Annotated in this window: 58 protein-coding genes and 1 pseudogene (2 of these 59 only partly in view); 26 read left to right on the top strand and 33 right to left on the bottom strand. The window is 64.6% G+C overall.

All coding sequences use genetic code 11. The annotated features are described in order from the left end of the window. The 3 genes in view from ACZI8Q_RS03615 to ACZI8Q_RS03605 are tightly spaced (each overlapping or abutting the next) and all read left to right on the top strand, a layout consistent with a single transcriptional unit that may run on beyond the window. A protein-coding gene (locus tag ACZI8Q_RS03615) for a YcnI family copper-binding membrane protein (RefSeq protein ID WP_463372131.1) crosses the window boundary here: on the top strand, window positions 1-516 show its 3' portion. It extends 162 nt beyond the left edge of the window; 516 of the gene's 678 nt are visible here — the last part of the coding sequence; the start codon falls outside the window, past its left edge; it ends in the stop codon at window positions 514-516. Further along, window positions 513-1,037, top strand: a complete 525-nt coding sequence (locus tag ACZI8Q_RS03610; protein ID WP_463372130.1) for a copper resistance CopC family protein — start codon at window positions 513-515, stop codon at window positions 1,035-1,037. Before ACZI8Q_RS03615 ends, ACZI8Q_RS03610 begins: the two co-directional genes overlap by 4 nt. Next, entirely contained in the window at window positions 1,037-1,981 is a 945-nt protein-coding gene (locus tag ACZI8Q_RS03605) for a CopD family protein (protein WP_463372129.1), read from the top strand. The genes ACZI8Q_RS03610 and ACZI8Q_RS03605 overlap by 1 nt, the downstream gene beginning before the upstream one ends. 39 nt (window positions 1,982-2,020) lie before the next feature. Here ACZI8Q_RS03605 and ACZI8Q_RS03600 read toward each other — a convergent pair whose 3' ends face one another. The 6 genes and pseudogenes from ACZI8Q_RS03600 to ACZI8Q_RS03575 all read right to left on the bottom strand — a co-directional run bounded on the left by ACZI8Q_RS03600 (window position 2,021) and on the right by ACZI8Q_RS03575 (window position 5,494). Next, on the bottom strand, window positions 2,021-2,284 hold the full coding sequence (locus ACZI8Q_RS03600; RefSeq protein WP_463372128.1) for a PIN domain-containing protein: 264 nt from the start codon (window positions 2,282-2,284) through the stop codon (window positions 2,021-2,023). Next, entirely contained in the window at window positions 2,268-2,741 is a 474-nt protein-coding gene (locus ACZI8Q_RS03595; protein ID WP_463372127.1) for an SRPBCC family protein, read from the bottom strand. The genes ACZI8Q_RS03600 and ACZI8Q_RS03595 overlap by 17 nt, the downstream gene beginning before the upstream one ends. Next, a pseudogene (locus ACZI8Q_RS03590) lies at window positions 2,738-2,905 on the bottom strand (ArsR family transcriptional regulator); the annotation flags it as partial. The pseudogene ACZI8Q_RS03590 and the gene ACZI8Q_RS03595, both read right to left, overlap by 4 nt. A 7-nt stretch (window positions 2,906-2,912) precedes the next feature. Continuing rightward, window positions 2,913-3,647, bottom strand: a complete 735-nt coding sequence (locus tag ACZI8Q_RS03585; protein ID WP_463372126.1) for an oxygen-binding di-iron domain-containing protein — start codon at window positions 3,645-3,647, stop codon at window positions 2,913-2,915. A 69-nt stretch (window positions 3,648-3,716) separates the two neighbouring features. Then, window positions 3,717-4,451, bottom strand: coding sequence for an ABC transporter ATP-binding protein (locus tag ACZI8Q_RS03580; protein ID WP_463372125.1), 735 nt, complete (start codon window positions 4,449-4,451; stop codon window positions 3,717-3,719). Beyond that, window positions 4,448-5,494 (bottom strand): ABC transporter permease, encoded by a 1,047-nt coding sequence (locus ACZI8Q_RS03575; RefSeq protein WP_463372124.1) that lies wholly within the window; start codon window positions 5,492-5,494, stop codon window positions 4,448-4,450. Before ACZI8Q_RS03575 ends, ACZI8Q_RS03580 begins: the two co-directional genes overlap by 4 nt. A 169-nt stretch (window positions 5,495-5,663) precedes the next feature. Here ACZI8Q_RS03575 and ACZI8Q_RS03570 point away from each other — a divergent pair, with 169 nt between their 5' ends. The 3 genes from ACZI8Q_RS03570 to ACZI8Q_RS03560 all read left to right on the top strand — a co-directional run bounded on the left by ACZI8Q_RS03570 (window position 5,664) and on the right by ACZI8Q_RS03560 (window position 8,667). Then, the gene (locus tag ACZI8Q_RS03570; RefSeq protein WP_463372123.1) at window positions 5,664-6,875 is read left to right on the top strand and encodes a sensor histidine kinase; all 1,212 of its coding nucleotides are present in this window, start codon (window positions 5,664-5,666) and stop codon (window positions 6,873-6,875) included. Next, the gene (locus tag ACZI8Q_RS03565; RefSeq protein ID WP_463372122.1) at window positions 6,872-7,489 is read left to right on the top strand and encodes a response regulator; all 618 of its coding nucleotides are present in this window, start codon (window positions 6,872-6,874) and stop codon (window positions 7,487-7,489) included. The genes ACZI8Q_RS03570 and ACZI8Q_RS03565 overlap by 4 nt, the downstream gene beginning before the upstream one ends. 110 nt (window positions 7,490-7,599) lie before the next feature. Beyond that, complete coding sequence (locus ACZI8Q_RS03560; protein WP_463372121.1) at window positions 7,600-8,667, top strand: beta-ketoacyl-ACP synthase 3; 1,068 nt, start codon at window positions 7,600-7,602, stop codon at window positions 8,665-8,667. Window positions 8,668-8,705: 38 nt separating this feature from the next. Here the strand turns inward: ACZI8Q_RS03560 and ACZI8Q_RS03555 are convergent, their stop codons facing one another. After that, the gene (locus ACZI8Q_RS03555; RefSeq protein ID WP_463372120.1) at window positions 8,706-9,311 is read right to left on the bottom strand and encodes a helix-turn-helix domain-containing protein; all 606 of its coding nucleotides are present in this window, start codon (window positions 9,309-9,311) and stop codon (window positions 8,706-8,708) included. 130 nt (window positions 9,312-9,441) lie between these two features. Here ACZI8Q_RS03555 and ACZI8Q_RS03550 point away from each other — a divergent pair, with 130 nt between their 5' ends. Both ACZI8Q_RS03550 and ACZI8Q_RS03545 read left to right on the top strand, forming a co-directional pair. Then, window positions 9,442-10,230 (top strand): aldolase, encoded by a 789-nt coding sequence (locus ACZI8Q_RS03550; protein ID WP_463372119.1) that lies wholly within the window; start codon window positions 9,442-9,444, stop codon window positions 10,228-10,230. A gap of 45 nt (window positions 10,231-10,275) precedes the next feature. Further along, a complete protein-coding gene (locus tag ACZI8Q_RS03545) occupies window positions 10,276-11,172 on the top strand; it encodes a dihydrodipicolinate synthase family protein (protein ID WP_463372118.1) in 897 nt (298 codons plus the stop codon). An 8-nt stretch (window positions 11,173-11,180) separates the two neighbouring features. Here the strand turns inward: ACZI8Q_RS03545 and ACZI8Q_RS03540 are convergent, their stop codons facing one another. From ACZI8Q_RS03540 to ACZI8Q_RS03530, 3 genes are all read right to left on the bottom strand, one after another. Next, a complete protein-coding gene (locus ACZI8Q_RS03540) occupies window positions 11,181-11,285 on the bottom strand; it encodes a methionine/alanine import family NSS transporter small subunit (protein WP_463372117.1) in 105 nt (34 codons plus the stop codon). Then, window positions 11,282-12,859, bottom strand: a complete 1,578-nt coding sequence (locus ACZI8Q_RS03535; RefSeq protein ID WP_463372116.1) for a sodium-dependent transporter — start codon at window positions 12,857-12,859, stop codon at window positions 11,282-11,284. The genes ACZI8Q_RS03540 and ACZI8Q_RS03535 overlap by 4 nt, the downstream gene beginning before the upstream one ends. A 108-nt stretch (window positions 12,860-12,967) precedes the next feature. Then, entirely contained in the window at window positions 12,968-14,521 is a 1,554-nt protein-coding gene (locus tag ACZI8Q_RS03530; RefSeq protein WP_463372115.1) for a succinic semialdehyde dehydrogenase, read from the bottom strand. Window positions 14,522-14,633: 112 nt separating this feature from the next. Between ACZI8Q_RS03530 and ACZI8Q_RS03525 the strand changes: the two genes are divergently transcribed. From ACZI8Q_RS03525 to rraA, 4 genes are all read left to right on the top strand, one after another. Further along, window positions 14,634-16,481, top strand: a complete 1,848-nt coding sequence (locus ACZI8Q_RS03525) for an AMP-dependent synthetase/ligase (protein WP_463372114.1) — start codon at window positions 14,634-14,636, stop codon at window positions 16,479-16,481. A gap of 39 nt (window positions 16,482-16,520) precedes the next feature. Then, complete coding sequence (locus tag ACZI8Q_RS03520; RefSeq protein ID WP_463372113.1) at window positions 16,521-17,288, top strand: MerR family transcriptional regulator; 768 nt, start codon at window positions 16,521-16,523, stop codon at window positions 17,286-17,288. Between the two features lie 67 nt (window positions 17,289-17,355). Beyond that, entirely contained in the window at window positions 17,356-17,742 is a 387-nt protein-coding gene (locus tag ACZI8Q_RS03515; RefSeq protein ID WP_463372112.1) for a DUF5313 family protein, read from the top strand. 23 nt (window positions 17,743-17,765) lie between these two features. Continuing rightward, window positions 17,766-18,236 (top strand): ribonuclease E activity regulator RraA, encoded by a 471-nt coding sequence (gene rraA, locus ACZI8Q_RS03510; protein ID WP_463372111.1) that lies wholly within the window; start codon window positions 17,766-17,768, stop codon window positions 18,234-18,236. Between the two features lie 75 nt (window positions 18,237-18,311). Here rraA and ACZI8Q_RS03505 read toward each other — a convergent pair whose 3' ends face one another. Continuing rightward, entirely contained in the window at window positions 18,312-18,539 is a 228-nt protein-coding gene (locus tag ACZI8Q_RS03505; RefSeq protein ID WP_463372110.1) for an RNA-binding S4 domain-containing protein, read from the bottom strand. Between the two features lie 151 nt (window positions 18,540-18,690). Here ACZI8Q_RS03505 and ACZI8Q_RS03500 point away from each other — a divergent pair, with 151 nt between their 5' ends. Then, window positions 18,691-19,710 (top strand): alpha/beta hydrolase, encoded by a 1,020-nt coding sequence (locus ACZI8Q_RS03500; RefSeq protein WP_463372109.1) that lies wholly within the window; start codon window positions 18,691-18,693, stop codon window positions 19,708-19,710. 28 nt (window positions 19,711-19,738) lie between these two features. Here the strand turns inward: ACZI8Q_RS03500 and ACZI8Q_RS03495 are convergent, their stop codons facing one another. Next, window positions 19,739-21,019 (bottom strand): PucR family transcriptional regulator, encoded by a 1,281-nt coding sequence (locus ACZI8Q_RS03495; RefSeq protein WP_463372108.1) that lies wholly within the window; start codon window positions 21,017-21,019, stop codon window positions 19,739-19,741. Between the two features lie 157 nt (window positions 21,020-21,176). Here ACZI8Q_RS03495 and lysX point away from each other — a divergent pair, with 157 nt between their 5' ends. Then, on the top strand, window positions 21,177-24,461 hold the full coding sequence (gene lysX / locus ACZI8Q_RS03490; RefSeq protein WP_463372107.1) for a bifunctional lysylphosphatidylglycerol synthetase/lysine--tRNA ligase LysX: 3,285 nt from the start codon (window positions 21,177-21,179) through the stop codon (window positions 24,459-24,461). A 107-nt stretch (window positions 24,462-24,568) separates the two neighbouring features. Here lysX and ACZI8Q_RS03485 read toward each other — a convergent pair whose 3' ends face one another. Next, a complete protein-coding gene (locus tag ACZI8Q_RS03485; protein ID WP_463372106.1) occupies window positions 24,569-24,862 on the bottom strand; it encodes a putative quinol monooxygenase in 294 nt (97 codons plus the stop codon). A 75-nt stretch (window positions 24,863-24,937) separates the two neighbouring features. Between ACZI8Q_RS03485 and ACZI8Q_RS03480 the strand changes: the two genes are divergently transcribed. Continuing rightward, window positions 24,938-25,843 carry an SDR family NAD(P)-dependent oxidoreductase gene (locus ACZI8Q_RS03480; RefSeq protein ID WP_463372105.1) on the top strand — a complete coding sequence of 302 codons (906 nt, stop codon included), beginning with the start codon at window positions 24,938-24,940 and terminating at the stop codon, window positions 25,841-25,843. A gap of 2 nt (window positions 25,844-25,845) precedes the next feature. On the opposite strand, the gene ACZI8Q_RS03475 is transcribed toward ACZI8Q_RS03480, so the two are convergent. The 5 genes from ACZI8Q_RS03475 to ACZI8Q_RS03455 form a co-directional block, all read right to left on the bottom strand. After that, on the bottom strand, window positions 25,846-26,745 hold the full coding sequence (locus tag ACZI8Q_RS03475) for a cutinase family protein (RefSeq protein ID WP_463372104.1): 900 nt from the start codon (window positions 26,743-26,745) through the stop codon (window positions 25,846-25,848). A 144-nt stretch (window positions 26,746-26,889) separates the two neighbouring features. After that, a complete protein-coding gene (locus tag ACZI8Q_RS03470) occupies window positions 26,890-28,356 on the bottom strand; it encodes a glutamate synthase subunit beta (protein WP_463372103.1) in 1,467 nt (488 codons plus the stop codon). Next, window positions 28,349-32,947, bottom strand: a complete 4,599-nt coding sequence (gene gltB / locus ACZI8Q_RS03465; RefSeq protein ID WP_463372102.1) for a glutamate synthase large subunit — start codon at window positions 32,945-32,947, stop codon at window positions 28,349-28,351. Before gltB ends, ACZI8Q_RS03470 begins: the two co-directional genes overlap by 8 nt. Window positions 32,948-33,316: 369 nt before the next feature. Beyond that, the gene (locus ACZI8Q_RS03460; RefSeq protein WP_463372101.1) at window positions 33,317-33,862 is read right to left on the bottom strand and encodes a DUF488 domain-containing protein; all 546 of its coding nucleotides are present in this window, start codon (window positions 33,860-33,862) and stop codon (window positions 33,317-33,319) included. Next, window positions 33,859-34,551 (bottom strand): helix-turn-helix transcriptional regulator, encoded by a 693-nt coding sequence (locus ACZI8Q_RS03455; RefSeq protein ID WP_463372100.1) that lies wholly within the window; start codon window positions 34,549-34,551, stop codon window positions 33,859-33,861. The genes ACZI8Q_RS03460 and ACZI8Q_RS03455 overlap by 4 nt, the downstream gene beginning before the upstream one ends. 59 nt (window positions 34,552-34,610) lie before the next feature. Between ACZI8Q_RS03455 and fdxA the strand changes: the two genes are divergently transcribed. The 4 genes from fdxA to ACZI8Q_RS03435 are packed head-to-tail and all read left to right on the top strand — an operon-like array spanning window position 34,611 to window position 37,002. Beyond that, the gene (gene fdxA / locus ACZI8Q_RS03450; protein WP_463372099.1) at window positions 34,611-34,982 is read left to right on the top strand and encodes a ferredoxin; all 372 of its coding nucleotides are present in this window, start codon (window positions 34,611-34,613) and stop codon (window positions 34,980-34,982) included. Then, window positions 34,979-36,724, top strand: coding sequence for an aa3-type cytochrome oxidase subunit I (gene ctaD, locus ACZI8Q_RS03445; protein WP_463372098.1), 1,746 nt, complete (start codon window positions 34,979-34,981; stop codon window positions 36,722-36,724). Before fdxA ends, ctaD begins: the two co-directional genes overlap by 4 nt. 3 nt (window positions 36,725-36,727) lie before the next feature. After that, window positions 36,728-36,850 (top strand): hypothetical protein, encoded by a 123-nt coding sequence (locus ACZI8Q_RS03440; RefSeq protein WP_463372097.1) that lies wholly within the window; start codon window positions 36,728-36,730, stop codon window positions 36,848-36,850. Then, window positions 36,847-37,002: a hypothetical protein gene (locus tag ACZI8Q_RS03435; protein WP_463372096.1), complete on the top strand. Its 156-nt coding sequence runs from the start codon at window positions 36,847-36,849 to the stop codon at window positions 37,000-37,002. Before ACZI8Q_RS03440 ends, ACZI8Q_RS03435 begins: the two co-directional genes overlap by 4 nt. 15 nt (window positions 37,003-37,017) lie before the next feature. Here the strand turns inward: ACZI8Q_RS03435 and ACZI8Q_RS03430 are convergent, their stop codons facing one another. Further along, window positions 37,018-37,479, bottom strand: coding sequence for a hypothetical protein (locus ACZI8Q_RS03430; protein ID WP_463372095.1), 462 nt, complete (start codon window positions 37,477-37,479; stop codon window positions 37,018-37,020). A gap of 16 nt (window positions 37,480-37,495) precedes the next feature. Beyond that, window positions 37,496-38,257: a succinate dehydrogenase iron-sulfur subunit gene (locus ACZI8Q_RS03425; protein ID WP_463372094.1), complete on the bottom strand. Its 762-nt coding sequence runs from the start codon at window positions 38,255-38,257 to the stop codon at window positions 37,496-37,498. A 115-nt stretch (window positions 38,258-38,372) separates the two neighbouring features. Here ACZI8Q_RS03425 and ACZI8Q_RS03420 point away from each other — a divergent pair, with 115 nt between their 5' ends. After that, window positions 38,373-38,705, top strand: a complete 333-nt coding sequence (locus ACZI8Q_RS03420) for a cupin domain-containing protein (RefSeq protein WP_463372093.1) — start codon at window positions 38,373-38,375, stop codon at window positions 38,703-38,705. Window positions 38,706-38,832: 127 nt separating this feature from the next. Here ACZI8Q_RS03420 and ACZI8Q_RS03415 read toward each other — a convergent pair whose 3' ends face one another. Both ACZI8Q_RS03415 and ACZI8Q_RS03410 read right to left on the bottom strand, forming a co-directional pair. Next, complete coding sequence (locus ACZI8Q_RS03415) at window positions 38,833-39,141, bottom strand: hypothetical protein (protein ID WP_463372092.1); 309 nt, start codon at window positions 39,139-39,141, stop codon at window positions 38,833-38,835. Continuing rightward, on the bottom strand, window positions 39,141-39,332 hold the full coding sequence (locus ACZI8Q_RS03410; protein ID WP_463372091.1) for a hypothetical protein: 192 nt from the start codon (window positions 39,330-39,332) through the stop codon (window positions 39,141-39,143). Before ACZI8Q_RS03410 ends, ACZI8Q_RS03415 begins: the two co-directional genes overlap by 1 nt. A 38-nt stretch (window positions 39,333-39,370) precedes the next feature. Here ACZI8Q_RS03410 and ACZI8Q_RS03405 point away from each other — a divergent pair, with 38 nt between their 5' ends. After that, window positions 39,371-39,847, top strand: coding sequence for a hypothetical protein (locus ACZI8Q_RS03405; protein WP_463372090.1), 477 nt, complete (start codon window positions 39,371-39,373; stop codon window positions 39,845-39,847). Window positions 39,848-39,854: 7 nt separating this feature from the next. After that, window positions 39,855-40,622: a hypothetical protein gene (locus tag ACZI8Q_RS03400; RefSeq protein ID WP_463372089.1), complete on the top strand. Its 768-nt coding sequence runs from the start codon at window positions 39,855-39,857 to the stop codon at window positions 40,620-40,622. Window positions 40,623-40,750: 128 nt separating this feature from the next. Here the strand turns inward: ACZI8Q_RS03400 and ACZI8Q_RS03395 are convergent, their stop codons facing one another. Further along, the gene (locus ACZI8Q_RS03395; RefSeq protein ID WP_463372088.1) at window positions 40,751-43,069 is read right to left on the bottom strand and encodes an MMPL family transporter; all 2,319 of its coding nucleotides are present in this window, start codon (window positions 43,067-43,069) and stop codon (window positions 40,751-40,753) included. A 168-nt stretch (window positions 43,070-43,237) separates the two neighbouring features. On the opposite strand from ACZI8Q_RS03395, the gene ACZI8Q_RS03390 reads away from it, so the two are divergent. Together ACZI8Q_RS03390 and ACZI8Q_RS03385 are read left to right on the top strand one after the other, a co-directional pair. Next, window positions 43,238-43,912 (top strand): GAP family protein, encoded by a 675-nt coding sequence (locus ACZI8Q_RS03390; RefSeq protein ID WP_463372231.1) that lies wholly within the window; start codon window positions 43,238-43,240, stop codon window positions 43,910-43,912. A gap of 209 nt (window positions 43,913-44,121) precedes the next feature. Continuing rightward, window positions 44,122-44,580, top strand: coding sequence for a hypothetical protein (locus ACZI8Q_RS03385; protein ID WP_463372087.1), 459 nt, complete (start codon window positions 44,122-44,124; stop codon window positions 44,578-44,580). A gap of 21 nt (window positions 44,581-44,601) precedes the next feature. Here the strand turns inward: ACZI8Q_RS03385 and ACZI8Q_RS03380 are convergent, their stop codons facing one another. After that, window positions 44,602-45,108 (bottom strand): hypothetical protein, encoded by a 507-nt coding sequence (locus tag ACZI8Q_RS03380; RefSeq protein WP_463372086.1) that lies wholly within the window; start codon window positions 45,106-45,108, stop codon window positions 44,602-44,604. 178 nt (window positions 45,109-45,286) lie between these two features. Here ACZI8Q_RS03380 and ACZI8Q_RS03375 point away from each other — a divergent pair, with 178 nt between their 5' ends. After that, the gene (locus ACZI8Q_RS03375) at window positions 45,287-45,820 is read left to right on the top strand and encodes a hypothetical protein (protein WP_463372085.1); all 534 of its coding nucleotides are present in this window, start codon (window positions 45,287-45,289) and stop codon (window positions 45,818-45,820) included. Here the strand turns inward: ACZI8Q_RS03375 and ACZI8Q_RS03370 are convergent. From ACZI8Q_RS03370 to ACZI8Q_RS03335, 8 genes are all read right to left on the bottom strand, one after another. Beyond that, window positions 45,780-47,396, bottom strand: a complete 1,617-nt coding sequence (locus ACZI8Q_RS03370; RefSeq protein ID WP_463372230.1) for a hypothetical protein — start codon at window positions 47,394-47,396, stop codon at window positions 45,780-45,782. The genes ACZI8Q_RS03375 and ACZI8Q_RS03370 overlap by 41 nt on opposite strands. 134 nt (window positions 47,397-47,530) lie before the next feature. Continuing rightward, a complete protein-coding gene (locus ACZI8Q_RS03365; protein ID WP_463372084.1) occupies window positions 47,531-47,938 on the bottom strand; it encodes a hypothetical protein in 408 nt (135 codons plus the stop codon). Window positions 47,939-48,096: 158 nt separating this feature from the next. After that, window positions 48,097-48,501: a hypothetical protein gene (locus ACZI8Q_RS03360; protein ID WP_463372083.1), complete on the bottom strand. Its 405-nt coding sequence runs from the start codon at window positions 48,499-48,501 to the stop codon at window positions 48,097-48,099. Window positions 48,502-48,557: 56 nt separating this feature from the next. Continuing rightward, a complete protein-coding gene (locus ACZI8Q_RS03355; RefSeq protein ID WP_463372082.1) occupies window positions 48,558-49,193 on the bottom strand; it encodes a response regulator in 636 nt (211 codons plus the stop codon). Beyond that, window positions 49,190-50,374, bottom strand: a complete 1,185-nt coding sequence (locus tag ACZI8Q_RS03350; RefSeq protein ID WP_463372081.1) for a sensor histidine kinase — start codon at window positions 50,372-50,374, stop codon at window positions 49,190-49,192. The genes ACZI8Q_RS03355 and ACZI8Q_RS03350 overlap by 4 nt, the downstream gene beginning before the upstream one ends. After that, window positions 50,353-51,186 (bottom strand): ABC transporter permease, encoded by an 834-nt coding sequence (locus tag ACZI8Q_RS03345; protein ID WP_463372080.1) that lies wholly within the window; start codon window positions 51,184-51,186, stop codon window positions 50,353-50,355. Before ACZI8Q_RS03345 ends, ACZI8Q_RS03350 begins: the two co-directional genes overlap by 22 nt. Then, window positions 51,183-52,025 (bottom strand): ABC transporter ATP-binding protein, encoded by an 843-nt coding sequence (locus ACZI8Q_RS03340; RefSeq protein WP_463372079.1) that lies wholly within the window; start codon window positions 52,023-52,025, stop codon window positions 51,183-51,185. The genes ACZI8Q_RS03345 and ACZI8Q_RS03340 overlap by 4 nt, the downstream gene beginning before the upstream one ends. Window positions 52,026-52,112: 87 nt before the next feature. Beyond that, window positions 52,113-53,834: a sulfatase-like hydrolase/transferase gene (locus tag ACZI8Q_RS03335; protein ID WP_463372078.1), complete on the bottom strand. Its 1,722-nt coding sequence runs from the start codon at window positions 53,832-53,834 to the stop codon at window positions 52,113-52,115. A 35-nt stretch (window positions 53,835-53,869) separates the two neighbouring features. Between ACZI8Q_RS03335 and ACZI8Q_RS03330 the strand changes: the two genes are divergently transcribed. Next, window positions 53,870-54,076, top strand: coding sequence for a hypothetical protein (locus ACZI8Q_RS03330; protein ID WP_463372077.1), 207 nt, complete (start codon window positions 53,870-53,872; stop codon window positions 54,074-54,076). On the opposite strand, the gene ACZI8Q_RS03325 is transcribed toward ACZI8Q_RS03330, so the two are convergent. Beyond that, on the bottom strand, window positions 54,060-55,245 hold the 3' portion of the coding sequence (locus ACZI8Q_RS03325) for an ABC transporter ATP-binding protein (protein ID WP_463372076.1). The gene runs 584 nt beyond the window's last position; 1,186 of the gene's 1,770 nt are visible here — the last part of the coding sequence; its start codon lies off the right edge, out of view — the gene reads right to left on this strand; its stop codon occupies window positions 54,060-54,062. The genes ACZI8Q_RS03330 and ACZI8Q_RS03325 overlap by 17 nt on opposite strands.

The raw sequence follows: 55,245 nt of genomic DNA, 5'->3' as shown, positions 1-55,245 counted from the left end.
GACGCATCCACCACCGCGGTGTCGGTGCAGTTGCCCGGGCTGACGTCCGCTCGCACCGAGCCGATCCCCGGGTGGACCTCCGTCGTGGAGAAAGACCCCGAGTCCCAACTCGCCACCGCGGTCACGTGGACGGCCGACCCCGGAGTGGGGGTGGCACCCGGCCAGTTCCAGCGGTTCGTCCTGTCTGCCGGACCGCTGCCCGAGCAGGACATGGTGTCGTTCGCGGCCGAGCAGACCTACAGCGACGGTGAGATCGTCGCCTGGGACCAGGAACCCGGCGAAGACGGCAGCGAACCCGAGAAGCCCGCACCGTCACTGACCCTCGCCGCCGCGTCCGACGACGGTCACAGCCACAGCGGGCACGCCGTCGACGGTCAGGACCAGGCAGCGGGAGAGCACGCAGACACTGCCGCAACCGACGACACCGCACGCTGGCTCGGCGGCATCGGCCTCGTGCTCGGAGCACTCGGTGCAGCCCTGGGCCTGGGCGCGGTCATTCGCGGACGGCGCTCATGAGGGCGCGGAACCGCATCGTCGCAACCGGGTTCTTCGCACTGCTGATGCTCGTACTCGCTGCCGGACCGGCTTCGGCGCATTCGGTCGTGACCGGGTCCAGTCCAGAGGACGGCGCCCAGATCGCGGCGGGCCCCGAACAGGTGAGCGTCACGTTCAACGAGCCACTGCAGGAAGCATTCGCGTCGCTGACAGTCGTCGGGCCGGACGGCAACCTCTGGTCCAAGAGCGACCCGATCGTCTCCGGTCCCACGGTGAGCACAGAGGTCGGTGAGCTCGGGCCGATAGGTGAATACACCATCGCCTTCCGAGTTACCTCCGCCGACGGGCATCCGGTGAGCGGAACCCGAACGTTCACGCTCACGGAGGAAGGCGACGGCACACCCGGACCCGCCGCGGACGCTGGAGAGTCGGACGGTTCCGGCTCCGGCGGAGTACCGATCTGGGTGTTCGTCGTGGCGGGTGTCGTCGTGTTTGCGGGCGCGCTCGCATTCGCGCTGCGAAGGCCTCGGGGAGAGCACTGATGCCGGTGGGTGCGGCGAAACGCAGAGTGTTGCTGTTCGCCGTACCCGCCGGACTGGTCGGTGTCGCGTCGGCCTGGTGGCTGGCGGCGCCGGACGGGCCGGGCGCCTCCGCGTTCGTGCGGGTACTCACGCTGTTGCTCGGGTCACTGGCTCTGGGGCTCGGCACCCTCGCCTGGATGGGCCGTGACGGTCGACGACCTGCGGCATCCCCGGATTCCCTGTGGCGCTATGTCGCCTGGACCGGCGGCGCCTGGGTGCTGTGCGAGGCCGTGCTGCTGACCATGACGGCGGCCGACACGGAGGACGTGAGCGCCACGACCATGTCGGCCGCGCAGTTCGCGGAGTTCCTCACGCAGGCGACGGCCGGTCGCATCGGGGTCGCGGCCGTGGTGTGTGCTGTTGCCGTTTCCGCTTACGCGGCGTTCGCGTTTCGATCCGGCCGTGAACTGCCGGTCGTGCCAGTGATCGCCCTGTCTGCGGTGGCACTGGTGCTACGCCCCGTGACCGGACACATGTCGCAGCAGGTGCTCGGGTCTGCCCTCGATGCCGTGCATGCGCTCGCTGCGGCCGGCTGGATCGGAGTGCTGGCCGCCTTGACGATCACAATGCGCTCACGCGGGGCTTGGGCAGTGTGGCTGCCCAGATACTCCACCCTGGCGTGGCGGTGCGTGTGGGCGTTGACGATCACGGGAGTGATCGACGCAGCGGTGCGTCTCGGTTCGGTCACCGCCCTGTACGACACCGGTTACGGCCGAATCGTGTTCGCGAAATCCGTGACACTGCTCGCGCTGCTCGGCCTCGGCTGGTGGTGGCGCCGCACCTGGGTGGACAGCGCTGCTGCCCACCGCATCACCGCCGACGCCTCGCTGAAGCGCGCGGTGATCGAGGTGATCGCGATGGGTATCCCGTTCGGACTTGCCGCCGCATTGGCGACGACTGCCTGACCCGAACAGCGCCTGACCCGAACACCCCTTGTCGCGCCCTCAGGAATTCGCTTCCCACGGATTGACACAGCGGACGCCGAGCGCCTCTTCGAACCACCGGCGCAGGACTCCACCTTGCGCCGGGTCGGATCGCTCCCGGGCGACCGCACCTCGCTCGATCTCGGCGATGGTCAGTGCTGTCACGAACTGACTGGCAACCGGCACGGACTCCGCCCAAGCCTCGACCGACCGATGATGCTGCTCGGCACGCGCCCGCAGGGCAGCCTTGGCCGTCCATCCAGAACGTTCATGCCAGGAGCGCATCGAGACGCTCGTAGCCTTCGCGGACGCCGGTCTCCATACCGCTCTCGACCATGCCGTTTCGAGCCTCGAGACTCGGGTAGACCGCGTGCGATTCGATACGTGTACGGCCGTCACCGAGGTCGACGAGTGCCATCGACTCGATGCTGACCGTGTCGGGAAACTCTTCGTACTCGAACGTCTGGATGACGAATTCGTTCTCGCGGACCACGTGGTACACGCCGTTGAATGCGTACTCCTCACCCTGCGGGTCGCGGTGGATGTAGCGGTAGCGGCCTCCCGTCGTGAAGTCGTATTCGTCGACCTTCATCTCGTACCCGTTGGGCCCGAGCCACTGCTTGACGAGTTCGGGATCGGCGTGGGCCCGGAAGACATCGGCCACGGGAGCGTCCACCTCACGGGTGATGTCGATGAACGGTACGCCCTCCGGGGCGTTGATGATTACAGGGTTGGTGCTCATTGCTTCGTCTCCTTCAGGGTGTTCAACACGTTGTCGAGCTTTCGAAACTGCTGCTCACTGACGAGTCGGTACCTGTCGATCCACGCAGTGAGATCTTCGAGTCGTGCCGCGTTCAGGTGCACCAGTCGACGTTGGGCGTCCCGGCTTCGAGTGACGATGCCCGCCTCCGGCCTATGCCGACTGGCTGTACCGCTCGGTTTCGGCTGCGAGCCGTTCCTCGTACGCGCCTGCCAACTCGTGCAGCCCGTGCGAACAATCGCCGGTGAAGGCCGGGGCGTGCATGGACGCCAGAGTCAGCGGCTCCAACTCTGCGAGACCCCGGATCGTGGGGGCCAAGGCGGGCGTCAAGCACGTCGGGTGCGCCAGGTCCTCTGCCGCGAGCGCCGGTCCGACGATCTCGCCCCCCGTGGTCGGTGGATTCCGACCGAACGTGGTGAACAGATCACCGCAGAACAGAGTCCGTGTCGTTTCCTCGAACATCAGCCCGGCGTCCCAACCGTGCGGAACGTGCGGGGTATCGAGATGGCGGACCCGGCGCGCACCGGTGTCGATCACATCGCCGTCGTTCAGCGGACGCGGCGGCCTGTCCGCCAGGTCGTTGACTTGCACGAAGCACCCCATTGCCCCATGCGCGACGACGGCGTTCGGAGCCGCTGCCAGCCATGAGTTCATCGAGCCGCACTCGTCGGCTTCGACATGCCCGAATGTGATCCACCGCAGTTTCTCCACGGGCATCAGCCGAGCGATCGCCGCCGACACCGATGGGAACAGCGCGCGCTGACCGGTATGAAACAGCAGCGGCTCGTCACCGTCCACGAGGAACTGGCCCATCACCAGGTTCGCCTCTTCCACGTACGTGGACAGCCGATAGATGTCCGCGCCGATCTCGGTGATTGTGGTTTCCATCGCCGTCTCCGCTCGCGCAAGGGTGTCGTGATCCAGCGTTCTCCCACCTACACCCGGACGCAAGAGTGATCAGGCAGCGACAGCCCGGTGATCTTGCCCGAGGACACCGTCGACCACTCGGTAGACGGTGTCCATCCGGCCGAGATGAGCCTGATCGTGGGTAACCAGCAAGGTTGCCGTGTCGTGCTCACGAACGACGCCGAGGATGAGTTCGATGATGGCCGCACCACGTTCCTGGTCGAGCGCGGAGGTCGGCTCGTCGATCACCAGCAGCGCAGGATCGTTCATGAGTGCGCGAGCGATGTTCACACGCTGACGTTGACCACCGGACAGCTGCGACGGACGCTTGGCGGCGTGATCGGCCAGTCCTACCGCGTCGAGCAGGTCCATCGCCTTCTCGCGGGTCGCCTGGCGCACCCTGCGCGGCGTGAAGATGCGCTGCCCCAGGTGCGACATCGTCTCGAGCTGCTCGAGCGCGGTCAGAGACGACACCAGATTGGACTGCTGGAACACGATGCCGATGTTGCTGCGCCGCAACCGCGAAGCGTCACCACGGTTCAGAGCGGCAATGTCCGTCGCGCTGTCGGAGGTACGCAGCAGCACACGTCCGGAATCGGGACGGATCAGCGTCGAGGCCACCGCCAGCAGCGTGGACTTGCCGGAGCCCGACGGCCCCGTGATGGCCGCGATCTCACCCCGACCGAGCCGCAGCGACACCCGGTCGAGTGCGGTGATGCGGCTCTGCCCGTCGGGGAAGGTGAGAGTGACGTTGTCGAGTTCGAGAACAGTTCTGTTGACGCTCATCGTGAACCTCCGAGTGCGGTGAGGGGATCTGTGGTGGACAGGAAGCGCAGCGCGAACGCGGCGCCGAGAAGGCCGAGTCCGATCAGTGCCGCGGCGGGCACCAACGTCGTGGAAGCGTCGAGAACGAATGGCATCGCATCACCGATGAGGCTGCCCACCACTGCGGTGATTCCGATACCGACCGACACACCGGCGAGCAGCACGATCAGCGCCTGTCCGAGCGCATCTCTGATCAGTGACGACGTGGACGCCCCCAACGCCTTCAAGGTGGCGATGTCGGGTGTGCGCTGAATGGTCCAGACGGTGAAGAAAGCGCCGATCACCAGTGCGGAGATCGCGAACAGCATCAGCGTCATGAGGGTCAGCGAGCCGTTCTCCGACTTGTACGAGCCGATCGCATTCAACGAGTCCCCGACGGTCATCGACGTCGTCGCGGCCGCACTGTTCGCCGCGTCGGCGTCATGGATACCACTCACCGCCAGGACGGTGGCCTCACCGGCACGGGGGTTGCTGTGTTGCCAATCGGCGAGGGTCATCCACACGACGGGGGTGTGGCTGTACCAATCGTCTCCCGTGACCGCACCGACGGTGAAATTCTCGGCACCGATGGCCAGCGCGTCTCCGGCAGTAGCGTCCAGGTCCTTCGCGGCACCTGCGCTGAGCACCACTGTGCCCGGCGTCGTGGGTGTGCGGTCACCGAAGCCGGCGTCCGCGCCGAACAGGGCTACCGACTTCTGAAGACCGTCTGCGGCTCCTGCCTTGCCCCGCCCGATACCGATGGGGGCAACACTGTCGGCGTGGCGGTTCCAGGCGGCGATCTGCTCGGCGGACAAGGTGGATTCGTCGAACGAGGGCTCGGCACCGTTGTCGGCGAGCACCAAGCGGTCTGCCGAGACGGATTCGATCGCGGATATGTTCTGGTGACCCAAACCTGCCGTCAGTCCGCTGAGGAAGCTGACCAGCAGCGCCACCAGCAGGACGACGATCGAGATGAGCGCAAAGCGACCCCGCGCGGCGCGTAAATCTCTCCATGCGACGAACACGACAAAAATTCCTCCTTCGACACCACCCTTGTGGCTTCGGTATCCACCATCGCGTGATTCGTGGTCCGTTCCATCGCACGTCGGATGGGGTTTTCGGTCTCGAAGGTTGGGGGTCGGATTACAACTTTCGATGGATGCCGAAGGCGTGGCCGTGGCTAAGCTGGGCGGGATGCACCGATCACCCCTGACGCCTGTTTTCGCGGGCCTGCAACTGAGCATGCATGTTCTGGTGGGCACGCTCACTGCTGTCGTCTTCCTGCGCGCGGTGCTGCTCGATGCCCCGCACAAAGTTCCCGTCGCGGTGCTGTCGGTGCTCTTCATCGTCGGCTATCTCTTCGGGCTCACTCGGCACTGGCGCGGAGCGAAGATGCACGTGTGGCTTGCCGGCGGCACTCTCGTATGGCTGGCTCTGATGTGCCTCGCACCCGATGCCGCCTACATCGCGTTCGGCATGTTCTTCCTGTACCTGCATCTGCTGCGCCCGCCGTGGAGCCTGCTCGGCGTCACTTTCGCCACGGCGGTGGCTGTGGTCGGGACTGCCGCCCATCGCGGCTGGTCGGTGGCCGGTGTCGTGGGTCCCGTGATCGGTGCTTGCGTGGCCGTGGCGATCGGACTCGGCTACCAGGCGCTGTATCGAGAAGCGGCGGAACGGGAACGGGAGTCCGCGGAACGTCAACGGCTGATCGACGAGTTGATGAGCACCCGCGAAGAGCTTGCGGCACAAGAACGCAACGCCGGGGTTCTGGCCGAGCGCGAAAGACTTGCCCGGGAAATCCACGACACCGTTGCCCAGGGGCTTTCGAGCATCCAGATGCTTCTGCACGCCGCCGAACGCGCAGCGCCGGACCACCCTGCCCTGGATCGGATTCACCAGGCGCGTGACGCCGCCGCGGACAGCCTTGCCGAAACCCGGCAGTTGATCGGCGATCTCACCCCCGCCGCACTGGACGGCCAGTCCCTGGCAGAGGCGCTCCGGCGCATCTGCGAACGCGCGAACAGCGACACCCTGCACGCGGAGGCCGTCATCGAGGGCGACGCCGTTCGTCTGCCCATGCCGCTCGAGGCTGCCCTGGTCCGGATCGCTCAGGGCGCGGTGTCCAACACTGCGCGTCACGCGAACGCATCCCGCATGGCCGTGACGCTCACCTACGCTCCCGACGTGGTCAGCCTGGACATCGTCGACAACGGCGACGGATTCGACGTCGACGTGCTGCGCCAGGGTCCGGCGCAATCCTTCGGCCTGAACGCAATCCGTCGCAGGGTCGAGATGCTGCACGGGACGATGAACGTCGAATCGGAACCGGGGCTGACCGCAGTTGCCGTGACGTTTCCTCTCGCCGACACCCACCCTCTCGCCGACACCCCGGAGGTGCCCGCATGATCAGCCTTCTCCTTGCGGACGATCACGCCATCGTTCGCGCGGGCCTGCGAGCACTCCTCGACGGCGAGGCCGATGTCGAGGTCGCCGGTGAGGCGGCCACTGCCGAGGACGCCGTGGCATTCTGCGCCACCACCGCCGTCGACCTGGTCCTGATGGACCTGCGTTTCGGGTCGGGACAGTCGGGGGTCGACGCCACCCGCGCACTCAAATCGCTCCCCGAAGCTCCCCACGTACTCGTGGTCACCAACTACGACACCGACGCCGACATCCTGAGCGCTGTCGAGGCCGGGGCAAGCGGATACCTCCTCAAGGACACCCCACCGACCGAACTGCTCGCCGCTGTGCGCAGCGCCGCGGCCGGTGAGAGTGTTCTGTCGCCCGCCATCGCCTCCAAGCTGATGACGCGGGTGCGTAAACCGGAGACGAGTCTGAGCCCACGCGAAATCGAGGTACTGCGCCTGGTGGCGTCCGGCAGCTCGAACCGTGACATCGGCAGAGCGCTGTTCCTGTCGGAAACCACCATCAAGTCCCATCTCGTCCACATCTTCGGGAAGCTGGGCGTGAAGTCCAGGACGTCCGCTGTTGCGCGAGCACGCGAGCTGGGAGCGATCTGACCGAGCAGCGGTCCTGCCGGCCGCGAACGGCCAACCTGTAACAAGACCGGCAGGGACGGCGAGTTACAGTTACGCACGTCACCGGCTATACGTAAACCGAAGGATCGAGCATGGCAATCGCGAGCAATACCGGGCGCAGCAATGTCGCAATGTTGGGAATCGGCGCATACCGACCCAAGCGTCTGGTGAGTAACGACGAGGTCTGCGAGGTTCTCGACTCTTCCGACGAGTGGATCTACGAGCGGAGCGGTATCCGGAACCGTCGGTGGATCAGTGGAGACGAATCAGCCAGGTCGATCGCCAAGGCCGCCGGTGAGCGTGCCATCGCGAACTCCGGAATCCCGAAAGAGAAGATCGGCGCCCTCATCCTGGCCAGCAGCAGCTGGAAGACCAAGATCCCGCACGGTGGCCCCGTCGTCGCCTACGACCTGGGCATCAACGGCATCCCCGCCTACGACATCGGTGCAGGGTGTGGCGGGTTCGGCTACGGACTCGGCGTTGCCGCGGACACCGTGCGCGCCGGATCGGCGGAGTATGTGCTGGTCATCGGCATGGAGACCATGTCGGTGGTGATGGATCCGACCGACCGTGGAACGGCCTTCATCTTCGGTGACGGTGCAGGTGCCGTCGTGGTCGGGCCCAGCGAGGAAAACGGTATCTCCCCCACCGTCTGGGGCAGCGACGGCGAAAACTCATCGGCAATCGGGCAGAACTACGACATCCCCGAGTACATGGACCTCGCACAGGAGATGCAGCACAAGGATCCCGCCACCGACCCGATCGACCGTATGGTGGTCACGATGGAAGGCCCCCGTGTCTTCCGCTGGGCGGCCATCACCCTGCCCAAGGCACTCGGTGAGGTCATCGAGCTCGCCGGCATCGACAAGTCGGAGATCGACGTCTTCGTCCCGCACCAGGCCAACGCCCGCATCAACGACCTGATGGCCAAGAACCTGGGACTGTCCGACGACATTCCGGTGGCCAACGACATCGAGAACACCGGAAACACCTCGGCGGCCTCGATCCCGTTGGCCATGGAGGAAATGCTTGCCACGGGCAAGGCCAAGGGTGGCCAGACCGCACTCGTCCTCGGATTCGGTGCGGGCCTGAGCTACGCAGGCGCCGTGGTGACGCTGCCGCCCGCACCCAAGATCACCAGCTTCGACGACCTGGACTGATCCGAAGGGGCGGCACTCGGGTGCCGCCCCTTTCGGGTCTATGTTCGGGTGCGTGTACCGCATCGCGCGTGAGCGGGTGAGGGTGAATCGATGGCGGGCGCCGCGCCGCCCTGATCGTGGACCACAACGATCAACGTCGCCCGAACCTGTGAGATCGACCGTACGCGGTGTGGGGTGTTCGAGTCGAAGTACAGACTGTCCCCCTCGTCCAGGGTGATGACCTGGTTCGGGATACTGACCTCGACGGTCCCCGATCTAACGAATATGAACTCTTCTCCGGGATGCTCCATGTAATCCGATCCCGGTTCCGTCGTCGGGTGAACGACGAACGGTTGCATCGACTTTCTGATCATCTGCGTGGCAATCGCGTCATAGACCGCGGTATCGCCGGGGGCATCGTTCGCGATGCCGACTCGCTGCGTCCGCCGTTCCACCGTCATCGCCGTCTCGTCCAGGCCGTCGGAGAACAACTGACTCACGTCGGTGTTCAAGGCCCGTGCAATCTTCAGGGCGACCGCGATCGACGGGGTGTTGAGCCCCCGCTCCACCTTGGACAGATAGCTCTTCGTCAGCCCTGTGCTCTGAGCCAGTGACTCCAGCGTCAGTCCAGCCCTGCGTCGGTGAGACCTGAGAAACGCCACCACTGCCCTGTTACTCCCTTTTTCGAGCATCCCTTCGGTGCCTCAAAACCTACAACAAGCTGCCACGGTTTCATGAATGACACCTTGTGTCCTATCCTATACACAGTGTCATTCAACGGAGGAGGAAACTTCGATGGCAAATACGATGAGTCTCGGCAAGGCCGAGCTGATGGCCACCGCGAAGAACGCGATGCTCACCCACATACCCGAAGGGCACTGGACGGACCGCCAGAAGATCGCTCTGACCTGCCGGGCCCTCTTCGACGCCGGCCACGATTCCGGACTCGCAGGCCAGATCTCAGCGCGCAGCGACGCGCCCGGAACCTTCTTGACACAGCAGCTCGGTCTCGGCTTCGACGAGATCACCGAAGACAATCTTCTGGTCGTGGACGAAGATCTCGATGTTCTCAGTGGTGACGGTATGGCGAACCCTGCCAACCGCTTTCACAGCTGGATCTATCGAGCCCGACCCGATGTGAACTGCATCGTGCACACACATCCGCTCCATGTCACAGCACTGTCCATGCTCGAAGTTCCCCTTCAGGTCTCGCAAATGGACATGGCCCCGCTCTACGACGATTGCGCGTTCCTCCCTGATTGGCCTGGCGTTCCCGTAGGAAACGAGGAAGGTGAGATCATCTCGGCCGCCCTGGGCGACAAGCGGGCGATTCTGCTCGCACATCACGGACAGCTGGTGGTCGGAGCCACGATCGAGGAAGCATGCACCCTCGCGCATCTGATCGAGCGGGCGGCCCGCTTGCAGCTCCTCGCGATGGCCGCCGGCGAGATACAGCCGCTGCCTCCGCGCCTGGCCCGAGAGGCCCACGACTGGACACTGACGCCGCGCCGTTGCGAAGCGAACTTCGCCTACTACGCACGCAAGGCGTTGCGTTCGCACCCCGGCGCGATCGCGGCCGACTGAGTCGCGACAGACCCGCACCCTCACACAACACCGGGAGACCCATCCATGCCCAATACTTCTGTATCCAACACAATTTCCGGCATCGTCGCCTACCCCGTCACCCCGTTCGATGGTGACGACAGCGGTATCGACGTAGCAGTCTTGCATCGCTTACTGGATCGCATGATCGGCGCCGGTGTCGACGCGATCGCACCACTCGGCAGCACCGGTGAGGCGGCGTACCTCTCCAACGCGGAGTGGATCACCGTCGCGACCGAATCCATCCAGCACGTCGATGGCCGCGTGCCCACCGTCGTCGGAGTCTCGGACCTCACGACATCAGGCACCGTCCGCCGCGCGCAGATCGCCGAACGCCTCGGGGCAACGGCCGTGATGGCCCTGCCCATGTCGTACTGGCGCCTCACCGAAGAGGAGGTGCGAGTGCACTTCACGACACTCGCCGAATCCATCGGAATCCCCGTCATGGTCTACAACAACCCGGCCACCACGGGAATCGACATGAAGCCGGAGTTCTTGTTCGACCTCGTGCGCAACGTCGAGAACATCACCATGGTCAAGGAATCGAGCGGCGATATCTCACGCATGCACCGGCTGCGGGACCTGAGCGGCGGCGACCTTCCCTTCTTCAACGGCAGCAACCCCCTGGCACTGGAGGCATTCCGCGCCGGCGCCGCCGGGTGGTGTTCGGCAGCACCATGTCTGATCCCCGATCGGATCGTCGAATTTCACCGCGCAGTGGCGGCCGGCGAAAATGAGCACGCGGAAGAGATGTTCGCTCGACTGAAGCCGTTTCTGGAGATGATCGTGGCCCGCGGGCTGCCCACGACCATCAAATCCGGACTGCGCAGCATCGGAATGGACGCCGGGGTCCCACGTCGCCCCCTACTCCTGCTCGAAGAGCCCGAAACGCAGAAGCTGAGCCAACTCATCGCCGACTGCTGACCCGGCGGTCACTCCTCGTCAGGGTGCTGGTGGAGGTGGATCAGACTCAGCGCCAATCCACCCCACAGCACGAGGAGTGCAACGATCATCATCACGATTGCTGTAGCGCTCACGAGCTCTCACCGGCCTTCTCTGTATCGGATGCGTTCGCGCCGTCGGATGCGTTGTCGCCATCCGGTATGCGCTCGAGATCGGCATCGCTGCGGCGCCACGGCGTGAACGTCAGCAGAATCGCGACTACCACGATGCCTGCCTGCACCACCCATCCGAACGTCGTGACCAACCCGGTCGGCAATCCGCCGTAACCGTCGTTGATTCGACTGACAACCTCACTGATCAGCATGTACGCAAGCACGATGGGTGTGATCACGCCGATGAACACACGCCAGACGATACCGATCTTGAACGAGGACACCGCGTTGAGATGATTCTGCATCTCCGGAAGGCGACGCAGAACCCACGTCACGGTCACGACGGCGACGAGGGACACCGAGACGATGCCGATGTTGTTGGCGAAGTTGTCCACGATGTCGAGGACGTTCAGACCCGTCGTGGTCGGGAACAGCAGCAGCGACACGATCGTCGCGGCACCACCGACGCCGACCACGGCCGGCACGCGGCCGATTCCGAGCTTGTCCTGCACGGCCGCCACACACACCTGGACGATGCTGATCAGTGACGTGAAACCGGCGAACAGCAGCGATGCGAAGAACAGGAAGCCGAAGAACGGGCCGCCCGGCATGTTCGAAATGATGGTCGGGAACGCGATGAACGCGAGGCCGATGCCACTGTCGACCACCTCGTCGACCGGGACCGCGGCGATCGTCGCCATGTACCCGAGCGTGGCGAACACACCGATACCGGCGAGGATCTCGAAGCTGCTGTTGGTGAAGCCCACCACCAGGCCGGAGCCTGTGAGGTTGGTCTTGCGCTTGAGGTACGACGAGTAGGTGATCATGATGCCGAAGCCCACGGACAGTGAGAAGAAGATCTGCCCATAGGCGGCGATCCACACACTGCTGTCGGTCAACGCGGACCAGTCGGGCGTGAAGAACGCATCGAGACCGACACCGGCCCCCTCGAGGAACAGAGCACGCACCACCAGGATCGCGAAGAGGACCACCAGCACCGGAACGAAGAACTTGGCGGAGGCGCCGATGCCCTTCTGGACACCGAACCCGAGGATGACCAAAGTGGCGATCCACACCAGCAGCAACGGGATCGCAACGCCCGGAACGAAATCGAGACCGAAATTGGATGTGGTGTCCTGTTTCAGGAACTCCGACATGAAGAAGCCGCCGGGATCGTCACCCCACTCCTCGGTGAACGAGAAGAACAGGTACCGCAGCGCCCACGCGATGATGACCGCGTAGTACACGGCGATGACGAAGCAGATTCCCACCTGCCACCAGCCGATGAACTCCGTGCGCTTCTTCAGGCGGCGGAAAGAGAGCGGCGGCGACGCTCGGAACTTGTGCCCGATCGCGTAATCCAGGAACAGCAAGGGGATGCCCGCCGTCAGCAACGCGATCAGGTACGGGACGATGAACGAGCCGCCGCCGTTCGTGTACGCCACGTACGGGAATCGCCAGATGTTGCCCAGGCCGACGGCCGAACCGATTGCAGCCAGAATGAAGACGGTGCGGCCGGACCACACCTCACGCTTTACTTCGGTCGTATCTGCCACTGCGGAGATGCCTTCCCTCTCGTCGCCGAACCGGAAATCGAATTGTCCGACCCCGGAACGATAGCGACTGGCGGCCTCAGCCGTGGCATCTTCGCGTCGAGCGTGTCCCTACCGGCCGGGCAACCACTTCAGGGCCTTGACGAAGTGCGGCATGACCTTTGCCCACAGCTTCGGCGACAGCCCACGCGGTCCGCCGAGGTTGAGGATGCGCGTGGTGGCGACGGTCTGCTGCTCGGTGTACTTGATCAACCCGTCGGGTCCGTGGCGACGGCCCACGCCGGAGACGCCCATTCCGCCCATCGGGGCACCGGTGCTGCCCCAGGCGGGGGCATAGCCCTCGTCTACGTTCACGGTGCCGGCGTGAACCCGGGTCGCGATGGCCTCACCCTCGGCCTTGCTACCCGCCCACACGCTGGCATTGAGGCCGTATTCGGTGTCGTTGGCACGCTCGATGGCCTCGTCGACGTTCTTGACCGGGTAGATCGACACGAGCGGTCCGAACGTCTCGTTTCGGTAGCACTCGGCGTCCTCGGGAACGTCGGTGATCAGTGTCGGCTCGTAGAAGAGGGGGCCGAGGTCGGGGCGGGCCTTGCCGCCGGCCAGCACTGTTGCACCCTTGGCCACGGCGTCGTCGACGTGGCCGGACACGGTCTTGACCTGATCCTCGGACACGAGGCTGCCCATCTCGATGCCGAACTCGTAGCCGGGGGCCAGCGACATGTTGCGGACCCGGTCACCGAACATGCGGGTGAACTCGGGCGCGATCGATTCTTCGACGTAGATCCGCTCGACCGAGATGCACAGCTGACCGGAGTTGGAGTAGCACGCACGCACGGCGGCATCGGTGACCTCTCGCAGGTTCGCTCCTGCGGCCACGATCATCGGGTTCTTGCCACCGAGCTCGGCGGAGAAGCCGATGAGACGGCGGCCGGCCTGCTCGGCGAGGAGCTTGCCCGTTGCCGTGGAACCGGTGAACATCAGGTACTCGGTGTTCTCGACGAGCGCGGTCCCGACGACCGAACCCGGACCCGGTACGACGGCGAACAGATCCCGCGGCAGGCCTGCCTTGTACAGCAGTTCGGCGCAAGCCAATGCGCAGTACGGGGTTTGGCTGTCGGGCTTGATCACGACTGCATTGCCCGCGAGGATCGCTGCGATCGCATCGGATACGGCCAGTGTCATCGGGTAGTTCCACGGCGAGATGACGCCGACGACACCCTTGGGGTGATACCGAACCATGGTCTTGGTCAGGACCGGCAACATGCCGGTCACCCGGCGCGGACGCAGCAGCTTGGGTGCCACCCGCGCGTAGTGACGGGCCGTCATCGCTATGTCGAGGACTTCCTCCTGGGCGGCGGCGCGGGACTTGCCCGTCTCGGCCTGCGCCATGTCCATGAGCGCGTCACGATTCTCCAGCACCAGGTCGTGGTAGCGGTCGAAGATCTCAGCGCGATCGGCGACGGGACGCTTGACCCATTCCGCCTGTGCGACCCGGGCGCGAGCGATGGCGGCCTTCGCGTCGTCGGCAGTGCCGACGGGAACGGTGGTCAGCTCGTTCCCGGTGAACGCCTCGACGATCGACCGAGTCGGACGGTCGGCGGCGTCGGGAATTGCGATCAGTTCGGAAAGACGCGCGAACGTCGCGGCAGACGGAGCAGGCATCGGACACCCCTACTGGTGAGTAGTTCTTGGAGTTACACACAACCTACCTGCTACGTGCCTCACTTCACAGCCGCGATGAACAGTGAGATGTACTGGGACTACGCTCACAGCTATGGCACTCATTCATGCGTCCGAGGAAGTCGTCGACAACGCCCTGATCGAGAATCGATCACCATCGGTGGCGCACTTGTTCGTCGATCGTGTTGCAAAAACCCCTAACGGCGAGGCGTTCCGGTACCCCGCGGGCGAGGGTTGGGCGAGTGTCACATGGGCCGAAACGGGCACCCGCGTGTCGCGTCTGGCCGCCGGATTGATCGCACTCGGCGTGAACGCCGAAGATCGCGTCGCCCTGGCCTCGTCCACGCGCTACGAGTGGGTACTCGCCGACCTCGCGGTGATGTGCGCCGGAGCGGCCACGACGACCGTCTACCCGACCACCACCGCACCGGACGTGGCGTTCATCGTCTCGAACTCCGGCAGCCGAATCGTGTTCGCCGAGGACGAATCGCAGGTCGCGAAGCTACGCGCACATCGCGACGAACTCCCCGACGTGATGAAAGTGATCCTGGTGGACGGCACCCCGTCCGACAACTCCGACGAGTGGGTCATCACGCTCGCGGATCTGGACAAGCTCGGCTCCGAGCACCTGACCGAGAACCCGGATTCCGTCGAGAGTCGCATCGCCACGATCACCCCCGATCACCTGGCGACCTTGATCTACACGTCCGGCACCACGGGTAAACCGAAGGGCGTGCGTCTGCCGCACTCGGCATGGACCTACGAAGCTGCGGGTATCGCCTCCGTCGACATCCTCGGTCCGGACGACGTGCAGTACCTGTGGCTGCCGCTGTCGCACGTCTTCGGCAAAGTGCTGCTCACCCTTCCGCTGCAGATCGGATTCTGCACTGCCGTGGACGGCCGCGTCGACAAGATCGTCGAGAATCTCCCCGGGGTCAAGCCCACCTTCATGGGCGCCGCACCGCGCATCTTCGAAAAGGTGTATGCGAAAATCGTGGCCACCATTCGCGAAGAGGGCGGTATCAAGGAGAAGATCTTCGACTGGGCCATCGGGGTCGGACTCGAGGTCTCGCGTGCGAAGCAGGACGGCAAGAGTCCGTCGGCCGTGCTGTCGGTGAAGCAGAAAATCGCAGACCGTCTCGTGTTCACCACCATTCGTGACCGCTTCGGCGGCCGGTTGAAGTTCTTCATCTCCGGTTCTGCCGCCCTCGACAAAGACGTCGCCCAGTGGTTCGACGCCATCGGCATCGTGGTGCTCGAGGGGTACGGACTGTCCGAGACCAGCGCCGCCACGTTCGTGAACCGGCCGTCCGCCTACAAGTTCGGCACCGTCGGCTGGCCCGTTCCGGGCACGAAGGTGCGCATCGCCGAGGACGGTGAGGTGCTCGTCCAGGGTCCCGGCGTGATGAGCGGATACCACGAGAACCCGGAGGCCACCGCCGAATCCCTAACCGACGACGGCTGGTTCCACACCGGCGACATCGGTGAAGTCGACGACCGGGGCTTCCTGAAGATCACCGACCGCAAGAAGGACATGTTCAAGACGTCCAACGGCAAGTACGTTGCACCGTCCGCGGTCGCCGCCACCTTCAAGGGCATCTGCCCGTTCGTCGGCGAGATCATCGTCAACGGTGAGAACAAGTCGTACTGCGTGGCTCTGATCAGCCTCGACGCCGAAGCCATCACCGAGTGGGCAGAGAAGAACGGCATGGCCGGAAAGTCGTTCGCCGAGATCGCGGGAGCGGAAGCCACCCACGACCTCATGAGCGGCTACGTCGACGAACTGAATGCCGGACTCAACCGCTGGGAACAGGTGAAGAAGTTCCGCATCCTGGACCGCGAGCTGACCGTCGAGGCCGGCGAGATCACCCCCAGCATGAAGCTCAAGCGCAAGGTCGTCATCAACAACTTCTCGGACGAGATCGCAGATCTCTACAACTGACTTGACCCTCACGCGGCGTGAGGCACCACGGTGGTCTCTGTGAGCGAGAAACATACGGTCGGCGTGGTCGCCAACCTTGTCGGAGTGAGCGTGCGAACCCTGCACCACTACGACGACATCGGGTTGGTGACCCCGTCCGGCCGCACAGCAACCGGTTACCGCAGCTACTCGAGTGCTGACGTAGAACGTCTGCACCAGGTGCTGCTGTACCGCGAGCTGGGGTTTCGGCTCGAGGAGATCGCGACCCTCCTCGACGATCCGTCCGTCGACGCCATGGCGCACCTGCGCCGACAGCTCGAACTGCTCGGCGAACGGATCGATCGCTTGCATCGAATGGCCGCGGCCGTAGAGAAGATGATGGAGGCGAGAACTGTGGGCAACCAGCTGACCCCGGAAGAGCAGCGCGAAATTTTCGGCGACGACTGGCCCGCCGAGGAGTACGCAGCCGAGGCCGAAGACCGGTGGGGCACCACCGACGAGTGGAAGCAGTCCCAGGAGCGGACCGCCACGTTCACGAAAGCTGACTGGCAGAAGGTCAAGGACGACATGGACGCCTTGAACGCGAAGCTGGCGGCAGGATTGACCGGTGGAGTGCAGCCGGGTTCGGACGAGGCGAACACCCTGGCCGAGGATCACCGCGCCAGCATCGAGCAGTTCTACGACTGCGGTTACGACATGCAAGTGTGCCTCGCCCAGATGTACATCCAGGACGAACGGTTCACCAAGACGTACGACGACGTCGAGCCGGGCCTCGCCCAGTTCGTCCGCGACATCATCGTCGCGAACGCCGAGCAGAAGCGCCGGTAACGGTCGTGGGCAGCGAGGGTGCGCGGGTTCACATCCCCCGCGCACCCTCGCTGCCTATTCTGGGGGTATGTCCGCAACGCAGCGCCCCAACTTTCCGCAGTATGTCGGGTATCTGTTCGGCAGGACCCTTCCGGATTCGATGCAGGACTGGGTCCGTGACGATCTGGTCGGTCCCGGCGCTTCGGTCCGCTACATCATCCGTTTCACCTTGCCTGCAGCGGCGCTGCTGGCACTGTTCCTGTTGATGCCGGGGCCGATCTGGGTTCCGTTGTCGATGATGGCGTTGCTGATCATGCCGCTGCTGTACTTCGCGGTGGCACTGCAAGGCATCTACCGGCGCCACCGGCTGCTCAGTCATGGACTCGACCCCGATCTGATGGGCGAGAAGGCGCAGCGAAAGGCAGACCGCACACGCGCCGACTACGAGCGACGCCACGGCCGTCCGGTCGACTGAGAGCCGGCGATAAACTGGCAGGCATGACCGAACCAGTAGCGACAGCCGACCTGGCCGACGAAATCGGCCCCGAGATCCGCAGCTGCGATACGCAGTTCATCCGGTTCGGAGGCCGGGATGTTTTCGCAGGCCCCATCACCACCATCAAGTGCTTCCAGGACAACCTGCTGGTCAAGCAGACCCTCAGTGAGCCTGGAAACGGCGGCGTTCTCGTCGTCGACGGCGACGCGAGCATCCACACCGCCCTCGTCGGTGACGTCATCGCGGGCCGCGGTGTCGACAACGGTTGGGCCGGTGTCATCATCAACGGCGCAGTCCGGGACTCGGCGATCCTGAAGACGCTCGACATCGGTGTGAAGGCACTGGGTACCAACCCGCGCAAGAGCACTCAGACCGGTTCGGGTGAGAAGAACGTTCCCATCGAAATCGGTGGCGTCACGTTCAACCCGGGCGAAACCGTCTACAGCGACCAGGACGGCGTCGTCGTTCGCTGAATCCCCCTCTCTTTGTCCCGGCGAATGTCACACACGTTCAGCTCACGCGAACGTGTGTGACATTCGTTGGGGTGGTCAGGGGACTTCCGACGCCACCTTCGCCGTCATGCCACCGATTTCGACGACGTCTCCGCTACGTAACTGCCGGCCGCGACGCGTCTCGACCTCCCCGTTCACCGACACCAATCCGTCGGCAATCACTTCTTTCGCTTCCGCACCCGATTCGATGAGATTCGCCAGTTTCAGAAACTGACCCAGGCGGATCGACTCGTCGCGGATCGGGACATCTTCGGGAGCAGACACGGGTTCATCATCCCACGCGTTCGAAAACTGGCGTCTCGGCACAGAATGGACCGAATTTCTCGTGCGGCGGGGCCAATGGCAAGTGGCACTATCCAACCTATTGTTCTGGAGGAATCAGTGACCGTGATCACATGCAGCCCCTAGGAAGTTCATGATCAACGAAGCCCGACAGCGTGGCCACCTCCCGACAGCAGTCGATCGCCAGGAGATCCGCAGCACCAGCGTGCAATCGCACATTCTGGCCAATACGCTGCGTCTGACCGTCCGTCCGGTCATCTCACTGTGGGCCAAAGCCTCGACGCTCCCATGGCCGATGAGGGTCGTCGACTACGTGAGCACCCGGGTACACCCACCCCTCGACGGAACCCGCATCCACACGATCCTGCTCGACCGCTGCCGGGCTCATTTGGTCGATACCGACAACACGCCGAGTGGTCCGGGCGACGAACGCGTCGTCCTCTACCTGCGCGGCGGCGCCTTCCTCCTGCCCGGAGTCGGCACCCACCGTCGGCTGGTCTCCCGCATCTCGGCCTCGGCTGCGGCTCCGGTCCTGATGGTCGACTACCGAACGCTGCCAGATCACAGCATTTGCGACGCCGTCGACGACGGGGTCAGCGGCTACCGCTGGATGCTGTCGCAGGGATACCGCCCCGACCAGATCGTCATCGCCGGCGACTCCGCCGGCGGCTACCTGTCGTTCATGGTCTCGCTCGCTCTCCGTGACCAGGGACTGCCCGGACCGGCCGGAATCGTGGCGCTTTCCCCTCTCACCGAGATCGACCCGGCCCGTAAGGCCGAGCACCGTAATTCCGATCGTGACGCCATGTTCCCGGTTCACGCACTCGACGCTCTCTCGCGGATCTCCGAACGCGTCGATTCCCAGTCGAGTCCGGTGCGCCCGGAGCGGATCTGCCCGATAAACAACGATCTGCGAGGCCTGCCGCCGGTACTGATCCAGGTCGGATCGCACGAACTTCTATTGCCCGATTCCGAGCTGATGGCCGACCGGCTCGCGGAAGCGGGAGTCCCCTGCGAGCTTCAGGTTTGGCGTCGCCAGGTCCACGTGTTCCAGGCTGCCGCCGACCTCGTGCCGGAAGGGCAACGCGCCATCGACGAAGTTGCCTACTTCATCAAGACCGCGAAACCACAGCCGCTGCGAGCCGTCCGTTAGCTGCGAATGTTCGAGGCGGGCCGCACGATCAGACTCCGCGCTGGTTCGCCGTTCCTGCCTCGAACACCGCTGCGCCGAGCCACTGACACAGCGCCAACGCGATCTCGAGGTCGAGGCGACCGTCACGGAGCTTGCGCCCGAGTTGCCCCTCCGCCTTACGGAGCCGATACACCACCGAATTCCTGTGCATGCTCATCTGGTCCGCGGTGGCGGTGTAGCTCGCACCGTTCGCGAAGAACACGCGGATCGTCTCGCGCAACCGCTCGCTCGCCGAATCGTCCACGGCCAACGGGCCGAGGACGTCGCACACCCAGTTTCGGGTCGCCGGCAGGTCCGCACACATCAATGCGATTGCTCCGGCCTCCGCACTCGAAACCAACAGTGGGCTGCGACGCGCCGAACGCCGCCCGACCACCTCCACCAACATCGCCTGCTCGTGAGAGCGCCGGAAACCTGCCACCCCCTCGGCCGGTGCCCCGACCGTGACCCTTACCGGTTTCTCCCACCCCGTCACGATCGTCCGAATGTCGGTGATGTCGACGTCGGGGCCGGCCGCCAGCCACGCCCACACCTCGTTGTTCGCCCGAGACAGAACCAGGGGCGGCGCCGCACATTCCAACCGATCCGAGAGTTCGACGAACGAACGCTCGAGGAAGGCGTTGGCGTCCTTGCCGGACTCGACCGGATCGGTCCAGCTTGTGAAGGCCAGGTGCCACTGCCCGAGCCGATATCCCAGGGTGAGCTCGAGGGCGGCGGGGTCCGGCACCGGGCCGGACAGAAGCTGTCCGACGCAGGCCTCGCGGGACGCGCTGCTGCGCCGCATCCACAGCTCACGCTCGGCGTGGTACGCCGCCGCGAGCACATCGGCCACCCGGTCCCCGTAGGCGCCGCTGTTGCTCATGATCAGAACCGCTGCCTGTGCGATCACCGACGCGTCCTCGGTGAGCAACTCCATCTGTTCGAGACACCACCGCATCACCGTGTCGGTGGCCAAGCGGTTCGCCCGTTCCATGACGGCGGGCGGGACACCACGCTGCGCCAGTCGCCGCGCGTGCTCGACGGCAATCGCTGGAACCTCGGCACGTCCGGCGTCGATCCGATGCTGCAGAATCTGACGAGTCACTGCCAGGGCCTCCACCGTGGCGGCGGCCTGCATCGTGGCAATGTGCGGGTCCCGGGCATCCTCGATCTCGGTAGTCAACCGGTCGATCACCCGTGCCTCGAGAGCGCCACTCTGCGCCTCCATCGCCGACGCGAGAGCAACGACAAGTTCCTGCGCAGCCGACGACGAGTCACCCGAGGATTCCATGTTGCAGCTTTCCTTCACGCCCGACCATGTGGCCTGATCCAGCCTAGCCCTGGTTTGTGGGGCGCCGGACATGCCCCTTTCTCACTCTTCCCCCCATCGAGCCCTCGCACCGGCCAAACTGGAGTGTGCCACCGACGTCACGTAGGGAGGAAGTTCGTTGATCCAGACGCAAACCAGAGCTCTCAGAGGTGGGCGCCTACACCAGGTTCCACACGTCGCCGGCCTGATTCTGGGTGTGTTCTCGGTTGCGGTGTTCCTCTGGAGCCTCTTCCCGGTCCTGCGCTACTACCTTCACGCCCCGCGCCAGTACGTCGACACCTACTACTTCGATGCACCGGACACCAGCCTGTCATGGGCATTGGTCGTGGGACTTCTCGCCGCCGCGATAGCGAGCCGTAAACGAATTGCATGGTGGGTTCTGACGGTCTACATCGCCTTGCTTGCGGTGTCGAACGTCGTCGACCTCGTTTCGGACGGCGACGTGAACGCCGGCATCGCTTTGGTTGTGCACCTGGCCCTGCTGGGCGTTCTGGTGGCTGCGCGTCGCGAATTCCACACCCGGGTGCGGCCGGGTGCCGTGTGGAAGGCGCTCGGTGTGCTGTTGGTGAGTGTGGCTGTCGGCACCCTTGTCGGCTGGGCGCTCGTGGAACTGTTCCCCGGATCGTTGCCGTCGGACGAGCGACTGCTGTGGTCGTTCAACCGTGTCTCCGCGCTGTCCGCTCTGGACAACGAGGAGTTCTCCGGTCGTCCACACGGATTCGTGAACACGCTGCTCGGCCTGTTCGGTGCACTCGCACTGCTGGGTGCGGTCATCACACTCTTCCGTTCCCAGCACTCGAACAATGCCCTGACCGGCCATGACGAGTCCGCCATCCGCGGGCTGTTGCAGGACCCCTCCGCGGACGATTCCCTTGCATACTTCGCAACTCGCCGCGACAAGGCGGTCGTGTTCTCCCCCGGCGGCAAGGCCGCGATCACCTACCGAGTCGAGGTGGGTGTATGTCTGGCCAGCGGTGATCCCATCGGCGAAGTGGAATCGTGGCCGGAGGCAATCGCGGCCTGGCGCAGGCTCGCCACCGAATACGGTTGGGCGCCGGCGGTGATGGGCGCCGGCGAACACGGTGCCAGGGCCTACACCGAGGCCGGACTCTCGGCACTGCAGCTCGGCGACGAAGCGATCATCTGGACCCGCGAGTTCAGCCTGAACGGTCGCGACATGCGGCAAGTGCGTCAGGCCGTCACGCGGGTCCGCCGCCACGGTGTGAGCGTTCGCATCCGCCGCCACCACGACATCTCCGCCGAGGACATGGCCCGGATCATCGAGCGGGCGGACACCTGGCGCGACACCGAGACCGAACGTGGGTTCTCCATGGCCCTCGGCCGTCTCGGCGACCACCTCGACGGAGACTGTCTGCTCGTGGAAGCGGTCGACGAGTCCGGTGACGTACTCGGAATGCTGTCCCTCGTGCCGTGGGGACCGAGTGGTGTTTCCCTCGACCTGATGCGTCGCAGCCCGGAAGCTCCGAACGGGGTGGTCGAGTTGATGGTCACCGAGTTGGCGACCGGGGCGAATCAGTTCGGCATCAACAAGGTGTCGTTGAACTTCGCGGTGTTCCGGTCGGTGTTCGAAGAAGGCAGCAGAATCGGAGCAGGCCCCATCCTGCGGGTGTGGCGTTCGGTTCTCGTGTTCTTTTCACGGTGGTGGCAGCTCGAAGCCCTGTACCGCTCCAACATGAAGTACCAGCCCGAATGGGTACCTCGGTACATCTGCTTCGCGGACAATCGGGAGTTGCTGCGTGTCGGATTCGCCTCGGCCGTCGCCGAGGGTTTCGTGACCCTCCCCCGATTCGGCCGCAGGTCCCGGGGCACCGCAGAGCACACCGGCATCCACGAGGCACTGCCTGCCGCCGTCGTGGCCGCGGAAGGCCTCAACGCCGACGGCAGTCCTCCCGTGAGCGCGGCGCCCGCCCCTACTGGACCGCGTCGGCCCGAGCAGGTGCGGGTGCGGCTCGACAAACTCGACGCCCTCGTCGCCGACGGTATCGACCCGTACCCGGTGGCCTATCCGCCGACGCATTCGGTGCGTGGAGCGGAGGAATCGCCCGAGGGCACCACGGTTCGCCTCTCCGGACGGCTGCTCCGCATCCGCGCCTACGGTGGGGTGACGTTCGCGCTGATCAGAGACTGGTCGGGAGATATTCAGGTCCTGGTCGATCAGGCGCGAGTAGGTACCGAACGTATTCACGCCTTCTCCAGCGAGTTCGATCTCGGCGACCTGATCGAGGTCAGCGGTGTCGTCGGTTACAGCAGGCGCGGCGAACGGTCGCTGCTCGCCAACGAGTGGCGGATCATCGGCAAGTGCCTGCACCCACTGCCGGACAAGTGGAAGGGTCTGGCCGACCCCGAAACCCGGGTGCGCCAGCGTTATGTCGATCTGGCCATCAACTCGGACGCCCGCCACCTCCTGGAAGCCCGGAGCGCAATCGTGAAGTCGTTGCGTGACTCTCTGGGTGGGCGGGGATACCTCGAGGTGGAAACTCCGATCCTGCAACCGGTACACGGAGGCGCCAACGCGGCGCCGTTTCTCACCCACATCAACGCCTACAACCTGGACCTGTACCTGCGCATCGCTCCCGAGCTGTACCTGAAGAGGTTGTGCGTCGCAGGTGTGGAGAAGGTGTTCGAGATCGGCCGGGTCTTCCGCAACGAGGGGGTCGACTTCAAGCACAACCCGGAGTTCACGATCCTCGAGGCATACGAGGCGCACAGCGGCTACGAGCAGATGATGACGCTCTGCCGCAAGCTCATCCAGACTGCGGCGTTTGCCGCGTACGGTCGCGAGATCATCAAGCGTCCGGGGCCCGACGGCAACCTGGTGGAGATCGACATCTCCGGCAAATGGCCGGTCAAGACCATGCACGAGGCCGTCTCCGAGAAGCTGGACACGCGCATCGGTCCCGAGACTGCACTCGGAGAACTGCAGAAACTGTGCGACGAGCATGAAATTCCGTACCAGTCGGATTGGGACGCGGGCGCCGTCGCACAGGAAATGTACGAGCACCTGGTCGAAGGAGACACCGAGTTCCCCACGTTCTACACCAACTTCCCCACCTCGATGTCGCCCCTCACCCGGCCACATCCGACCATCCCCGGCGTGGCGGCAAAGTGGGATCTGGTGGCATGGGGAGTCGAGTTGGGCACTGCGTACAGCGAGCTCACCGACCCTGTCGACCAGCGCCAGCGCCTCACGGAACAATCACGACTTGCGGCCGGCGGCAACGAAGAGGCCATGGAGTTGGACGAGGACTTCCTGCAGGCCCTCGAACACGCGATGCCGCCCACCGGTGGCCTCGGGATGGGCGTCGACCGCATCGTCATGCTCATCACCGGCGGCAGTATCCGGGAAACCCTGGCGTTTCCCCTAGCGAAGCCAAAGCAATAACACAGCGAAGCCAAAGCCGTGAGGCAAATCCGGTTGGTTCCACGTGAAACGTCCTGGGGAAACGGGCCTACTGCCCGAGGTGCTGCTCCGTCGCGGGCTCGAGCGCCTCACACCACGGGAGTCAACGGATGAATCGTGGGCGGTTCGGCGAGCAGTTCGCCGAACGAAGCGGCAGCCTTTCGCAAATGCGGAGATTGCATGTGAGCGTCGAGAGCTTCCTTGCCCGCCCACGATTCGACGGTGACGAAGGTCCCTGCTTGGGCAGTCGATTCGAACAGGTCGTAGGCGACGCAGCCATCTTCTGCCCTACTTTCCACCACCAGTTCGGTCAGTGCCGCCCGCACGGCATCCTCGGATCCCGGCTTGGCTGGAATGGTTGCTACGACACGCAGTTCGCTCATATGAATCCTTTCGTACGCGAAACCGATGTGGCTCGCATCACGAATCTACCCAGTCCGACACGGCATGATGGTCGCATGAGTCTTCTTAGGGATGTTCGACGCTGGCGCATCGGGACGAAGAAGAGGCGCCGTCTACGCGACCTGACGGGTGCGGTGGTGGTCGTCAGCGGCGCCGGCAGCGGAATAGGCCGCGAGACCGCACTCGCGTTTGCTGCCGAGGGCGCGATTCTGGTGGTCAGTGACATCAACCTGGAAACCGCGCAGGAGACAGCCGAGTTGATCAACAACCCGCGCTCGGTGCGCGGATCGGAGGCCGTGTTCGGCGGCGGTGCACACGCCTACCGACTCGACGTGTCGGACGAGGAGGCGGTGAAGCAGTTCGCGGAGACGGTCCGCGCACGGCACGGCGTCGCCGACGTCGTGGTCAACAATGCTGGAATCGGCTATTCGGGAAGCTTCACCAAGACCACCCGTGAGGCCTTCGAACGGGTCATGAACATCAACTTCTGGGGTGTCGTCAACGGCTGCCGGTATTTCTCGGAGCAGATGATCGAACGCGGCACGGGCGGACACATCGTCAATCTGTCCTCGGTCGTCGCCTACACCCCGCAGAAGGAACTCACCGCGTACGCCACCAGTAAGGCTGCGGTGTACATGGTCTCCGATTGCCTTCGAGGAGAACTCGTTCCGCACGGCATCGGGGTGAGCACCATCTGCCCGGGCATCATCGCAACCAACATCATCAAGAACACCGGTTTCGCGGGCGTGGGCGTCGACGAGGAACGCAAGCAGCAGGACAAGGTCGACTCGTTCTATCGGCGCCGCAACTTCGGCCCCGACAAAGTGGCCGCGCAGATCGTCAAGGCCGTGAAATCGAACAAGCCGGTCGTGCCCGTCTCGCCGGAAGCCAAGTTCGGTTCGGCGCTCAGCCGCCTGTCACCCGGATTGCTGCGGTTCGCCGCCAGGTTCGACGCCGACTGAGCTCAGGCCTTGGCGGCGAGCCAGTTTCGCATCCAGGTGGTTGCCGGCGTGCCCGACGCGTCGACGGGATACGTCGCGTAATCCTGGTGGACGGCGGTTCCGTAGAACTTCGCGAGCTTCAGCGCCCTATCGTTGGTCGACGGCTGGTCCAACTGGCCCATCAGGGTCGGGAGACCGCCTGCGTCCACCAGATCGTCGACGAGAGCCTGCGCTTCCTTCTCGTATTGGTCGAAGTTGCCCGGCCGGGTGCCCGATACCTCGGCGAGGAATCCGGCCAGCCGGGACACGAAGTCGTCTTCGGGTGTGGAGCAGTAGAGGTCACCGACCGCACAGATCGTGACCGTCTTGTGGCTGAGCAAACCGAACCCACCGAGGCGGGCGCCGCCGGCGCCGCTCCCCGCGACCCGCGGACCGATCTGCACATCGGCCGGGGATCGGCGTGGATCCGAGATGAGACCGACGGCAGTCACCCGATGCGCGGGTACGACGCCGAGACCGGTACCGATTTCGGCCGCGACGTCCCCCGCCGCGTCTGCGCCCTGGCTGTAGCCGACGATCGCGAGATCCGTACCGCTGCACCGGTCGGCCATCGACTTCAGCAACGCTTTTGCACCGTCCACGGCTTGAGCTTTCGAGCGGCCGTAGACCTTTCCTTCCCAGGGAAAGGCTGTGGCGGCATAGGAAACGTAATCGACCTCGACGGATCCCGGCAGGCCGTTCGTCACACCGGAAAGCATTCCAGGACCGGGACTTCCGGCGTTCGACGTCTCCCACGTTCCCGGGATGGCAACCACGTACATGCTGGGGCAATCGCCCGGATCCGCTGCCGCAACGGGCGTGGACACCGTGGACAAGAGCGCAGCCGAGGCTACCGAGATCAGAAGAGCGAGGGGGCGTTTCATGGCGCGAATGCTTCCATTTCGACATGTCCAGTATGTGCACGTTCGGTTAACGGACGTCACCCGCCCGATACGACAATCAGTTGCCTGACACACGAACTGCGCCCCGCTCGGAAGTGAGCGGGGCGCAGATCCGTAGTGTGAAACCTACCGCTGCGGTGCGGTAGTTGGCAAAATCGGAGCCGGCAGAGCAGTCGACCCTTCCAGGTAGGTGTCGACAGCCGCGGCTGCTGCACGCCCCTCGGCGATCGCCCACACGATGAGCGACTGGCCGCGGCCCATGTCACCGGCCACGAACACACCGTCGACATTGGTGGCGAACTTGTCCGAGCGGGCGACGTTGCCACGGTCGGTCAGGTCCACACCGAGATCGGTGAGCAGACCCGGCTTTTCGGGTCCGACGAAGCCCATCGCCAGGAACACGATGTCGGCCTCGAGCTCGAATTCGGATCCTTCGACCTTCTGGAACTTGCCGCCGGACATCTCGACCTCATGGGCCTTCAGGCCGGTGACCTTACCGTCCTTACCCACGAACTCCTCGGTGTTGACCGAGAACACACGCTCGCCACCCTCTTCGTGGGCAGACGACACGCGGTACATCAGCGGGTACGTCGGCCACGGGGTCTGCTCGGCACGGGTCTCCGGCGGACGCGGCATGATCTCGAACTGGTGCACGACCTCGGCACCCTGGCGGTGCGAGGTGCCCAAGCAGTCGGCGCCGGTGTCGCCACCGCCGATGATGACGACCTTCTTGCCCTTCGCTGTGATGGCGGGCTCGCCGTCGTCACCGAGAACATCATCACCCAACTGCACACGGTTGGAGATCGGCAGGTACTCCATGGCCTGGTGGATGCCGTCGAGCTCTCGGCCGGGAATCGGCAGATCGCGAGCCTCGGTTGCGCCACCGGCCAACACCACCGAATCGAACTGCTCGCGCAGCTCTTCGGGGGTGATGTCGACACCGACATTCACACCGGTGCGGAAGACGGTGCCCTCGGACGACATCTGCGACAGACGGCGGTCGATGTGCCGCTTCTCCATCTTGAACTCGGGAATGCCATAGCGGAGCAAACCGCCGATCCGGTCGTCACGCTCGAACACCGTGACGGCGTGGCCGGCGCGGGTCAGCTGCTGCGCTGCAGCGAGACCGGCGGGACCGGAGCCGACCACGGCGACCTTCTTGCCGGTCGTCCGTGTCGGGCGCACCGGCTCGACCCAGCCCTCGTCGAATGCACGGTCGATCAGCTCGACCTCGACCTGCTTGATCGTCACCGGGTCCTGGTTGATCCCCAGGACGCACGACGCCTCACACGGCGCCGGGCACAGCCGCCCGGTGAACTCCGGGAAGTTGTTGGTGGCGTGCAGCCGCTCGATGCCATCGTGCCACTTGTCCTTGTAGACGAGGTCGTTCCACTCGGGAATCAAGTTCCCCAGCGGGCAACCGTTGTGGCAGAACGGGATACCGCAGTCCATGCAGCGGCTGGCCTGGTCCCGGAGGGTTTCCTTCGGGAAATCCTCGTAGACTTCTTTCCAGTCGAGCAGGCGCAGCGGAACCGGACGACGAACTGGAACCTCACGGGAACCGTGCTTCAGAAAACCTCTCGGATCAGCCACGAGCTGCCTCCATGATCGCCTCGTCCACGTCGGCCCCGCGGATCTTTGCGTCCTTGATTGCCATGAGCACCTTCTTGTAGTCGCGCGGCATCACCTTCGCGAAGTGACCCACCTGCTGCGACCAGTCGGACAGGATGCGCGTGGCAACCTCCGAACCGGTTTCGTCGCGGTGGCGTTCGATCGCGCCCTTGAGCCATGCGCACTCGTCGCCCTCGAGGTCTTCGAGGTCGACCAGCTCGGTGTTGAGATTGTCTTCGAAATCGCGGTCGGGGTTGTAGACGAACGCGACACCACCGGACATGCCAGCGCCGAAGTTGCGTCCCGTCTTACCCAGAATGACCACCTTGCCGCCGGTCATGTACTCGCAGCCGTGATCGCCGACACCTTCGACGACAGCAGTGGCGCCGGAGTTGCGGACACAGAAGCGCTCACCGACGACGCCGCGCAGCAGCACCTCACCGCTGGTGGCACCGAACAGAATCACGTTGCCGCCGATGATGTTGTCTTCGGCAACGAAGCCGTCGGCCGTCTCGAGCGGCGGGCGGACCACGATGCGTCCACCGGACAGGCCCTTGCCGACGAAGTCGTTGGCATCGCCGTGCAGCCGCAGCGTCATGCCCCTGGGGACGAACGCGCCGAAGCTGTTACCGGCAGATCCGGTGAAGGTGATGTCGACCGTGTTGTCCGGCAAACCTTCTCCGCCGTACACCTTGGTGAGCTCGTGTCCGAGCATGGTGCCCACGGTGCGGTTGACGTTGGTGATATTCGATTCGAAGCTCACCTTCGTGCCCTTGTCGAGGGCTTCGCGGCTCTGGATGATCAGCTGCTGATCGAGCGCCTTGTCGAGACCGTGGTCCTGAGTTCCGGTGCAGTACAGGTCCTGATCGGCGAACGCAGATTCCGGCTCGTGCAAGATCGGCGACAGGTCGAGATTGCCTGCCTTCGAACCCTTCCAGTGCTCGAGCGCCTTGGTGGTGTCGAGGACACCGACCTGGCCGACCGCCTCGTCGAGGGTGCGGAACCCGAGCTCCGCCAAGTACTCGCGAACCTCTTCTGCGATGTACATGAAGAAGTTCTCGACGAACTCCGGCTTACCCGTGTACCGCTCACGCAGCACCGGGTTCTGGGTGGCAACACCCACCGGGCACGTGTCGAGGTGGCACACGCGCATCATGATGCAGCCGGACACCACCAATGGTGCGGTGGCGAAACCGAACTCCTCACCGCCGAGCAGCGCGGCGACGATGACGTCGCGGCCGGTCTTGAGCTGGCCGTCGACCTGCACGACGATGCGGTCACGCAGACCGTTGAGCAGCAACGTCTGCTGGGTCTCGGCCAGGCCGAGCTCCCACGGTGCACCTGCGTGCTTCTCCGACGTCAGCGGGGTGGCGCCGGTGCCACCGTCGTGACCGGAGATGAGCACGACGTCGGCGTGCGCCTTGGAGACACCTGCCGCGACCGTGCCGACACCGAGCTCCGACACCAGCTTCACGTGGATGCGGGCCTGCGGGTTGGCGTTCTTCAGGTCGTGAATCAGCTGCGCGAGATCCTCGATCGAGTAGATGTCGTGGTGCGGTGGCGGCGAGATGAGGCCGACGCCCGGTGTGGAGTGCCGGACCTCGGCCACCCACGGGTACACCTTGTGCGCGGGCAGCTGGCCGCCCTCGCCGGGCTTTGCGCCCTGCGCCATCTTGATCTGGATGTCCGTGCAGTTGCTCAGGTAGTGCGAGGTGACACCGAAGCGTCCCGACGCGACCTGCTTGATCGCGCTGCGGCGCAGGTCGCCGTTCTCGTCTGCGGTGAACCGGGCGGGGTTCTCGCCGCCCTCACCGGAGTTGGAGCGGCCACCGAGACGGTTCATGGCAATCGCCAACGTCTCGTGTGCCTCGGCGGAGATGGAGCCGTAGCTCATCGCACCGGTCGAGAAGCGCTTGACGATCTCGCTGGCGGGCTCCACCTCGTCGAGCGGAATCGGCGCGCGGACGCCCTTCTTGAACTCGAACAGACCACGCAGCGCGGCGAGGCGCTCCGACTGGTCGTCCACCAGCTTCGTGTACTCCTTGAACACCTTGTACTGACCGGTGCGGGTGGAGTGCTGAAGCTTGAAGACGGTGTCCGGGTTGAACAGGTGGTACTCGCCCTCGCGGCGCCACTGGTACTCGCCACCGACCTCGAGTTCGCGGTGCGCGCGCTCCTCGGGGCGATCCAGGTAGGCCCTGGCGTGACGGACCGCGACGTCTGCGGCGATCTCGTCGAGGCCGATTCCACCGAGGTTCGAGTGCAGACCCGAGAAGTACTCGTCGACCAGTTCCTGCGACAGACCGATGACCTGGAACAGCTGGGCGCCGGTGTACGAGGCGAGTGTGGAGATGCCCATCTTGGACATCACCTTGAGCACACCCTTGCCGGCGGCCTTGATGTAGTTGGCGATCGCCTGCTGCAGATCGAGTCCGGGCAGATCGTTGTTGGCGATCATCTCGTCCACGGTCTCGAACGCCATGTACGGGTTGACCGCTGCCGCACCGAAGCCGATGAGCAGGGCCATGTGGTGCACCTCGCGGGCGTCGCCGGCCTCGACGATGAGGCCGACCTTGGTGCGGGTCTTCTCCCGAACCAGGTGGTGGTGCACCGCGGACGTCATCAGCAGCGACGGAATCGGTGCGTACGTCTCGTTGGACTCGCGGTCCGACAGGACGATGATGCGCGCACCACCGGCGATGGCCTCGGACACCTGGGAGCGAACATTGTCGAGCGCCTTGCGCAGACCCTCGCCGCCCTCGGCGACCGGGTAGAGACCGCGGATGATCACGCTGCGGAAGTCCGGGAAGCGTGCGTCGTCGTTGGCGTGTATCAGCTTCGACAGGTCGTCGTTGTGCAGGATCGGCTGCGGCAGGAAGATCTGCCGGCACGATTCGGCGGTGGGGTGCAGCAGGTCGTGCTCGGGGCCGATGGTGCCACCGATGCTGGTGACCACCTCTTCGCGGATCGCGTCGAGCGGAGGGTTGGTGACCTGCGCGAACATCTGCGAGAAGTAGTCGAACAACATCCGGGAACGGTTCGACAGAACCGCGATCGGGGTGTCGGTACCCATCGAACCGAGTGCCTCGGCACCCGCAGCCGCCATCGGCTTCACGAGGAGGTCGACCTCTTCGGTGGTGAAACCGAACATCAGCTGACGCAGCAGCACGCGCTCGTGCGACATGTACGTGTAGGGGCGGTCCGGCAGATCGTCCATGTGAACGAGGTTCTTGTCGAGCCACTCCTGGTAGGGGTGCTCGGCAGCCAGTTCGGACTTGAACTCTTCGTCGTCGATGATGCGGCCCTGCGCGGTGTCGACGAGGAACATGCGGCCGGGCTGCAGGCGGATCTTCTTCACGACGGTGGCGGGGTCGATCGGCAGGACGCCGACCTCGGATGCCATGACGACGAGTCCGTCCTCGGTCACCCACAGACGCGACGGGCGCAGTCCGTTGCGGTCGAGCACCGCGCCGATGACCGTGCCGTCGGTGAAGCACACCGATGCCGGTCCGTCCCACGGTTCCATGAGCGTCGAGTGGTACTCGTAGAACGCGCGGTGTGCCGGGTCCATGCTCTCGTGACGCTCCCAGGCTTCGGGGATCATCATGAGCACGGCGTGCGGGAGGCTGCGGCCACCGAGGTGCAGCATCTCGAGCACCTCGTCGAAGCGGGCGGTGTCGCTCGCGCCGTTGGTGCAGACCGGGAAGATCTTCTCCAGTTTGGAGGCCCCACCGAAGATGTCGGACTCGATGAGTGCCTCACGGGCACGCATCCAGTTCTCGTTACCGGTGACGGTGTTGATCTCGCCGTTGTGGGCGACTCGGCGGAACGGGTGCGCCAGCGGCCACGACGGGAAGGTGTTGGTGGAGAAGCGCGAGTGCACCAGGCCCAGAGCCGATTCGACGCGCTCGTCCTGCAGGTCCAGGTAGAAGCCCTTGAGCTGCGGGGTGGTGAGCATGCCCTTGTAGACGAACGTCTGACCGGACAGCGACGGGAAGTACACAGTCTCGCTGCCGGGGCCGTCCTGGCCGGCACCTTCGTTGCCGAGTTCGTGCTCGGTGCGCTTGCGTACAACGTAGGCGCGGCGCTCGAGGTCCATGCCGGTGACGGCGTCGTCTTCGCTGCCGACGAAGATCTGACGGAACGTGGGCATCGCGTCGCGCGCGAGTGCGCCCAGGGAAGAGTCGTCGGTCCCGACGTCGCGCCAGCCGAGAACCTTCAGGCCTTCGCTCTCGACGATCTTCTCGACGGACTCGGCCGCACGCGCGGCGTCCGCTTCTCCCTGTGGGAGGAAGGCGATGCCGGTTGCGTAGGCGCCCTCTGCGGGCAGCGGGAAGTCCACGACAGCGCGGAAGAACTTGTCGGGCACCTGCAGCAGGATGCCGGCGCCGTCACCGGTGTTGGGCTCCGAGCCGGCGGCACCGCGATGTTCGAGGTTGACGAGAGCAGTGATCGCCTTCTCGACGATGTCCCTGCTGCGACGGCCCTTCATGTCCACGACGAATGCAACACCGCAGGAGTCGTGTTCGTTGGACGGGTGGTAAAGCCCCTGGGGGCTTGGAAGTTGCTTCATACCCAGCCTTCGTATGCCAAAAATATGCACCGACGACCAGCAGCGCTGATGGCCATCTCCTTGCAACGCAGTACCGCCGTGCAGGTCGGTACCACCGATCGGCTATCGCCCTGTGCGGCACTCCGGGTGTGGTTCTCGCCCCAGGCGACGTGGCTTCACGGTCGAGTCGGACTTTTGTGAGTCCGACGTGTAAAGAAAACGATAGGTCAAAACCCCCGGATCTTCACAACTTAGGTTGGCCTATTAAACCTCTGAACTGCGGTTATTCGCGCAGCGCTATCGACCTTCTCACACGTGGCGTACAGATTTGTGAGGCAACGACGGCCTTGTCGACTCCGCCGGACAATGGTTATGCTGACCGATGCGCCGTTACCGAGGGCGGTCCCACACCACATGCCCATCGGAGCGCAATCGTGCGCCGGGCGCGGGGGGATGTGGCGTCTGTCGGCCGTCGTGCATGAGATGCGAAACGGCGCAATCGCGCGCCAGGACCGTGACGTCGGCGACCAGGCGTCGATGGCATCGCCACCACACGCTCTCACTGCACATCACGGCGGTGCGGCGCTGCCTCGCCGATTCGAGCACTTCGGTCAGAGCCTGCGCGAACTGCGCGGTCCGGGTGTGGGCCGCATAGGCGGCGAACTGTTCGACCTTCCACCACGGATCTTCGTGTGGCGCATCGGCCGGTAGCCGACGGCGCCCTCCCAGCCGTGGTTCTGCCCGGTATTCGATGTGCGCCTGGGGCAACCACTGCGACATGGCGTCACCGTGGACGTCCGGGTTGTGCCTGCTACCCGGGTATCGCCGAATATCGACGAGCACCTCGACTCCGCTGTCGCGCAACAGGCCCGACAATTGCCCCTTGTCGAGTCGTCCGTGCCCCACGGTGATCAAGGTCGTGCGCGTGTCCGTCATCGCCTGGCGACCAGAGCAACGCAGGTGTGCGGGGTGTCCCAGGGAATCAGTGCACTGTCCACATCGGGCACGTCTGCCCGGTCGAGGATTCCGCGCAGCAACCCGAGGTGCAGGGAGCACACCACCTCCGGACTCTTGCGTGCCACCGACTCGAAGGGACAGGAACGCAGCCGCATTCGGATCTCGTGGCCCGGCGTTTCGGTTTCCGGGCCCGTGGCGCCGGCCTCGGGGTCGAAACCCATCTCCTCGAACAAGTCCGTGACATCGACGACCGCATCGTCGAGGGTGCGGGGCGCCGAATCAGGTGCCCATTGCCGACCCGCCTCCACGGCCCGCGAGGCCGGATCCTCACCCGGCATCGCCCAACGTTTCGCGAGCACCTCGGCCAGCATCTCGTATCCGGCTCGCCGCCCCTCGTCGCGGGGTGCCACAGCCCGGTACAGCCGGCGGGGCCGGCCACGCGCCGCCTTCTCGAACTCCGCAGTGACCAGGCCCGCACCCGAGAGCACGTCGAGATGGAAGCGCACGGTGCTCACATGCAGGGAAACCAGTTCGGCCAGTACAGCCGCTGTCGACGGCTCCGCACGTGCCCGCAGAACGTCCAGGAGTTCGACCCGCCGACGCGACGCCAACACCGGATGCGCGATGACGTTTTCGCGATCACGATGTGTTCCCTTCCGCTTGGCCATACTGTAAGACTTTAGAGGAGCGCATTCCTCTAAAACAGTGTGAGTCTGTGGAGGTGGGTATGACGTACGTGATTGCGGAACCCTGCATCGACGTACTCGATCGTGGCTGCGTGGAAGAGTGCCCCGTCGACTGCATCTACGAGGGCAAGCGAGCGCTGTACATCCAGCCGGACGAGTGCATCGACTGTGGCGCCTGTGAACCGGTCTGTCCGGTCGATGCCATCTCCTACGAATCCGACGTCCCACCTCGGTGGGAGAAGTACATAGACGACAACGCCCGCTTCTTCCACAAGCCTCTTCCCGGCGCGGTGCAGGCGCTCGGCGGGCCCGGGGGAGCGCAGAAGTCGGGGCCGGTAGCCGTGGACACCGAACTGGTGGCCGCATACCCGCACAACGAACTGACCGGCACGAACGAAGCAGGCGCACGGTGAACGCGCCGGCCGTCGCGAAACCGCTCCCCGCTCGCCCGTACCCACCGAGACGTGGGCTGAAGGGATCGTTTCTCTACAAGGCGGCTACCACCACGGACCCGAAACTTCTGGGGTTGATGTACCTGGTCACATCGTTCGCCTTCTTCCTGGCGGGCGGGCTAATGGCCCTGTTGATGCGTGCAGAACTGGGCGTGCCCGGCATGCAGTTTCTGTCGAACGAGCAGTTCAACCAGCTGTTCACCATGCACGGCACGATCATGTTGCTGCTGTATGCGACACCGGTGGTGTTCGGCTTCGCGAACTACATCCTGCCGTTGCAGATCGGCGCGCCAGACGTGGCGTTCCCCCGGCTCAACGCATTCAGCTACTGGCTCTATCTGTTCGGCGCCCTGATCACCATTTCCGGGTTCGTCACGCCCGGTGGGGCAGCCGACTTCGGGTGGACCGCATACTCCCCGCTCAGCAGCGCGCTGCACTCACCCGGGGTGGGCGCAGACCTGTGGATCACCGGCCTCGCCATTGCCGGCCTCGGCACGATCCTCGGCGCCGTCAACATGATCACCACCGTGATCTGCCTGCGCGCACCGGGCATGACGATGTTCCGGATGCCGATCTTCACTTGGAACATCTTCCTCACATCGATCCTGGTTTTGATGGCGTTCCCGCTGCTCACCGCAGCACTGATGGGTCTTCTGGTCGACCGGCACCTCGGCGGCAACATCTTCGATCCGGCGACCGGTGGCACCCTGCTGTGGCAGCACCTGTTCTGGTTCTTCGGTCACCCCGAGGTCTACATCGTGGCTCTGCCGTTCTTCGGCATCGTGTCGGAGATCTTCCCGGTGTTCAGCCGCAAACCCGTCTTCGGCTACCTCGGCCTCGTCTACGCCACGATCGCCATCTCCGCACTGTCCATGTCGGTGTGGGCGCACCACATGTTCGCGACGGGTGCCGTGCTGCTGCCGTTCTTCTCGATGATGAGCTTCCTCATCGCGGTGCCGACCGGCGTGAAATTCTTCAACTGGATCGGCACCATGTGGCGGGGACAGTTGACCTTCGAGACCCCGATGCTGTTTTCCATCGGGTTCCTGGCCACGTTTTTGTTCGGCGGCCTGTCCGGCGTCATTCTGGCCAGCCCACCGTTGGACTTCCACGTCACCGACTCGTACTTCCTGGTCGCCCACTTCCATTACGTCCTGTTCGGCACCATCGTGTTTGCCACCTACGCGGGAATCTACTTCTGGTTCCCGAAGATGACCGGCCGGTTGCTCGACGAGCGGCTCGGGAAGTGGCACTTCTGGACGACGTTCGTCGGCTTCCACTGCACCTTCCTGGTGCAGCACTGGCTCGGAGCCGAGGGAATGCCACGCCGCTATGCCGACTATCTGCCCTCCGACGGATTCACCGTCCTCAATTCGATCTCCACGGTCGGTGCGTTCGTGCTGGGTGCATCGCTACTGCCCTTTGTGTGGAACGTGTTCAAGAGCTATCGGTACGGGCAGGTCGTCACTGTCGACGACCCGTGGGGTTACGGCAGCTCACTCGAATGGGCCACGACGTGTCCGCCGCCTCGGCACAACTTCACCGAGCTCCCCCGCATTCGATCCGAACGCCCGGCCTTCGAACTGCACTACCCGCACATGGTGGAGCGAATGCGGGCCGAATCCCACGTGGGTCGTCTCCGCAAGCGCGGTTCGGTCGCCCTTGCCGAACAATCCGAATCCGGCGTTCCGAACCGGGAGTGAACTGTGTCCTACGGTGTGGAAGCGATCGTTCTTGCCGTGTTCGTGCTGGCCACCAGCACCCTGCGTGCCGACGAACGCGTCACGTTCTTCCGGTCCCTGGGGCGAACCTATTTGCGCGGGGAATGACACGGCTGCGCCGAGCGTTGTTGCAGTCACCGGACGACGAGCAGCTGCGCACTCGAGTACGTACCGGGGCGAGGGCCGCCGGCGGCCTACGTGCAGTACTCGGCGTGCTCACCGTCGCGCTGGTGGTGCTGGGCGCATTCCCCGCCGCCTGAAACGGCAGCGAGGAATCACGAGTTCCGCAGGTGCGCAAGCACAATACCCACCGGGATACTGAGCGCCAGAAGAAGCAGCAGCGCCCGGTAGGTCCAGAGGGCTGCGCCGGAGCCGACCCGAGTGGCATGCAGCGCGATCACCAAACCGACGACCAACGCCACCGAGCCGGCATCGACCACCAGCGGCAAAGCCGTGAGGGTGCCGACGATGACAGCGACATTCCCCAGATTCCACGAACCGAGCTGCGTCCACGCCCACCGAGGCGGCTGCGGCGAGGAGGTCCATACGCGGGCCAGGCCCATCGCGCACTGCGCGACCCCACCGACCAGGACCAGATAGGCCGCAAGCCAGCTTCCGTGGGCCAGATCGAACGGGCCGGTGACCGCCGCGATCACACCACCGAGTACGACGCAGCCGACACCGGTCGCGGTCAGAATCGTCGCCGGATCCTCGACTGTGAAGTCCTTCGGGTACACGAACTCGATTGTAGGACTATCTGACCACCGTTTTACGGCTGAAGAGCAGGGCGCGTTTCACCTCGGTGATCGCCCGAGTGACCTGGATCCCACGCGGACAGGCCTGGGTGCAGTTGAAGGTCATCCGGCACCGCCACACCCCGTCCACGTCGTTGAGAATTTCCATTCGCTCGCGGGCACCCTCGTCTCGGCTGTCGAAGATGAATCGGTGGGCGTTGACGATCGCGGCGGGACCGAAGTAGCTCCCGTCCGCCCAGTACACCGGGCAGGCACTGGTGCAGCAGGCACAGAGAATGCACTTCGTCGTGTCGTCGAATCGTGCCCGGTCGGCTCTGGACTGGATTCGCTCACGCTCCGGTTCGTGGCCCGACGTCATCAAAAACGGCTTGATCTGCCGGTATGCGTCGAAGAACGGTTCCATGTCGACGACAAGGTCCTTCTCGACAGGCAGTCCTTTGATCGGCTCCACGGTGATGGTGGTGGGGGCGGCGCCGGAGGACAGCATGTCTCGCATGAGCACCTTGCAGGCAAGTCTGTTGATGCCGTTGATCAGCATCGCGTCGGAACCGCACACACCGTGGGCGCACGAGCGCCGGAACGTGAGAGTGCCGTCGAGGTACCCCTTGATGTAGATCAACAGATTCAGCAGACGGTCGGTCGGCAGCGCCGGAACCTCGAACGACTCCCACCCCGCCGTGTCGGGGTTCTCCGGGTCGAAGCGGCGAATCTTCACGATCACCGGCACTGCAGCTTCTGGACCGTTGCGATTGGCCCGCATGGGTATCGAGTACCACCGCGCCGACCGAGGTAAACCCGCGCCGATTTCTTCCCTGTCGGCTGTGCCGGTTGTCTAGCATTCGTGGTGGACACACACCGAAACGAAGAGGCGCCTCATGATGAAACGGTCGTTGGAAGCACTCGCCAGGGAACAGCTCGAGAAGGCAGCGGCAGCCACGAGCGGACGAGCCGCTCACACCGTGTACGGCGGTCATGAGCACGTCCTGCGACAGACCCTGATCGCGATGACGGCGGGCACGGAGCTGAGTGAGCACGACAACCCCGGAGAGGCGACCGTGCAGGTGCTCCAGGGGCGTGTGACACTCCGGTCCGGCGACGTCTCGTGGGACGGCAGACGCGACGACCTGCTCGTTGTCCCACAAGCTCCGCACTCGCTGGCGGCGATCAAGGATTCAGTGGTGCTCATGACGGTGGCCAAGCTTCCCTGACGTGTGCGGACCCGTGACCGCACAACTGATATCTTGACGAATCAGACATAGCAACAGAGCTCGACGGTCACGGGGGCGGAGAAGAAGATTCGATGGTGACAAATTCCGACCACGGAGAACAGGATCGTTACGGTCGATGGTTCCCGCCGTTCGAGCCTGCCGCGGCGCCTGTCGGATCGACGCCAGCGTCCACACCAGAGCCTCCGGCAACCGAGGCTGCGCCCGCACCGGCTTCGGCTCCCCCAGCCGAGCCCATAGCCGCGCCGGACCACAAAGCCCCGGCGGCTGCCGCCGAACCGTCCGCTTCACGGGACGCCCCGACACCCACGTGGCTTGCTGCCGGTCCGGAGTCGGAGACCGCGGTGTCGTCGAGGAAGCCCCGAAAATCGCGCACGCCGAAGGCACCGAAACCTGCCAAGGCGCCCAAGGCACCCACTACGCCCGAGGCAACTGTGGGCCAGTCGGGCGCCCCTGCCGCTCCGGCAACACCACCACCGCCTCCCCCACCGGCGACGAACACACCGGTCGCAGAGTCGACGCCGTCACCACAGGCGCCGCAACCTCCACAGGCTCCACCACCGCAGTCACCGCCACCGCAGTCACCGCCACCTCAACCTCCACAGCCACCGAAGCAGAAGTCCAAACGCCCGATCCTGATCGGCGCCTTGGGCGCTGCCGCAGCGCTGGTGATCGGCGTTCTCGTCATCGCCATCGCCAGTAGGCCGGGCGGGCTCGGCAACGACGACAGCGCCAACGCTGCGATGCCGACCACGACCGCCGCTGCGACGGACAACTTCTGTGTCGAATCCACCGACGGTGACACGATCACCAGCAACGCGCCTGGCGACCAGTCGAGTGGCCCCAACGTGATTCTGGCTTTCGAATACGCCTACTACGTGTTGCGAGACGGCGAGAAGGCGCGCGAAGTGGTCACTCCGGACGCAAAAGTCGGTAGCGCCGAAAAACTCCAGAAATACATCGACCAAACCCCAGTCGATACCGACTACTGCGCAACGATCGATCAGATCGGGCCGAATACGTATCATCTGCTGCTCGAAGTGGAGGGCGTAGTCGACGGTTACGAGAATTACATCAGCACCACCGAAATCGATGGCAAATCGTTCATCACTCGTATGGAGTAAACAAGCCATGACAGAAACACAGACCGCGCTGACTCTCGCGCCCCTCACGCTCGTCCTCGGCGCCTGCGGTGGGGCCGGTGGCACCACCACCGCTCTGGGACTTGCGAATGTCACTGCGACCCATGGATTTTCGGTTGTTGCCGTCGATACGACGCCTGCCGGTGGCGACCTCGCCGACCGCGGCGCCGATACACATCTGTCGAAGGGGAACCTCGAGCAGTTGATCGCCACATCGTCGGGCGGGCCCATCAAGGACGATGTCTTCGAGGCCTGCTCCTCCCGCACCGCCGCAGGCGTACGGGTGCTGCAGCGCGTCGGAGAGCACACGGCTGGGAACGCGGATTTCGGTGCCGTCGACCTGTACCTGCGTTCGCGCGCCGTTGCGGGCGTGTACGACGTCGGGCATCGGCTTCGCGCGTCGTACCTGGCGCCACTGCTCACGGACAAGAAGGCGCCGATCGTGCTGACGGTGCCGTGCCGTGCGGACGCCTTCAATCGGATGCGGGGTGCACTCGAAGCCATCGCGAGCACCCTCGGCGCAGCCGGTCTCGCGCGCACCGTGATCACGGTGTCCAATCAGGACGCGAACGGCTGGAACGTCGACGTAGATCAGCTCCGCGAGTACCTGGCCGGCCGGGTGTGGGGTGTCGAACAGATTCCCTACGACGAGCATCTGGCGTCGGGTGTGGTGGTCGATCACAGCAAGCTGGCACCCGAGACGGTTGCCGCTTACGAGCGGCTTTCCGCGGCGACGGCAGCCATCTCCGTGCAGTAGCGTTCTTGGGAGATCCGTCACGGAGTTCTGCCAATCGATGTTCGACCGGGACCCCTTCAGCACGTTCGACTGATACGACACGACCGCTCCGGTTCCAGAGGAACCGGAGCGGTCGTATGTCATGCTGGTCAGCCGCCGGATCGCACGGAGACCAACGACCCCTCCTCCTGCGGTTCGGGGGCAGTGCTCGGTCCGAGCTTGGCGCCCTCGATGTCGATGTTCGGCAGGATTTTGTCGAGCCACTTCGGGAGCCACCATGCCGCTTCGCCCATCAGTGCCAGCAGCGACGGAATGACGACCATGCGAACGATGAAGGCGTCCAGCAGCACGCCTGCGGCCAGCGCGAATCCCATCGATTTCGCTGCCACGTTCTCTTCGAGCATGAAGGCGCTGAACACCGAGATCATGATGATCGCCGCAGCCGTCACCACACGTGCTCCGTGGTGGTAGCCCTTGACCATCGCCTCCTTCGGCGTCGCACCGTGCACGTACTCCTCACGCATCCGGGTGACCAGGAAGACCTGGTAGTCCATGGCGAGTCCGAACACCAAGCCGATCAACATGATCGGAAGGAAGCTGACGATCGGACCGGGATCGGAGATCAGGCCCAGGGCACCCTCCTGGAAGATCAGCACCGTGGCACCGAAGGTTGCCGCCATCGACAACAGGAATCCGAGTGCGGCCGTCAACGGCACCAGAATCGAACGGAACACGAGGATCAGTAGCAAGAACGCGGCCCCGGCAACGATGCTCATGTACGGCACGATCGAGCCGAGCAACTTGTCGTCCACGTCTGCATAGATGGCAGTGGTGCCCGTGACGCCGTACTGCATTCCGAACTGCTGCGACAGTTCTCCTTCGGCGTCGCGGACTTCCTTGACGAGATTCTTCGTGTCCTGGTCGTTCGGCCCCGACAGCGGGATCGCCTGGAACAGTGCGCCGGCCCCGTCCTCACTTCTCGTCGGTCCGACGACGTAGTCCATCTGGTCGTACGATTCCATCTCGGTGCGCAACAGGTCGAGCGCTGTATCGCGTTCGTCCGCAGCCACATCGGACAGGTCGACCGCGACTTGCAGCACACCGTTGCTGCCTTCACCGAACCCGTCGGTGCGCAGTTCGTATGCCTTGCGAACGGTGGACTCGGTGGGCGCGCTTTCCTCGCCGGGCAGGCCCAGTTCGAGGCCGGTAGCCGGCACCGCGAGCACGCCGAGGAACAGGACGGCAAGTGCCAACGTGACGGCGGGGGCTTTGCCGATCAGTCGTGCCACTCGTTGCCCGTTGGTGACGGATGTGTCGTCTTCCGGATCGTGCTTCGCCACGAACGGAACCTTGGGCTTGAAGAGGAACCGGCCGAACGCTCCCAGCAGTGCCGGCATCAACGTGAGGGCGACGATCACGGCGAAGGCAGCCGCAACGGCGCCACCGAGTCCCATGAACGTGAGGAACTCGACGCCGACGATACTGAGACCACTCAGCGCGATCACCACTGTCAGACCGGCGAACACCACCGCCGAACCGGCGGTGCCCACAGCGCGTCCCGCGGCTTCCTCCGGATCGGACGAGACGCTGATTTCGTGCTTGTAGCGGGAGACGATGAACAACGCGTAGTCGATGGACAACGCGATACCGATCATCGACGCCAGGAATGTCGTGAACGTGGGAATGGTGATGACGGATGTGCCGGCCATGATCAGCGACGTGGCCGCCCCCAATCCGACGATGGCGGTGATGAGGGGAACGAACGCCGCAACGAGTGCGCCGAACGCAATGATCATCACGATCAACGCGACCCCCATGCCGATCAGCTCCGCCGATCCACCCGGCGCTTCCTCTTCCATGGCGATGCTGCCGCTCAGCTCGACGGCGAGTCCGGCGTCCCGTGCGGCGTTGCCGACGTCGTACGCGGCTGTTCGATCCTCGGGAGTGATGTCCTCGAACGACGCGATCGCGAAGGGCACATCCAGGACCGCGACAGTGTCCGGGTTGTCCGAGTTGAGGACGTTGAGCGGCGCCGCCGTGCAGGTGGACACGAAATCGGAACTGCTCCGATCACCACTGAGGCATCCCATCGCCTCGGTGGCAGCAATCGGGTTCTCGAGCGGCGCCGAATGGTCGACGATGCCGAGCCCGTTCAGTTCGGCGATCAACGCGTCGACGGCCTCGCGGTTCTGCGGGTCCGTCAGGCGTGTTCCCTCCGGCGCACCGATGACGTAGGTGCCGGTGACGGCGTCGAAATCGAAGGCTGCCGACATGCCTGGGAAGTGCTCGTCCATGATCTCCGTCGCCCTCTCGGACGGCAGATCCGGCATGGTGAAGTTGTCTTCCATGGGTTTCGAAATCGACGAGGCAAGACCCCCCAACGCGATAACGAAGACCAACCAGACCGGCAGGACGATCCACTTTCGCCGAAACGCGAACTTGCCGAATCGGTAGAGATAGACGGACACAATTCTCCCCTTGTATTGTGCTGACTCTGTATTGTGCTGGTTCGGGTACCGAACGACCGCAGTCTCGTTCACGGTCGACTCCATCATGACCAGTGAACGGCACTGTGTCATCAGGGTTCTCCCGGAGATTGTGTGTCCCACCTCATCCACCAGTACGATTCCTACGTCATGCTGCCCCTCTTGTTCGCTCTCGCAGGACTGGCATTCCTCGATTCGCTCGACGTGCTGCTGGTGGGCGTCACCACCGCCGTTGTCTACGACAGCCGACTCGCGCGCCGGTCACCCCTCGCTGGAGGGCTGAGCTTTCTGGGCGGGGTTTTCGCGGTCACCGTCACCTTCGGGGTGTGCACGGTGCTGGGCCTGAACTTCCTGACCGAATTGCTCGACTTCGAACTGACGCCCACGTTGCGGTACTGGGGTGGCCTGGCCGTCGGGGTCGTCCTGCTTCTGCTGGCGTGCCTACCGCAGGCTTCGGCGCCGCCTGCCAGGGCGCGGTCCCTTCGCCGACGCCCGTGGGTTCTCGGGCTGGCCGGGGTGGTCATCGGCCTCGCTCAAGCGCCCACGGCGGTCCCCTATCTGGCGGGCTTGACGATGCTTGCAGCGCAGGCCCCCTTACCCGGCTGGTGGCCGCTGATCGTGGTGGTCTACTGCGCCGTCGCCTTGCTGCCGCCGCTGGCCATCCTCGTCCTTTCTCTGAGCCGACGGCGAGTCGCGCGACAGGTGTACCGCAAGATCGTTCGACTGATCACCCGGTACGGGCCGGTTTCGGTCAGGGTTCTGTTCTTCGTCTTCGGCGCCGTCTTGGTGGTGGACGCACTCGTTCACCACCAACATCTGTGGTGAACGGTTGCGTTCCACGCACGCCGAAGCCGATCTACTCCGTGATCGGATCGCTGGGCCGGGGTCTGGCAGTGAGCCCACAAGGTCGTCTTCTCCGCTAGGTTGGAATCCGTTCCAACCTGCACCACCACCACGAGCGGCGGTTCACCGACGCGACGGTGCATCCGCGGTACGGGGTTCGTAATACGACACATCACAGACAGGGGTAGTTCATGCGTCGCATCTGGTTGGCCCGCTCGTCCTTGGTTGCCGTCTTGGGTATGGCGGCCATCCTCGGTTCCGTCGGCCCTGCGTCAGCAGAAGTCAATGCGCGCGTGCACACGCTCTCGAACAGCTCACCGCTGTGTGGGGTGCTGCTGGTGGACGCGAAAATGTTCGCCGGGCCGGAAGCACCCGGAACACTTTCGCTTTGGTACGTCGTCAATTCGATCGGCCTGAGCACGTACAACTCGGCCGACATCGACTGCTTCACCACCGTGACCGCACACTGGCGCAATCTCGATACCGGCGCTGCGGGCACCATGACCGCCGAGGTCAATGCGTGGCGTTTCATGGGCCCGTGGCTGCGACGCGATCACTTCGATATCGACACCGGTCCCGGCCGGGTGGTTGTCGACTACACCACCGACGCTCAGCACATCCCGGCCACGGGCGAGATTTTCGTACCGTAGTCAGCCCCGACGGACGGCGGTTCACGAACGCGATGGCGCATCTGCAGTATCGATCTCGACGCAGTCCCAGGTGATCGCCCTTTCCGCCGGTATCGGGGCGTCAAGATCGAGGAAGGTAGCCGGCCCCGACGGATTCACCGACAGCCAGCCGGGGTGCGTTGTAGGCAATCGGTTTGCCTGCTGCGTCACTACACCGCGTCGAACGATCCGACCTCGAGACACCGGGCGTGCCGCACTGACCAGCCACATGTACCGGTCGTAGAGCAGGCATCCCGACATCGTCGTGGCGCCAACCTTGGGCTCGTCCTCATGCAACAGCGCCGACACGTTCGTATCCAAATGTGCTACGAACTCGCCGTGGCCGGAATTCGACGCTGACACGCGCTCGATTCGGGCGGGCAGGTCCTCGCTCACCAGTTCCGGAGGAAGCATCTCCGGCGGTGCCCATTCCGTGGTCGCCTCGATCATGTCGCCGATGCGCAACCGCTCATGACCTGGCTCCTGATCCACCAGCATCCAGATCCTCATGACATTTACGTTGCGCCGACGTCCCTCGGCGCGCAACCCTCATCCCGGCACGGTCGTTCGCAACTCAGGGAACACCCCGACCGCGCCCTTCGAACGAATGGGGGTTCACGCCTGATTCGGTTTCGCGACAACGTGATTACGGTCGGTTTCACGAGCTTATGGGACGAAGGGCCGAGCCATGACGAGAACTTCGATCGCGACGACAGTGTTCACCTTCTACGCAGGTGTGGCGGCCATTCTGTTCGCCGTAGCTGGCGCCGAGACCGTGCTGCTGTATCCGAACATCTTCAGTGACATACCCGATTCGCTCGCCCTGACCGAAAGGTTCATGAGCGTTGTGTCGGTCGGGCACGTCATGCGTCCCCTCGGGGGAATCCTCGCCCTGACCGCATTGATCGCCCTGGTCGTGGCCGTGTGGGCGCGGCTCGCCCGAGGGTGGATCATCGGTTCGTTCGCGTCGCTGCTCGGTGGCCAGTTCCTGCTGTCGATTCTGTACCTGTGGCCCCGTGCCACAGTTCTGTTCGATGAGCGCGAGACTCAAACACTGGCCGAGATCGAGCGGGCTGCCACCGAATTCCAGGTCGGTCAGGCCGTTCGAATCATCTGCGCCGGTCTCACCGCAGTGCTCGCGATCATCGCCGCCTTGCGCTGCTACCGCGAGCGCATCCTCGTCAGCGCACCACCAGATCGTGATCGGTTGCGCTCAGCGTGATCGGGGCGATCTGCTTGCCTCGCATCCAATCGCGGACGTAGGCGTCTAGCGCGGAATCGGATCCACGTGTGGCGTAAGCATCGTCCGGGATTGCGATGGCACCGATCAGGTGACGTGGCTCGGAGTCGAGTCCGGGGCCACGCGGGGCCATCCGCATTCCGTCCGCCGTGTGCAGAATGACGGGGATTCGGGTGCCGTCCGGGGTGGTCACCGTGGCATCGCGGGTAGTGACAGCCGGGTCGAAGTGCTGCACTTCCAGGGTGTATCCGGACGGCCGCGCCGTCAGTCCGATCTGGTCGAGCAGGCGCGGGTCGACCACGCTGTACGGGAGTCCGATGTCGACGAGCAACTGGCCGTCCACGAGGGTGTCGCGCGCCGGCAACGGTGCCGACAGGTTCCACGGCGCAGGTGGGGCGAGGGTGTCGGTGGAACGATCCTCGCTCGGATTCTCCAGCGGCGCGGCACCTGTGGGTGTGAACTCCCACCGTGGGGCTGCGATGGGCTTGTGCCAGTAGCCGGTCTCGCCGTCGCGGGTGCCTTCCACCCGTAACTCGCGCACTTCCGGGCCGGGGCCGGTGGAGTGAATGCTGATGACGGAGGTGATCTCGCCGGGCACCTTGGGCTGGTGCGTCCATCCCGGCGCGGGCAACTGGATCGCTGCGGTGTTGCGGTCGAGCATCTCCATGGCGATGCCCGGTGCACTGGGCTTACTGGACTGGTCCTGCCAGCTGTAGCGGAAGAACACCGAGTCCGATCCGGAGGAGTCGAAATCGAAAGTGCGGGTGTACATGTCACCGAACTTGTTCATCACGAACGTCGTCGATGCGGACGCGGACAGCGAGGTCGCCTGGAACCGGCCACCGAGCGGGCTGCCGATCTCGTAGCTGTAGTCGTTGGGGAGCCATGGGTCCAGGTAGGTGATCCGGCTGCCGTCTCCGGTCAGCACCGGAATCATCGTCATCTTCGCGAGACCGCTCTGATGCACGCGTCCGGCGATATCGGTGAACGTCTGGTTGTCCCACGGGGACGCCACACTCAGCGCCCACCCCGTATCGGTGGTCTCGGGAAGACGGTGACCGCCGCCTGTCCACAGCATCGCTCCCCATCCAGAGGTCCAGTTCCACAGCAGCGGGAACTGGGAAGCGTTGTCCATGGTGTAGATCCAGCCGTTGTGGTCGACGGCCACGAGTTCGTCGTCGTCGAGTGAGATGGCGGTCAACTGGCCGCGTAGACACTCGGGCATCGGTACGTAGCGCCAGGCCTCGTCGGAATGCCGGGGGCGGGCAAGCAGGTCCGAGCCCACCAGCGCGAACTCCCAGAACCGGTTGAACTGGGTCGACACAGTACGCAACTCGACGGACGCGGGGGCGTTGGTGCCGGTGAACTCGGGCAAGTTCGCGAACCCTGCCGTACCGCCGACGGATGGCGCACCGGGAGGCAACTGCGCGGTGCCGAACGGCACGCACCCTGCGGGTCGACCGTGCCCGGGTGCGGCGAGTGCGTGCGCAGGCAGGAATCCCGTCACCATGACGGCCGCTGCCACCAGCGAGTACGTACGGATTCTGCGGCGGTGCATACTGCTCACCGACCGGATGTTACATAACACGCGAGGATGTAACTGTGGTTTGCCGGATTTCGCCGAAGGCGTGGGACGGACAGGCAAACGGCCACGAACCCGTTCGAGTTCGTGGCCGTTTGCAGTGGTGGTCGTTACCGAGGCTGGTTGGCCATGCGCGGGGTATCTGTCAGTATGAAGTCCCCCACCGGGATTCCATATTGAAACATGGTGCCGAAGTATCCTGTGGGCGTCTTGTGGAGTTCATAGCGCAGAAACCATTGGCCGACAGGATGGGTTCCCCCCATTGCGACGATTCCGCCGTCCGGCGTCGGTATAATCGGCACTCCACTTGCGCCCACCGGTCCGAGACCGTAGGCGTCCGCACGGAACTCGTTGTCGATGATGGTGACGTTCATTTCGGGAAACGGAAGGAACCCGTACATCATCTGTTGCCCGACGTAGTGTCCCGGCTCGATCTCAGCCTGCGCGACACCCGAGCCCATAACGAGCCCTACCAGCGTTGCACCGCCCACAACGGCGCCCCCGACAATTCTGGACATGATTCGATTTTTCACAGCAGTGACCCTATCCGGTCAGCCATCACCCCAACCCAGTCGGCCTGTTCAACACTTGTCCGCACACCTTGAGGCCGAACGCAAACCGAAAAGCGAGCGGTCACGAACCCATTCGAGTTCGTGACCGTTACAGCGGTAGTTCGTTACGCAGGCTGATTGGCGAGACGAGGAGTCTCTGTCAGTACCAAATCGCCTATCGGGATGCCGTACATGAACATGGGGCCGAAGTAGCCTGTGGGCGTCTTGTGGAGTTCAAAACGCGTAAACCATTGACTAACGGGGTCGGAGCCAAGCGAGACGATTCCACCGTCCGGGGTCGGCGTAATCGGCACTCCTGTCGGGTTCCCCGGTACGGAACCGTAGACGTCCTGATGCCACCGATTACCGACGACGGTGACGTTCGATTCGGGGTACGGAAGAATCCCACCCGCCAACTGCTGCGCGACGTAGTGTCCCGGCTCGATCTCGGCCTGGGCGACACCCGAACCCATAACGAGCCCTACCAGCGTTGCACCGCCCACAACGGCGCCCCCGACAATTCTGGACATGATTCGATTTTTCACAGCAGCGACCCTATCGGATCGGCTGTTGCCGGGACCTTCGCCTACGGCAGAAGCCCACTCGCCATAGCGGCGGTGACCGCGGCGGTGCGGTCGGTGACGTCGAGTTTCCCGAAAGCCCTGATCAGGTGGGTTTTCACGGTTGCTTCGCCGATGTGCAGTTCGCGGCCGATGGCGGCGTTGGTCAAACCCTTTGCCACCAGCGACAACACGTCGATTTCGCGGTCGGAGAGCTTCGGCCGGATCGGCCCACGTGCCCGGCGTGCCAGACGGACCGCCACCGACGGAGTCAGCACCGTTTCACCCCGTGCGGTGGCTCGAACGGCGTCTGCGAGTTCGGCTCTCGTCGAGTCCTTGAGCAGGTACCCCGAAGCGCCCGCTTCCACGGCGCGCAGAATGTCTGCGTCCGTCTCGTAGGTGGTCACCACGACCACCTTGCAGTTCGGCGTGCCGGCGAGGATCTGCTCGGTCGCCGCGACGCCGTCGACTCCGGGCATACGCAGGTCCATCAGCACCACATCCGGCACCAACCGTGCGACCAAAACCACCGCCTCGGCACCGGAATCGGCCTCGCCGATCACCTTCAGATCGCTTTCCGCGTTCAGCATTCCGCGTAACCCTTCGCGGACGACAGGGTGGTCGTCGACCAACACCACGCTGATGCTTTCGGGGATGCTCATGTCGGTATCTCCATCTTCACCGTCGTCCCGCACGCCGCCCCAGGCCCGATCGTCAGGGTTCCGCCGACCTGCGCGGCGCGCTCATGCATGCCGCGGATCCCGAAACCCGCCTGCGAGCGGTCGGGGTCGAACCCGATTCCGTCGTCGCTGATGACCAGTCGCACCGATTCACGGCGGTCTTCCAACATCACGGACACGGTGGACGCCGATGCGTGCTTACGCACGTTTGCCAGTGATTCCTGGGTAGCGCGCACGATCACCACCTCCGTGGGCGTGGAGAGCCTGGGGGCCGGATCCGGAATCGAAATCGTCATCGCGACAGACGTTTCCCATTCGAATCGCTCGCCGAGTCGTTCGATGGCGTCCGCCAGGGATCCCGCACCGAGTGTCGACGGTGCCGAGGCAGCCACCATGGCGCGGGCCTCCGCCAGATTCTCCCGCGCAGTCTCGCCGACAAGTCGCACGTGCCGACGCAGTGCGTCGTGATCGGATTCGATCTCCGATTCCATCGCTTGTGCGAGCGCCACGATGCTGATGAATCCCTGCGCGAGGGTGTCGTGGATTTCGCGCGCGAGCCGTTCGCGTTCCGACGCCACACCGGCATCGCGGGACAACCGCGACACCTCGGCTCGGCTCGCCCTCAGTTCGTCGAGCAAGCGGGCTCTTTCGGTACTCTGCCTGCTCATCTTCGTGATCCAGATGCCGATCAACGGTGAGATGACCACGGCCAGCGCGGTGACACCGGTGGCGACGCCGAGGTTCGGTGAGTCGGTGCCCTCACGTACCAGCACGGCGACCAGCGGCAGCAGGCTCACGAGTATCGCGGCTGCAGCGGCAGGCAACAACGGAATCGCCATGAACAGCAGCGGATACATCGCGGGAAGCGTCAACATGGTCGCCGGTTCGAGGAAGATCGCGATCCCGAACAGCAAGGCCAGGGCGGCGACGAAGGTCCATTCGCGATGCTCCCCCGTCCACCGCACACGCCGACGTCCGAACCCCAGATACCACCCGACCATGCCCAGAACGACGACCGCCGCGCCGATACGCTCCGGTAACGCGCTGTCACCGAGAAGGAGGGCGGCGACCGCACCGACGGTGAAGGCCGCGATGCAGTACAGGTCCCACAGCCAGAACGAACCGAGCTCGGTGTCGCCTTCTACCGCGGCGCCCCGGACCACCGGAACGTCTTCAGACTCAGCACCAACCCGATCAGGCACCACGAGATCAGGACGGTCGCCACCATTGCGTACTCCCATGATCCTGCCGCCTCCTGAGCTGCCGCCCCATCGGGTAGAAACACCCCCCGGAACCCCTGCCCCATCCATTTCACCGGAAAGAGCGATCCCACACCGATCATCCACGACGGAAGCGTCGTGATCGGGACAACGAAGATCCCGGACATGAACTGCAGCGCAATCACCGGCCCATACAGCACGGCGGGCGCACTGCGGGCCGACTTCACGGTGGAGCTCGCGGCAATTCCGAGCAGAGTGCAGGCGATCACCGCCAGAGCGAGCACCCATCCGAACGTCAGCCATTCGACCGGCTCTGCCGGGAGGGGCATGTCGAACGCCAGCACGCCGACCGCGAGCAGTAGCGTGACCTCGGCGAGGGTGGCGACCGCCACGAGGATCAGCTTCCCGACGAAATACGCAGTCGCGGTGACCGGTGTCCCGCGCAGCCGCTTCAAGGTGCCGTCTTCGCGGTCGACGCAAATGCTGACACCCATCGTCATGAAGGCCGTCGAGACGACCCCGAACGCGATCATGCCTGCGGCGAAGACCTGCGCTTCGTTCACATTCAACAGTTCGAACCTGTCGGCGAAGATGGAGCCCAGGAGAAACAGGATGAACGCCGGGAACGAAAAGACCATGACCACGGCCTGCCGGTCCCGGAAGAACTGCTTCAGTTCGATGGCGCCGCGCGCGAGTCCCATGCCGGCCGTGGACGGCAGGCGGACGTCCCGAGCCGGTTCGGTGATGACACTCATGAGCGTGCTCCGATCAAACCGAGGTAGATGTCCTCGAGGGAGGGACGGGTGACGCGCAGTTCGTCGAGCTCGCCTGGACGTTCGGCCGTCAGCTCGGCAACAAGCGCGGTGGGAGTTGGTGTTTCGACCTCATGCGGCCCGTGGTCGTCGACCCAGCTGACAGTGGCCAGCGCTTCTGCACGGCCACACAGAGTCTGCGGCGCGCCCCGTGCGACGATCGAACCTCCCGCGATCACCGCCAACCGATCGGCAAGAACCTCGGCTTCTTCGAGGTAGTGGGTGGTAAGCAGAACGGTGGTGCCGCCGTGCGAGAGGCGGCGGATCAGCGACCAGAACTGCTGCCGTGCCTCGGGGTCGAAACCGGTGGTCGGCTCGTCGAGGAAGACCAGCTCCGGATTTCCGACGATGCCGAGCGCCACGTCCAGCCGTCGGCGCTGCCCTCCGGACAGGGTGCGCACTCGGGCGCCGGACTTGCCCGACAGCCCGCAGGACTCGATCACCTCGTCCGGGTCGCGCGGGTTCGGGTAGTAGCGGGCGAAGTGCCGGACGATTTCGCCGACATTCAGGTCGCCGGCATCGGTGGCACTCTGCAAGACGATGCCGATGCGGGCTCGCCACTGCCTACCGGCGGTGCCGGGATCGGACCCCAGCACGCTCGCTTCGCCGCCGTCACGTCGACGGTGTCCCTCGAGGATCTCCACGGTGGTCGTCTTGCCCGCCCCGTTGGGCCCGAGTAGGGCGAATACTTCACCCCGCTCGACAATCAGGTCGACATCTGCGACGGCCTTGGTGCCTCGATAACTCTTACGTAGTTCTCGAACCTCGATCACATTTGTCATACATGAAGCGTCGCCGCACTTAGCCCGTGTCCGCGACGCCCGTTCGGTGGACTCGTGCTGTCCACCGAACGGTGGACAGCTATCACGTCACGACGGGATCGGGGGCCTCGCCGGCATCCCCAGAGGAGTCGTCCCCTTCTGCGCCATCACCTCGATCAGCTTTGCGTGCAGTTCGAGGAACCTGTCCAGACGAAAGTAGCCGGCATCGAGCGGATCGCCCAGGTTGTGTTCCTCGAGTGGGTCGGCCACCAAGTCGTACATCTCGTACTGCGGAGGCACCTGCCATCGCGGGTCGTAGTACATCGCGAACTTCCACCGGTGGTCGCGGATGCACCGGATGTGGTTGGGGGCGGTGACGATGTTCTGACCATCCGGTACGGCGACGTTGTCGTCGTCGAACGTGTAATGCAACGTGTCCTGCACCGAGACGCCGGGCGCTGATGGGTTGGCCGCGGCGTCGTCGATGGCGGGCGACAGGTCCGCACCACGGAAGTCGAATCCTTCGCGGGCACCGGCCGGCACATCGGCGATCGTCGCGAGAGTCGGCATCAGATCCACGAGACCGGCCAACGCAGTCGTGGACACGGCCTCGGGGAAGAGCACCGGGTTGCTCACCACGATCGGCACCCGCATCGTCTCCTCGTACACGTTGAACACCTTCTGACGCAGGCCGCCGTGCGACAAGCCCATCTCACCGTGGTCGGCCACCCGGACGATCACCGTGTTCTCGCGGTAGCCGTTGCGGTCGATCGCATCTATGACGGAACCGATATGCCGGTCGACCACTTTCTGCACGTAGGCGTAGAAGTTGACGTATTCAAGGGCCTTCTCGCGGGTGGGGAGCGGGCCGAGGCCGCCGGCGAGCAACACCTTCGACTGCACCTGCGGCCGCGGCTTGTGGTTGAGGGCGAGCACCTCGCCGTAGGTGGGCGGCAGGTCGATACCCAACCGAAAGCATCCCGGCGCGTCGGCACCGTAATTGTTGCGGCCGTCGGGCGATGCCTGGTTCCAGGTGCGCGGGTAGGCGAGGATGTCGTGCGGGTTGGCGTAGCTGATGACCAGCGCGAAGGGCTTGTCGTCGCCGGTCGGCACGGTGTTGATGAAGTCGACGGCCTCTTTCGCGTACTGGGTGTCGCGGTTGGCGTAGCCGCCGCCGAAGTTCTTCGGCTCGATGTCTTGCCCGGCCTCGGGGGGTTGCCAACCGTGGAACCCGAATCCTTCGATGTCGGCGGTGCTGGGATCAGCGCCGGTGGCCCCCTTGCTCATATGCCATTTTCCGCGGTAGTGCACGTTGTATCCGGCGGCAGCGAGCAGTTTGGCCATGTTCTGGGTGTCCGGCGAGAGCACCGGCTCGAACGGCGACAGCGTGCCGCCGGTGGTGAGCGTGCGAGTGACACCGTGCTGGGCAGGGTAGAGACCGGTGAACGTGGTGCTCCGGCTGGGCGAGCACATCGTGGAATTGCAGCAACCGTACGTGAAGGTCAGGCCGGTGTCGGCGAGCCGTTGCCGATTCGGGAGGTGCTGAGCCGACCACCCCTCCGGCCAGAACATGGGATGGCGTTCCTGGTCGGTCATGATGACGACGATGTTGGGCCGCTTACGGATTCGGCCACCACCGATACCTGCAGATGCGCGGGGACTCGCACCGGCGACTGCCGAATATCCAGGCCCGACCGCCGCGGCGCCCGCGGCGAGAAGCAGTCCGGCCCCGCCGATGAAGCTCCTGCGAGGGACCGTTCCGGCCGCGGTCTCGGCGTTGCCGCCGACGAGGTGAGCAGAGCGGGAGCGCGGTTCGAACGACGATTCCATGGTCGGCCCTTCTGCCGAACGTTCTCTGGATCTCGATGTCGAGCCTAACGGTGGGCGGACGTGCGGTGGCCCGGAATGACGGTTTCCCTCAGCCGGACGAACGCGCGGGCACCGCTCACGTTTATGTGCGGTGGCGAGGACATATGCAGCTCGAGACCGATGACCCGATCGTCGAGGCGCACCACGACCGGAACGGCGGCGTTGCCGGTTCCGGCGGCCAGAACCTCACTGACGGGCGCTGATCCGCCACCCCGCTGCATCGTTCTGGTGGCGCCAGAAGTCGGCGAACCGTCCCTCCGCTGCCAACAACTCACTGACGGAACCGTCCTCGACGATGCGTCCGCCGTCGAGGAACAGCACTCGGTCTGCGCCCGCGATGGTCGACAGCCGGTGTGTCACCACGATACGGGTGCGATTGCGGGGGTCGTCGGTGATCGCGGTGACCACCGCCGCCTCGTTCTCCGTGTCGAGTGCGCTGGTCCCCTCGTCGACGAGCAGCACCGACGACGGTTTCAGCAGAGCGCGGGCGATCGACACACGTTGACGTTCGCCACCGGACAGGGTCGCACCGGCCTCGCCGACGACCGTCTCGAGGCCCTCGGGAAGACGTGTCGCGAACTCCTCCACCCGCGCGAGCCGCAACGCCGAATCGAGTTCGTCTCCGGTGGCTTCGGGGTTTCCGGCGAGAACGTTGTCCCGAATGGTCCCGGCGAACAGGTACGGCTGCTGGAACACGACGCTGGTACCGGCGGGGCGCTGCGACGGATCGAGCGTGCCCTGATCGACCCCGCCGATGCAGACTGTGCCCGCCGTCTGTTCCTCCAGCCCGGCCACCAGCGCGAGCAGTGTGCTCTTCCCCGAACCGGAGGGGCCGACGACGGCGGTGGTTTTCCCGGCTTCGAACACGACATCGAGGCCGTCGAAAACCGTTGTCTTCGCAGATGGTTCCGCGTCCGCATCCGTGTTGCCGTAATCGAAGTGAACGCTGCGCAACTCGACCGCCGCCGAATCCTCCACGTCGCTGCGCACGTCGTCGGTTCCGCTCACCGAACCCGGTGCTTCGAGGACCGAACGAATGTCCCTCAGCGCACCGCGAGTCGCCGCGGTGGCCGGTGCCAGATCACCGATCGCGGCGAAGGGCTCGAGGTAGCGGACGACGACGACGATGAGCGCAATGGCCTCGGGGACACCGATCGTCGACCGCACGGCAAGCCAGGTGGTGGTTCCGGCGAGCAGCAACAGCACCACCTGGGTGGCAATGCTGAACAGCACTTGTCCCGGAACGTGCAGCGCCAACAACCGGATCGTTGCACCGTGCTGCGCTTCGAGGGCTGCACCCGCGTGACTGCGAGCCGGCTCGACCCGGCGGGCGGCCCGCAATGCGGCCTGTGTTCGAGCGAACTCGAGCACT

Source organism: Rhodococcus quanlei (assembly GCF_055231015.1).
The sequence above is the reverse complement of the archived record's forward strand: the minus strand, read 5'-3'. Positions and strand labels throughout refer to the sequence as shown.

Excerpts from the sequence above, each read along its gene's own strand:
- ACZI8Q_RS03610 (WP_463372130.1), top strand. The coding sequence starts at position 513 with ATGAGGGCGCGGAACCGCATCGTCGCAACCGGGTTCTTCGCACTGCTG.
- ACZI8Q_RS03605 (WP_463372129.1), top strand. The coding sequence starts at position 1,037 with ATGCCGGTGGGTGCGGCGAAACGCAGAGTGTTGCTGTTCGCCGTACCC.
- ACZI8Q_RS03600 (WP_463372128.1), bottom strand. The coding sequence starts at position 2,284 with ATGCGCTCCTGGCATGAACGTTCTGGATGGACGGCCAAGGCTGCCCTG.
- ACZI8Q_RS03595 (WP_463372127.1), bottom strand. The coding sequence starts at position 2,741 with ATGAGCACCAACCCTGTAATCATCAACGCCCCGGAGGGCGTACCGTTC.
- ACZI8Q_RS03585 (WP_463372126.1), bottom strand. The coding sequence starts at position 3,647 with ATGGAAACCACAATCACCGAGATCGGCGCGGACATCTATCGGCTGTCC.
- ACZI8Q_RS03580 (WP_463372125.1), bottom strand. The coding sequence starts at position 4,451 with ATGAGCGTCAACAGAACTGTTCTCGAACTCGACAACGTCACTCTCACC.
- ACZI8Q_RS03570 (WP_463372123.1), top strand. The coding sequence starts at position 5,664 with ATGCACCGATCACCCCTGACGCCTGTTTTCGCGGGCCTGCAACTGAGC.
- ACZI8Q_RS03565 (WP_463372122.1), top strand. The coding sequence starts at position 6,872 with ATGATCAGCCTTCTCCTTGCGGACGATCACGCCATCGTTCGCGCGGGC.
- ACZI8Q_RS03560 (WP_463372121.1), top strand. The coding sequence starts at position 7,600 with ATGGCAATCGCGAGCAATACCGGGCGCAGCAATGTCGCAATGTTGGGA.
- ACZI8Q_RS03550 (WP_463372119.1), top strand. The coding sequence starts at position 9,442 with ATGGCAAATACGATGAGTCTCGGCAAGGCCGAGCTGATGGCCACCGCG.
- ACZI8Q_RS03545 (WP_463372118.1), top strand. The coding sequence starts at position 10,276 with ATGCCCAATACTTCTGTATCCAACACAATTTCCGGCATCGTCGCCTAC.
- ACZI8Q_RS03530 (WP_463372115.1), bottom strand. The coding sequence starts at position 14,521 with ATGCCTGCTCCGTCTGCCGCGACGTTCGCGCGTCTTTCCGAACTGATC.
- ACZI8Q_RS03525 (WP_463372114.1), top strand. The coding sequence starts at position 14,634 with ATGGCACTCATTCATGCGTCCGAGGAAGTCGTCGACAACGCCCTGATC.
- ACZI8Q_RS03515 (WP_463372112.1), top strand. The coding sequence starts at position 17,356 with ATGTCCGCAACGCAGCGCCCCAACTTTCCGCAGTATGTCGGGTATCTG.
- rraA (WP_463372111.1), top strand. The coding sequence starts at position 17,766 with ATGACCGAACCAGTAGCGACAGCCGACCTGGCCGACGAAATCGGCCCC.
- ACZI8Q_RS03500 (WP_463372109.1), top strand. The coding sequence starts at position 18,691 with ATGATCAACGAAGCCCGACAGCGTGGCCACCTCCCGACAGCAGTCGAT.
- ACZI8Q_RS03495 (WP_463372108.1), bottom strand. The coding sequence starts at position 21,019 with ATGGAATCCTCGGGTGACTCGTCGTCGGCTGCGCAGGAACTTGTCGTT.
- ACZI8Q_RS03485 (WP_463372106.1), bottom strand. The coding sequence starts at position 24,862 with ATGAGCGAACTGCGTGTCGTAGCAACCATTCCAGCCAAGCCGGGATCC.
- ACZI8Q_RS03480 (WP_463372105.1), top strand. The coding sequence starts at position 24,938 with ATGAGTCTTCTTAGGGATGTTCGACGCTGGCGCATCGGGACGAAGAAG.
- ACZI8Q_RS03475 (WP_463372104.1), bottom strand. The coding sequence starts at position 26,745 with ATGAAACGCCCCCTCGCTCTTCTGATCTCGGTAGCCTCGGCTGCGCTC.
- gltB (WP_463372102.1), bottom strand. The coding sequence starts at position 32,947 with ATGAAGCAACTTCCAAGCCCCCAGGGGCTTTACCACCCGTCCAACGAA.
- ACZI8Q_RS03460 (WP_463372101.1), bottom strand. The coding sequence starts at position 33,862 with ATGACGGACACGCGCACGACCTTGATCACCGTGGGGCACGGACGACTC.
- ACZI8Q_RS03455 (WP_463372100.1), bottom strand. The coding sequence starts at position 34,551 with ATGGCCAAGCGGAAGGGAACACATCGTGATCGCGAAAACGTCATCGCG.
- fdxA (WP_463372099.1), top strand. The coding sequence starts at position 34,611 with ATGACGTACGTGATTGCGGAACCCTGCATCGACGTACTCGATCGTGGC.
- ACZI8Q_RS03435 (WP_463372096.1), top strand. The coding sequence starts at position 36,847 with ATGACACGGCTGCGCCGAGCGTTGTTGCAGTCACCGGACGACGAGCAG.
- ACZI8Q_RS03425 (WP_463372094.1), bottom strand. The coding sequence starts at position 38,257 with ATGCGGGCCAATCGCAACGGTCCAGAAGCTGCAGTGCCGGTGATCGTG.
- ACZI8Q_RS03420 (WP_463372093.1), top strand. The coding sequence starts at position 38,373 with ATGATGAAACGGTCGTTGGAAGCACTCGCCAGGGAACAGCTCGAGAAG.
- ACZI8Q_RS03400 (WP_463372089.1), top strand. The coding sequence starts at position 39,855 with ATGACAGAAACACAGACCGCGCTGACTCTCGCGCCCCTCACGCTCGTC.
- ACZI8Q_RS03390 (WP_463372231.1), top strand. The coding sequence starts at position 43,238 with ATGCTGCCCCTCTTGTTCGCTCTCGCAGGACTGGCATTCCTCGATTCG.
- ACZI8Q_RS03385 (WP_463372087.1), top strand. The coding sequence starts at position 44,122 with ATGCGTCGCATCTGGTTGGCCCGCTCGTCCTTGGTTGCCGTCTTGGGT.
- ACZI8Q_RS03380 (WP_463372086.1), bottom strand. The coding sequence starts at position 45,108 with ATGAGGATCTGGATGCTGGTGGATCAGGAGCCAGGTCATGAGCGGTTG.
- ACZI8Q_RS03375 (WP_463372085.1), top strand. The coding sequence starts at position 45,287 with ATGACGAGAACTTCGATCGCGACGACAGTGTTCACCTTCTACGCAGGT.
- ACZI8Q_RS03370 (WP_463372230.1), bottom strand. The coding sequence starts at position 47,396 with ATGCACCGCCGCAGAATCCGTACGTACTCGCTGGTGGCAGCGGCCGTC.
- ACZI8Q_RS03365 (WP_463372084.1), bottom strand. The coding sequence starts at position 47,938 with ATGTCCAGAATTGTCGGGGGCGCCGTTGTGGGCGGTGCAACGCTGGTA.
- ACZI8Q_RS03360 (WP_463372083.1), bottom strand. The coding sequence starts at position 48,501 with ATGTCCAGAATTGTCGGGGGCGCCGTTGTGGGCGGTGCAACGCTGGTA.
- ACZI8Q_RS03355 (WP_463372082.1), bottom strand. The coding sequence starts at position 49,193 with ATGAGCATCCCCGAAAGCATCAGCGTGGTGTTGGTCGACGACCACCCT.
- ACZI8Q_RS03345 (WP_463372080.1), bottom strand. The coding sequence starts at position 51,186 with ATGAGTGTCATCACCGAACCGGCTCGGGACGTCCGCCTGCCGTCCACG.
- ACZI8Q_RS03340 (WP_463372079.1), bottom strand. The coding sequence starts at position 52,025 with ATGACAAATGTGATCGAGGTTCGAGAACTACGTAAGAGTTATCGAGGC.
- ACZI8Q_RS03335 (WP_463372078.1), bottom strand. The coding sequence starts at position 53,834 with ATGGAATCGTCGTTCGAACCGCGCTCCCGCTCTGCTCACCTCGTCGGC.
- ACZI8Q_RS03330 (WP_463372077.1), top strand. The coding sequence starts at position 53,870 with ATGTCGAGCCTAACGGTGGGCGGACGTGCGGTGGCCCGGAATGACGGT.